The sequence below is a fragment of the Conchiformibius steedae genome, from assembly GCF_014054725.1.
Lineage (GTDB): Bacteria > Pseudomonadota > Gammaproteobacteria > Burkholderiales > Neisseriaceae > Conchiformibius > Conchiformibius steedae.
In genome coordinates, this window is record NZ_CP059562.1 from 1 (window position 1) to 57,671 (window position 57,671).

Below are 57,671 nucleotides of genomic sequence, written 5' to 3' on the forward strand. Positions count from 1 at the left end.
GTTTTCCATTTATAATCGCTTGATAATTTTTCTAATGGGAATATTCGTACATGAAAATTCTTGCGGTTGCCAACCAAAAAGGCGGGGTGGGAAAAAGCACTTTGGCAGTGCATTTGGCTTATGCGGCGATTGAGCAGGGCAAGCGTGTTCTGTTGTTGGATATGGACAAACAGGGCAGTTTGGGTTTGTCTTTTCCGCCTGCGCAAAGCACATCCAATCCCCCCCCTACCCTATTGGCTTCTATGTTGTATGCCAATGTTTTACCTACACTTCCCGTAGAAAGACTGCACGGTACTTTGGCGATTATCCGCGCTGATAATGCCTTATTGTCGATTGACCGCGCCGACAATGCCGTGATTCACCGCCCCAAACAATGGTTGAGACAACTACCTGAAGCCATTGGTTTTGATTTGTGCATTATTGACACCCCGCCGCTTTTGGGTGTGCGTTTGATGGCATCATTGGCAGCGGCCGATGCGGTGGTTACGCCTGTTTCTATGGGTTTGTACGAATTGTCGGGCGTAGCGGATTTGATGCAGACCATTCATATTATCCGCACACAAGGCTTTAATCCCACTTTGCAACACATCGGCATTTTGCCGATGAAAACCAATAACCGCAGCAGCGAAGAGCAAGAAAGTTTGGCATTATTACGCGAGCGTTATGGCGATGCCATTTTGGAAACCACTTTGCCCGAACGCGCCCCGATTCGGAAAGCCATTGCCAAACGCATTCCCGTGTGGACAAAAGTGAGTGGTGAAGGACATATCCGCGCCGCCAAAGAATGGCGCGCTGCCTGCGAACGGATTTTGGAAAAATTATCATGACAGCCTATTTAAACGCATTAGACATTTTGGGAACGGGCGTAGATGCCTTGTTTGGCGGCAATCAAACCACTTTAACGGTTGTGCCTTTAAGCGATATTCAAGTCAAAGAGCAAATCCGCAAACATTTTGAAGATGAAACCAATTCTTTATCCGAATTGGCGGAAAGCATCAAGCAGCGCGGTGTGTTGCAGCCGATTTTGCTGCGCCCTGCGCCCAATGGCAGCGGTTACGAGCTGATTGCAGGCGAGCGCCGTTTTCGTGCCGCGCAGTTGGCAGGATTAAGCAGCATTCCCGCGCACATTCAAAACTTAAGTGATGAAGAAGCCGAAGACGCACAATTAGCAGAAAATATTCAGCGCAAAAACCTGACCCAACAAGAAGAAGCACTGAAAATTCAGCGGGATTTGGATAAACTCGGTTCGGTGGAAGCGGTATTGGCAAAGCATAATAAAAGTCGTGCGTGGCTTTCTAAAATGTTGGGTTTACTGAATTTGCCCGAACAGGCGCAACGTTTGGTGCAGGAAAACATCAGCGCCGATTTGGAAGTGATTAATTTAGTTAAAACGGTAGAAAAACAAGACAGCTTGGCAGCCAAACAATTGGTGGATGATTTAAAACAAACGCGCGGTCAGGCCGATGCGCGTGCCAAAGCCAAAGCCGTAAAAGAACGGGTAAAACCCAAGAAAAACATCCGTTCTGTCGCACCCGAAACCGATGATTTCAATCAATGGTTGCATTATTGGCAAACGGAAATTGCTGCGGGCAGACAAACGGCTGCGGATATGTTGAATACGGTATCGGAAGCAGAATTGGCGCGTTTGGCTGATGTGCTGATGCCCCATTTTGTGCGTGGGCAATCTGAAACGGCTTTAAGCCACCATGTTGCCAAACAATTTGCTGCGAAGGTGTTTGCCGAACAAGGCTTGGGACAATTGGCATTGTGGGCGTTTTTGCAGGGTGTAGAAAAACGCAATCATTTGGATTGGGTGGATTTGTTTGCGCTTTGGCAGCAGAAAGTTTAAAAAAAAACGGGGGTATTTTCGCGGACGCGAAAATGCCCCTACTCTTTTTAAATGCGGGTTGTTTTCGCGTCCGCGAAAAAGTTTTTTCTGAAAAATAAAATGTTTATTTTTTAATCTCAATGGCAAAAACGATTATATATGAATATTTTTGATTACTTGGGCTGGTGGTGGCAGCAGCTTGGCGGTGTGCTGCGAATTGTGTTCCGACAACAATGGGGCGAGCTGACGTGGCAACATGTTTTGGCGTGTTTATTATTGTGCGGATTGGTGTGGTGCTTGTGCCCTGTGCTGTGGCGGGTGTGGTTATGGAGCAAATTTAAGGGACAAATCCGCAATAAGCGTTGGCATTTTGCGCGCGTGCTGAATGTGGTGGATGGCGACACCTTAAATGTGAAAATGGCTTGGTCGCGTACGGTAAAGGTAAGGATGCAATATATTGATGCGCCGGAAAGCAAACAGCGTTTTGGTGAAGATGCAACGCGCTTTTTGCAAAAACAGACACAAGGAAAAACGGTGTTATTGGTGTGTGCGCCCAATCATGACCGTTATGGACGGGTGTTGGCGGAAGTGTTTACTTTGCGTTTGCGCCACAGTGTGAATTTAACCATGGTGGAGCATGGCATGGCTTGGGCGTATCAGGGGACAAAGGCGTATGTGGTGGCGGAGCAGACGGCGCGGCGTAAGAAACTGGGTTTGTGGCGGGGGCGCAAACCCACGCAGCCTGCACAATGGCGCAAAGAGAAAAATTCGGGTTATAGTTGATTAAAATCGCAACGATATAGCGTTGCCAACGCCCTGATGTACTACCCGTACACGGCGGGTGTTGTCGCCTTGTCTCGTTTTTATTTTTATCAACTATAGTTCATGATGTCAAAACACCCTGTCGGATAAACGGCAGGGTGTTTTTTTGTGTTTGAAAGGGATAGAGGACAACAAAATTGAAGACCAGATTGGACGCTTTTTCAGCAGTAATAACAGTTTGAATGGCTGCCATCAGATATGCCGATACCTATTGAAAAAAGCGGAAAAGTCTATTTCCTTAAATTTAAAATTTAACTAAATATTTAATTTTTAATGTTGAATTTTATTTTTGGCTGGAATGAAAAAGGGTAGGGCAGGGCGTTTTCCGTGAAAAAAGATTGTTTGTATAAAACAAACAGTCTTGTCGCTTGCTGCTGAATTGTGGCGGGTGGGGATTGCCTGTAATTTAGCAGACAGCTTGCAGCGGCAACGGTGCAAGAAAACAATTTTTAGATTAATTGGAGACATGCCATGAATCAAAATACGGCGAAAGCCACCCAGTTTGGCAGCTTGGATCATTATGAAAAAGGTTCTATCCAGCTGATTAGCGGAGAAGCAGGCAATTATGCTTTTTCTAATGTGTTTGAAGTGGCTTCGCAATCGGCACCCTACGAAAAAAGCGTAGTGGGCATGAACATGAAGTTTGTGATTGAGTCGCTGCGTGCGGAAGGTCAGTCGCAATGGTTTACCGCTTCACATGATGAGTTTGTGATTGTGTTGGACGGTGAAGTGCGCGTGGATTATCTGAAGCTGGCGCAACCTTTGGTGTCGGAAGAGCAAGAAGGCACACACGCTGCGGGTGACAAACCCGATGGTCAGGCGATGGGTTATGCGGTGTTGAAACAGGGACATCAGGCGATTTTGCCTGCCAATTGTGCTTACCGCTTTGAAGCCGCCAAACCGGGCGTGATGTTGGTGCAAACCATTAAAGGTCCGCTTTCGGTTGAAAAGTGGCACAGCATCTGTATTCAATAATCCGTTATCTTGGGAGAGACCAAAATGGACAAAAAATTAGAAGAGTTTGTGGGCGCAGGCGTAAAAGTTGGCGAATTGAATGACTTGACGGGCTACCATGCGTTTAGCTTGGGCAAGTTCCGCTTTGAGCGCGATGAATATTTCGCCAAAATTGTGTGGGAAGTTAATGGTCATGAGCATTCCCATCTGATGTCTGCCGATGCGTTTTTGCGTGCGCTGATGCGTGATGTGGCGTGGGGCTTTTTCTATGGCTGGGTAAACTTTGACCATGTGATTGGTACGCGCAACCACTATGGCAGCGTGGATTTGTATGCGGGTACGTTTAACGGCGTATTAAAAGATGCGGGCGTGGATTACATTGAAAACTTTGAAACGCCGCTGATTATGGCAACGTTTAAGGCGATTTTGCATGATTGGGTAAACGATGGCTTTGACCCGTTTGCTGCGCCCGAAGAAACAGGCAGCGCGTTTGGTCGTAAAGACGGCAGCAATGAAGAAGCGATTGACCGCTACCGCATTGCCACCAAGCGTATGCCGGGCTTGCCCGATGATTCGCCGCTGCGTGATGATTTGCCGGTAAACCGTCAGTTTCAAGATGTGGTGCAAGACGAGCCGTTTATCCATTGCGAACCGGGTTTTGAAGGACAATTGGGCGGGTTTAACCTGTTTAAATACCTGTCGCGTTCCGATGTAACGTGGAATCCGTCTGTGACTTCCGTGTGCAAAGAAAGTCTGTTCTGCCCGACCACCGAAGAATATATTTTGCCGATTTTTCACGGTAACGACCGCGTAGAATGGTTCTTGCAGCTTTCAGACGAAATCACTTGGGACATCGCCGATAAAAACGACGGCACGCCGATTGCGCGTTTGATTATGAAACCGGGCGATATTGCTGCGATGCCTGCCAATATCCGCCATCAGGGTTATTCTACCAAGCGTTCCATGCTGCTGGTATGGGAAAACGCCACGCCTAATCTGCCTGAAAAATACGAATCGGGCGAACTGCCGCCGTATCCGGTTCAGTTCTAAAACGGTTCAGGCAGCCGTGTCTGTAAAACGGCGCGGCTGCCTGAAATATTTTTAGTAGGGATTAAACATCTGTTTAATTCGTCTTGTCCCCGCAGCCTTAACAGGCGCGGTATCGCTTAATAAAGGATTTTCTTATGAATACAGAATTATTTATCAACGGCAAATTTGTTCCCGCACAAAAAGGCGGTACCATTGATGTGTTGAATCCCGCCAATGGTACGCTGATTACCAAAATCGCTGCTGCCGAAGCCGAAGACGTGGACATCGCCGTTGCCGCTGCCAAAAAAGCCTTTCCCGCATGGGCAGCAACCCCTGCTGCCGAGCGCGGCAGATTATTATTAAAACTGGCTGATTTAATTGAAGAACATGCCGAAGAGCTGGCGCAATTGGAATCTTTGGACACGGGACACCCCATCCGCGATTCACGCCGTTTGGACGTGCCGCGTACCGCTGCTTGTTTCCGTTATTTCGGCGGAATGGCGGACAAAATTCAAGGTTCCGTGATTCCCGTTGAACAGGGCTTTTTAAACTATGTTACCCGCGAACCTGTGGGCGTGGTCGGGCAGATTGTACCGTGGAATTTCCCGTTAATGTTTACCAGTTGGAAGCTGGGTCCTGCTTTGGCGGCGGGCAACACGGTGGTGATGAAACCTTCTGAACTGACCCCCTTATCCACCCTGAAAATCGCTGAATTGATTCAAAAAGCAGGTTTCCCTGATGGCGTGGTGAATATTGTTGCGGGCTACGGTCAAACCGCAGGACAGCGCATTGCCGAGCATGAAGACATTGCCAAAGTGGCGTTTACGGGTTCTACCTTAACGGGACAAAATATTGTCCGTGCGTCCGCAGGCAACCTGAAACGCGTGCAGTTGGAATTGGGCGGCAAAGGCGCGAATATTGTGTTTGAAGATGCCGATATTGATGCGGCGGTAAATGGCGCGGCGTGGGCGATTTTCCACAATCAGGGTCAAGCCTGTATTGCGGGTTCGCGCCTGATGTTGCACGAATCCATTGCCGATGCTTTCTTGGAAAAATTTGTGAAATTGGCGCAATCCATCCGTTTGGGCAGTCCGCAAGACCCCGAAACCGAAATGGGTCCGCTCACGTCCGCCGCCCACCGTGACAAAGTATTGTCTTACGCCGAAATTGCGGTAGAGCAGGGCGGAAAAATCCTGACCGGCGGTAAAGCCCCCGCAGATGAAGCCCTGAAAAACGGCTACTATGTTTTGCCAACCGTGGTGGAAGCCAAACCGTCTGACCGCGTGGCGCAAGAAGAAGTGTTCGGACCGTTTGTTACCGTTTTGCGTTTTAAAGACGATGCGGAAGCCTTGGCGATTGCCAACAGCACCGAATACGGTTTGGGCAGCGGCTTGTGGACGAAAAACCTGCAACGCGCTCACCGTTTTGCCCGCGAAATCCGCGCAGGTATGTGCTGGATTAACAGCTACAAACGCGTGAATCCAGGCAGTCCCTTCGGCGGTGTCGGCAAATCGGGTTACGGTCGCGAAATGGGCTTTGAAGCCATTCACGATTACACCGAAGCCAAATCCGTATGGGTCAATGTGGACGCGAAAATCCCACCGCATTTTGACCGCAGCAAATAACCCTTTGCCGTAAAACGGTTTCAGGCAGCCATATTCTTTATCGTGGCTGCCTGAAACGCCAACTTATTATAAGGAATCGCCATGTTCCCGTTCCACTATCAAAACTTACCCTTAAATGTTTACTTTGGCAAAGGACGCATCCGTGAATTGCGCGGTATTTTGCAGGAAAACGGTTATCGCCGCGTTTTGGTGATGACCACCCCCGACCAACAGCCCGCAGGCGAACGTTTGGCAGCCGAACTGGGCGATTTGGCAGCAGGCGTGTATCCGCACGCCGTGATGCACGTTCCCACCGAAGTGGCGCAAGCTGCTGTGGCTTATGTGCGCGAACAGCAAATAGATTGCTGTGTGGCATTGGGTGGCGGTTCTACCATCGGTTTGGCAAAAGCCGTTGCCTTGGAAACCGCTACCCCGATTGCTGCTGTGCCGACCACCTACGCAGGCAGCGAAATGACCGCCGTTTACGGTTTAACCGAAAACGGACGCAAAACCACCGGTAAAGATTTGCGCGTTTTGCCCAAAGTGGTGGTGTACGACCCCGATTTAACCCTCACTCTGCCCGCAGGTATTTCTGCCGCTTCAGGCATTAACGCCATGGCACACGCCGTAGAAGCCTTGTATGCCGAAAACAAAAACCCGATTATCAGCATGATGGCAAGCGAATCGGTACGCGCTCTCAGCCGTTCTTTGCCTGCCATTGTGCAAAATCCGCAAGATGAAGACGCGCGCGCCCAAGCCTTTTACGGTGCATGGCTGGCGGGAATGTGTTTGGGTGCAGTAGGCATGGCGGTTCACCACAAAATCTGCCACACCCTAGGCGGTACGTTCAATCTGCCGCACGCCCAAGCCCACGCCATTGTTCTGCCTTATTCGGTGCATTACAACCGCAACGCCGATGATGAAGCCATGAGCCGTTTGGCAGAAGCTTTAGGCATTGACGACCCGCAAGATTGCGGCATGGTACTGTACCGTTTGAATCAATCTTTAGGCATTCCGATGGCATTGGCAGAAATCGGCTTGCCCGAACACGGCGCACAAGAAGTCGCGCAAATTGTGTGCGACAGCCCTTACTACAATCCGCGCCCCTATGTGTATGACGAACTGTACGATTTATTAAACAAAGCCCATCACGGCTTGCCGCCGCGTTAAGGACAAGGCGTTTCAGGCTGTCTGAAACGCCTTTTTTTCATCATCAGGAACACATCGCCATGAACCCGCTTACCGAACAAGTTATCCGCAGTTTTCAACAAATAGACAACGAACGCCACCGTTTTTTAATCACCACCCTGATTCGTAAATTGCACGAATATGTAGAAGAAGTGCAACCCAATGAAGACGAATGGTTAAACGCCATTCAATTTTTAACCGACACAGGCAAATTGTGTGATGAAAAACGGCAGGAATACATTTTATTATCAGACGTATTGGGCGTGTCCATGCTGATGGACCAGATTTTGCATGAAAAAAACGATGTGCAAACCCCCTCCACCGTGTTCGGACCGTTTTTTGCCGAAAATATGCCCGTGCGCCCCTTTGCTGCCAGCATCGTTAAAGACGGGCAGGGCAGCGACAAACCCGTATTGGTACGCGGCACCGTGCGCGATACCCAAGGCAAACCCCTGTCGGGCGTGAAAATTGACGTTTGGCAAACCGCCGAAAACGGCATGTATTCAGGTCAAGACCCCGAGCAGACTGCCGATAATCTGCGCGGTGTGTTTATCAGCCGCGAAGATGGCGCGTATGCCTTTCAAACCATTTTGCCCGTCAGCTACCCCATTCCGTCTGATGGCACGGTGGGGCGTTTGCTGAACTACGCCCAACGCAATATTTGGCGACCCGCACACATTCATTTCAAATTGGAATCGCCGCAACATCAACATTTGGTGACCCATTTGTTTTTGTCGGGCGACGAATATTTGCAGAACGATGCCGTGTTTGGTGTGAAAGAACGCCTGATTGTGTCTTACCGCGACTGCCAAGCCGACGAGCAAAGCCGCGAGCAATACGGTATCAACCAAGATTACCGCTTGATTGAATACGACTTTATTTTAACGGAAGCATAAATTATGGCAGAAAACGCGAAAATCCCCTTATGCGCACACGCCCAAGTGCAGGAAGCGGGCGTATTGAAAGTGGCACATCCGCAGCACAAAGACATCAGCATGGTTTTGATTCACAAAGACGGCGCATGTTTTGCCTACCGCAATGTTTGTCCGCATTTTTCCATTCAGTTGGACAACGCGCAGGGACATTTTTTTACCTATCAAAACCGCTATATTATGTGCGCCCACCATTCGGCAATGTTTGAAGTGGACACGGGTTTGTGTGTAGATGGACCGTGTAAAGCCCATTCTTTGCAGGCGGAAAATATTGTGGTGGAAGACGGGCAGGTATTTTGGTTGTCGCATGACTTTTGAATAATTGAAGCCCGATATTGAAGTTTTGGATACAGGCTGCCTGAATATTGACAGCCTTCGTATAAAACATTATTTTTTCAAATTATTTACCAGCAGCTTGACGGTTCTCTGTCAGGCTGTTTTTTTAACATCAGCAGTAATCAGAAAGGACGTGTGTCATGGACAAACTGCAATGTATGGAAGCCTTTGTGCGGGTGGCGCAAAGCGGAAGTTTTGTTCAGGCTGCCGAGCAGTTGGGGGTGGCGCGTTCGGTTATCAGCACCCGTATCCGCCAGTTAGAGCAATTTGTGGATGCGCCGCTGTTTCACCGCAATACCCGTTCCGTGCGCCTGTCTGAAATTGGCGAGCAGTATTATGCCGAATGCGCCCAACTGCTTAACCGTTTTGAAGTGCTGATGAGCGATATGGCATTGGCAAAAAACGATTTAAAAGGGCGTTTGCGGATACATTTGGTACCTGGATTCGGTTTGGGGTATTTCAGCAGACAGTTGGCGCGGTTTACCCGTTTATATTCCGATATTGAGTTAGATTTGGTGGTCAGCGATAAGATTGTGGACCCCGTATCGGGTGGTTTTGATGTGGCGTTTCAGATTTTTCCGCCCAAGGGCGAAAGTTTGATTGAACGGCGGATTTTTCATGTTAATCGCGTGTTGTGCGCTTCGCCTGATTTTGTGGCGGAATACGGCGTACCGTATTTGCCCGAACATCTGCATCGGTTTGAAATCGGTTATTACTCAGGCTATCCCGAGCGCAATAAAATCAAGTTTTTAATTGACAGAATATTTTACGAATTTCCGATTCAGGCGCGAATCAGCTCTTCATCGATTCATTTGCTACATGATTTTGCCGTGGGCGGTGGCGGAATTGTTTGTCTGCCGACTATTGTTGCCAAAGACGCGCTGTTAGACGGCAGCTTGATTTCGGTTTTAACTGAATATTTTATCCCACCCTACAGCCTGCGCGCGGTGTTTCCACCCAATTCCAAAAACATCAAAAAAGTCAGACACATTATTGATTTTATTTCGGAAGACATCAGCAGGCTGCCTGAATGGGATAAGCAGTTGATTGAGAAAGGCTGCTTGTCACCTTTAGCCGCATCGTTCAATGAGTACCGCAATACCCTGTCCGACACCGATGCACATTGAACAAATCGCGTAACGTCCGCCCGATACTTCCAGCTGATTCACGGCGGTTGCCAGCAGGCGCGTACCCGATGCGCCCAGCGGATGCCCAATGGCAATCGCGCCGCCGTTGGGATTAACACGCGGGTCGTCGTCCGCCAAACCCAAATCGCGGGTACACGCCAAGGCTTGCGCGGCGAAAGCTTCATTTAATTCAATGACATCAATGTCTTCCAAACGCATATTGGTTTTGGCGAGCAATTTTTTAATGGCTGGCGCGGGCGCAAATCCCATAATGCGCGGTTCAATCCCAACGGTAACGCCACCGAGAATGCGGGCGCGTGGCGTTAAACCGTATTGCGCCACCGCGCTGCCTGAAGTGAGCAGAGCGGCGGACGCGCCGTCGTTGATGCCTGAAGCATTCCCTGCCGTTACCGTGCCTTCGGCAAACACCACGGGTTTCAGTTTTGCCAAACCTGCCAAGGTGGTCTCGGGGCGCGGGTGTTCGTCTTGCGACACGATAATCGGTTCACCTTTGCGCTGTGGAATGCTGATAGGGACAATTTCGCGTTGAAAAAAGCCTTTGGCATTCGCGGCGGCGGCTTTTTGCTGACTGGCAAGGGCAAAACGGTCTTGGTCTTCGCGGCTGATGCCAAATTGCGCCACCAGATTTTCGGCGGTCTGCGGCATGCTGTCCACGCCGTAACGCGCTTTCATTTCGGGATTGACAAAACGCCAACCCATTGTGGTGTCTTCAATTTTTTGAGCGCGTCCGAAAGCCTGTTCTGCCTTGCCCATCACATAGGGCGAACGCGACATATTTTCCACGCCACCCGCAATCATTAAATGGGCATCGCCGCTGCGAATGGCACGGCTGGCGGTTAAAACAGCATCCAAAGACGAACCGCATAAGCGGTTGAGTGTAGAGGCAGAAACCTGTGTTGGCATACCCGCCAGCAGTGCCGACATCCGCGCCACATTGCGGTTGTCTTCACCCGCTTGATTGGCGCAACCGAGCAACACATCGTCTAATGCGCCCCAGTCCAATTCGGGGTGGCGGTTCATTAAGGCACGAATCGGCTCTGCGCCCAAATCATCGGTACGCACCGCCGCCAATGCGCCGCCATAACGTCCAAACGGGGTGCGGACAACGTCAATAATATAAGCATCGTTGGGATTCATGGGCTATTCCTTAACTTGAGTGGCAAAATGCCGCAGCTTTTTTTCAGGCTGCCTGAAACACTGCGGCTTAATGGTTTATTTAATGTGTTTGTCAGCCAAAAGTGGCGCGGCAGTCAGGTTTTGCAAATCGGCAAAACTTAAACCCTCTACCATTTCCGTTACCAACAAACCTTGTTCGGTAATGTCCAATACGCATAAATCGGTGTAAATGCGGTCCACACAGCGCAAACCTGTGGCAGGATAGCTTAATTTTTCCACAATTTTGGGTTCGCCACTGCGGCTGGTATGTTCCATGGTTACCCACACTTTTTTCGCGCCCACTGCCAAATCCATCGCGCCGCCCACGGCAGGAATGGCATCGGGTGCGCCCGTGTGCCAGTTTGCCAAATCGCCCTGCGCCGACACTTGAAACGCGCCCAATACGCAAATGTCCAAATGTCCGCCGCGCATCATGGTAAACGAATCGCCGTGATGGAAAAAACAGCCGCCTTGCAGCAGGGTAACAAATTCTTTGCCCGCATTGATTAAATCGGGGTCTTCTTCGCCCTTGGGCGGCGGCGGGCCAAATGCCAGCAAACCATTTTCCGAATGCAGGAAAATTTCTTTATCGGCAGGCAGATAAGCAGCAATTTTGGTCGGCAGGCCAATACCTAAATTCACATATGCGCCTTCGGGAATGTCTTGTGTTACACGGCGGGCAATGTCTTCACGGCTACGTTTTTGCGGATTCATGGGCAACTCCTCAAATTTTAACAATATGGCGGACAAAAATACCGGGGGTAATGATGTGTTCGGGATTCAGTTCGCCCAATTCCACCACTTCCGATACTTCGGCAATGGTAACGGCAGCCGCCGTTGCCATAATCGGACCAAAATTGCGCCCCGATTTACGGTACACCAAATTGCCCCAACGGTCGCCCTGATGGGCTTTAATTAAAGCAAAATCGGCTTTAATCGGGTATTCCAGCACATAATCGCGCCCGTCAATCTCACGGGTTTCCTTGCCTTCCGCCAACAGCGTACCAAAGCCTGTGGGCGTAAACACCGCGCCCAAACCCATACCCGCCGCCTGAATCCGACACGCCAGATTGCCCTGCGGCACCAGTTCCAATTCAATTTTACCGGCGCGGTACAGCTCTTCAAACGCCCACGAATCCGCCATACGCGGAAACGAACAAATGATTTTGCGTACCGCCCCGCTGCTTAACAAACGGCTTAAACCGTCATCACCGCTGCCCGCATTATTACTGATAATCACCAAATCTTTGGCACCCGTTTCAATCAAACCGTCAATCAAGCCCGCAGGCTGTCCCGCCCCGCCGAAACCGCCAATCATAATACTGGCGCCATCGCCGATTTGCGAGAGTACATCACCGAGTGCACGGCTGCTTTTATCAATCATGGCATTTACCCTTGGCATTGGAAAAACAGTAAGCGATTGTAACGGTTTTAGTAGTTTCATACAGTCTGGTATGGCAAAGACAGTGTTTTTTTATTGAGAATAATTTAGCAGCAGTAAATTCAATTGCAAAATAAATATCAATACATAGTGAGGTACAAAACATTTAATATATTAAAATAAACAACCCGATTAAATAACAAGAATTCCATAAAATAGAGTAAAATACCCGTTTGGAAATTTTTTAAAAATTAGGTTTTTTATGTCCCAACTGATTGAGCTTACCCGAAAACTCAAAGAAATTTTTCAAATCGACCGTGCCGATTTGGATTTCGGCATTTACCGCATTTTGAATACACGCAGTCAAGAAATTGAACGCTATTTGAGTGAAACCTTGCCACAAGCCGTCAAACAAGCCTTTGGCGAAAACCAAAGCGAACAAGTTTTAAGCTGGACAAACGAATTAGAGCAAGCCAAAAAACAAGCCCAAGATTTAGGCATTGACCCGACACAATCGCCAAAAGTACAAGATTTGAAAAATAAAATCGTCCAAGCCCAAAAAAGCACAGGCGACAACGAAACCGCTGTTTACCGCCATTTGCTTACCTTTTTTGGTCGCTATTACGAAGATGGCGATTTTATCAGTCAGCGCCGTTACAAAGGCGATACCTATGCAGTTCCTTATGCCGGTGAAGAAGTGCTGTTGCATTGGGCAAATAAAGACCAGTATTACACCAAATCAGGCGAAAATTTCAGTAACTACCGTTTTACATTGGCAGATGATGAGCGCACAGTATTTTTCCGTTTAAACAGCGCCGATATCGCCAAAGACAACCGCAAAGACAACGATACCAAACGCCTGTTTACACTGGCTGTTGCTCAAATTATTGAGCAGGAAAATGAAGATGGTGAAATCGAGACCATTGAAATCAATCCCATTACACAAAGTGAAGACGGTAACACCTTAACCATTTTGTTTGATTATAAGCCATTTGCAAAATCAGAAAAGCAAGAAAAAATCCTAGAAAAAGATTTGCAAACCTTGCTGTCTCACGATTTATTGCAAACCACATGGAGTGCATTGGCAGATCGGGAACCCACAGAAAAAAATCCCAACCGCACTTTATTGGAAAAACATTTATCCGATTACACACAAAAAAATACTGCTGACTATTTTATTCATAAAGATTTAGGCGGATTTTTGCGCCGTGAATTGGATTTTTATATTAAAAATGAAGTGATGAATTTGGACGATGTGCAATCTGCTCAAGCATTTGCCCACATTGAAGCCAATTTACGCCTAATTCAAACCTTGCGTAGTATTGCATTGGAAATTATCAGCTTTTTGGCACAACTGGAAAATTTTCAGAAAAAATTATGGTTAAAGAAGAAATTTGTTGCTAACTGCCACTATTTGATTACTTTAAATCATATTCCCAATCAATTTTATCAGGCCATTTTTGCTAATACCAAACAACGTGAGCAATGGGAAAATTTATTTTCAGTAAAAGATTTGCATGATAAAGATTTGGACTTTTCCAATGCTTCAAATCCCTATGCTTATTTGGTAGTGGATACCTCGCTGTTTCCTAATGAATTTCAATCGCAACTTTTAACTGCTTTATCGGCACAAATTTCAGGCAGTCTTGATGACCATATCAATGGTACGCTGATTCACTCAGATAATTTTCAAGCCCTGAATTTATTACAAGCGCGTTATCGGGAACAGGTAAAATGTATTTATATTGATCCTCCTTATAATACAAATGCTTCACCTATTGTATATAAAAATGGTTATAAACATTCAAGTTGGGTAAGTTTAATACAAGATAGAGTTTTACTGGGATTAAATCTAGCTCATCAATCAGCAATACAATTTACTGCTATTGATCATGCTGAATTATTTAATTTAGGTAAACTACAAGATCAGATATTTACAGAAGAAAACAGAATTGCAATCATTCCTATACAACATAATCCAAAAGGTAGAAATCAAGCTGTCTTCTTTTCGGAAAATTGTGAATATATGTTTTGCTATGCTAAGAATATTAATAAAGCAGAATTTAATCAAGTAGCTATTGATGAGGAAGTGTTGGTAACATTTACAGAAAAAGATGAAAAAGGTAAATATAGGTGGGAAAACTTTATTCGTGCAAGGACATCATGGTCAAGAAAAAATAAGCCTAATAATTGGTATCCTCTTTATGTAAGTCCCGATTTAAAAATAATATCAACAGTAAGCCAACCTGAATATATTGAATTATATCCCCAAACAGATAATGGGGATTATGCTTGGAAAGTGATTCCAGAAAGTTTTATTGAACAAAATAAAGGAAATGATTATTTTAAAGCTGTTAAGGAAAATGGAAGAATTGTTATTTATCATAAATATTATGAGCAACAAGTATTTAAAAATTTCTGGGCGCAAAAAAAATACCAATCTGAATTTAATGGTACAAACTTATTGAAGTCTGTTTTAGGAAACAACCTATTTAATTTTCCAAAATCTATTTTTGCAGTACTAGATAGTATTAAAATAGTTTCTAAAAAACAGGATATTGTCTTAGATTACTTTGCAGGGAGTGGCACAACCGCTCATGCTGTGATTAACTTAAATCGTGAAGATAACGGTCGTCGTCAATATATTCTTGTAGAGCAGGGAGAATATTTTGATACCGTACTCAAACCGCGTGTGCAAAAAGTGATTTACAGCCAAGAATGGAAAGATGGCAAACCTGTAGCATCCGATAAACATTCAAGCAGCCTAAACGGTGTGCCACAAATCGTTAAAGTGCTGAAACTGGAAAGTTACGAAGATACGCTGAATAATTTAGTTCTTCAAAAGCGACAAGGGGAATTACCAACAGAAGAGGCAAAAAAAGACTATCTGCTCCACTATATGCTGAATATTGAAAGTCGTGATAGCTTGCTGAATGTGTCGCATTTTGCTAAGCCGTTTGATTATCAATTGAAAATTGCTACGAATAGTGCTGGGGCATTTGATGAAAAAAATATTGATTTGGTGGAAACCTTTAATTACCTGATTGGGGCAAAAGTCATTGGTGTGGACGATAAACGCAGCGAACAAGGTTTTGTGGCAGTAGAGTGCCGTTTGCCAAATCAAGATTCAGACGACAAAACGTTGATTTTTTGGCGCGATTGCCAGTGTGTTGGCTACGAGGAATTGCAAAAACATTTTAACCGTTTGGGCATTAATCCTGCTGACAGCGAATACAGCCAAGTTTATGTTAATGGCGACCACACGCTTGAAACAGTGTGGGACGGCGAACAAAGCGGCAGCCTGAAAATCCGTTCTATTGAAGCAGAATTTTTGGCATTGATGTTTGCAGGGGAAGAATAATGGCAAAAGCAAGCAAAATTCATTTTAATCAACATTTGATTTTAAACCGTTGGTTGTTGTCTTTATTTCACAAAACATCGCTGCTTGAATTAAAAGCAGTATTGGAAAGGGTGGAGCAGGAAAATGCCTTTATTGCCAATGACGGACACAGTTATTTTTATCACCGTTTGAGCAATGTACTATTTTTTAATCATGAAAATCTGCTTTCTACACAAGATTTAGCGGCTTACGATTTGCGTTTGGTGCAGTATTGGCAAAAAATTACCGTTAAACGTAATCAGGAAGACGGATATGAATTGCGTCCCAAATATTTTCAGTATTTGTCTTTACTGTTTACGGAAATTTATTTGGATTGGTATTTCAACCGTAAATCGCAATTGCAAACGGTACTCAATGCCCAGTTAGCCCAATACGTTAAAGACATGGGTGAGCATGCGCAAAATTTTGAAGATTACCGTTTAAATGATTTGAATAAAATCGCGTTTTGGAATGCCACAGGTTCGGGTAAAACGTTGTTGATGCACGTTAATATTTTGCAGTATCTGCATTATTTTAAAGCAGGTAAATCGGCAAAACCCGATAAAGTGATTGTTCTCACGCCAAACGAGGGTTTGAGCCGTCAGCATAAAGAAGAGCTTGAACGGTCAGGATTTTCTGCCAGTTTTTTTGATAAGAATATCACAGCACAGACAACATTTAATTTTAGTATTGATGAGGTAGGTATTGGTTTAGGTATTGAAATTATTGATGTCAATAAGCTTTCTGATAAATCGGGCGATAAAACCGTATCGGTAGAAGCATTTGACGGCAATAATTTGGTACTCGTTGACGAAGGACATCGCGGTACATCAGGTGAACAATGGTTGTTACGTCGTGAGGCTTTGGTTAAAGGTGGTTTTGCTTTTGAATATTCGGCAACTTTGGGTCAAGCAGTGGCAAATGGCAAAACCATTGCCAAACAAATAGAAGAAAAACAAAAAGCCAAAGCCAAATTATTGTTTAACAAAGGTTCGCTGAAAGGTTTATCGGAAGACGATTTAGCTAAATTAACGCTTGATGAGCTGGAAATGGCAAAAGTTCGCACCACGGCGGTGCTGGAAACCTATGCCAAATCGGTGTTGTTTGATTATTCCTACAAGCATTTTTATAACGATGGCTACGGTAAAGAAAGCCTGATTTTAAATATTCAAAAACAAGGTTTTGACAAACATTTGCCCTTGTATTTTGTGGCGGGATTGTTGTCGTTTTATCAACAACTTTATTTGTTTGAACAGCACAAATCGGCATTGGCAGATTGGAATATTGAAAAGCCATTGATGGTGTTTGTGGGACACCGTGTTAAAGAAAGCAATAAAGAAACAGAAGAACAAAAGGTAGAAAAATCTGATGTTTTGACTGTAATAAGACAGCTGGCATTTTTTGTGAACGAGCCACAAACGGTGCAAAAATGGCTTAAAGATTTATTGCAGGACAATGCTCAATTATTGAACGATAAAAATCAGCATATTTTTAAAGGTCGGTTTGTGCCGTTGCTCTCTTTTAAGGAGAATGTGCATGGCTTGTATCAAGATATGTTGCTTAAAATTTTCGGTGCAAGTCATACCAGCCGTTTGCGTTTGACATATTTGAAAAAAAGCGATGGCGAATTGGCGTTGTCGTTGGGTGAACATGGCACAAAATTTGGCGTGATTAATATTGGCGATGCGTCTGGTCTGCTTAAAACAGCACAAGAAGAAAAATTTGCTAAGGAATTTGACGCAGTAAGTGATGAGTTTAATGGTGGTTTATTTGCTCAAATCAATAAGCATCAATCGCCTGTGAATATCTTGGTTGGTTCGCGTAAATTTACTGAAGGCTGGTCAAGCTGGCGCGTTTCTACCATGGGTTTACTCAATATGGGTAGAGGGGAAGGCAGTCAAATTATTCAGCTTTTTGGGCGTGGTGTGCGTTTGAAAGGTAAAGATGGGTCGCTGAAACGCTCTGTGCCTAATATACGTCCTGAAGATATGTTTTTGGAAAAATTGGAAACACTGAATATTTTTGGTATTAATGCCGATTATATGGAAGTATTCCGCCAATATCTTGCTGATGAAGACATTGCAAGCAGTGATGAAATGCTGACTTTGGATTTTCCAGTACAAAAGCGTTTACCAGCAGTAAAGTTGAAAACTTTACGACTAAAAGAAGAAGTGAAAGGCAATCGCCAACAGTCATTTAAACGGGTGGAGAAAGAAATTTATCTATTTGAAATTCCTGAAAAATGGAAAGGTAAGATTAAAGATATTGAAATTAGCCTAGACCGTTATGCTAAAGTACAAAGCATTACCAGTAAAGGCAATGCCATTGCTTTATCAAAAAACGAGCAGCGTTATGAAGCCAAGCTGAATACAGCATTGTTTAATTTTTTTGATTGGGACAAAATTTATTTGACCATTAGTCAATTTAAGCATCAGCAAACTTGGTATAACTTACGACTAGATAAAGATAAATTACGTCAATTTGCTGAAAAAAACGATTGGTATCATTTATACATACCTAAATCTGCTTTGGCAGTAGACAGTTTTGCTCAAATTGTGTTGCAACAAGAGATTTTGACGGATTTATTGTTGGAATATGTCCGTGCTTTTTATCAGCGACTAAAATCGGTTTATGAAAGGCGGTTTTACGAAGTAGTAGAAGTGGATGAAGACAACGGCTCTATGTTGGACAAATACCAATTTAGTTTGTCTGATAATGATGAGGGCAGAATTATTAAACAACATTTGGAAATGTTGGCAAACAGTTCAGGCAGCCTGAAAAACGGCATTAAAGAAATATATGGTGGAGATAACGGCCTACAAATGCTCTGTTTGAACGGTCATTTGTACGCGCCTATTTTTGCATGTTTGAAACGAGCCGATTTGCCGTTTAGCATTCAGCCACTTGCCATTGCTGATGAAAGCGAATGGCTTTTTGTTAGAGATTTAATTGATGCCGAAAAAAGGGGCAAATTGAGCGAATGGACACACGGCAAAGACTTGTATTTACTGCGTAATGCGTCTAATAAAGCCAAAGGCTTGGGTTTTGCTTTGGCAGGTAATTTTTATCCCGACTTTTTGCTGTGGCTAGTGGATAATCAAACAGGCAAACAATGGCTGTCTTTGATTGATCCTAAAGGCATTCGCAATATGGATTTAGGTCATGCCAAATTTAATTTACATAAGGAATTACAAATATTGGCAGGTGAGTTAAACATCACTACCCCGATTTTGTCTGCTTTCATTTTGTCCATTACCAAGCAAGCCGATTTAATCAATGCAGGGCATATTAGTACACAAGAATTTACCGATAACCATATTTTGTTTATGGATAATAATCAGGTGTATTTAAAACAAATGTTTAATATGATACTGGAAGGATAAGCATGTTGTTTACCGCGCACCAAGCCAAATATTTTGCTCACGAAATCTTGTGTCGTTCCAATCAAGGTGTGGAGAGGATTTCTCAAGGCTTGTTCAATGCCAAAGTAGATTTAAATCCCCATCAGATTGATGCGGCGTTGTTTGTATTGAAAAATCCGCTTGGACGCGGCGTATTGCTTGCCGATGAAGTGGGTTTGGGCAAAACGGTGGAGGCCGGCTTGGTATTGTGTCAGCTTTGGGCAGAGCGTAAACGCCGTTTGCTGGTGGTTTGCCCTGCGGTATTGCGTAAACAATGGGCAAATGAGCTGACTGAAAAATTTGCCCTGTCATGCATTGTGTTAGATAAAACGATTTTAAAACAGTGTTATCAAGGAAGTTTACTTCACTTTTTACGCGACAATGTAGGTAAGCAGGCTATTATTATTTCTTACCACTATGCCACCAAATTGGCAGATCTTTTAGCAGGTGAATTGTGGGATTGCGTGGTGATTGATGAGGCACATAAGCTGCGTAATGCCCATCGTGCCAGCAACAAAATGGGACAAGCATTACGCACTGCGTTTCACGGACGTAAAAAATTATTACTGACTGCTACGCCATTACAAAACAGTTTGATGGAATTGTATGGTTTATCTACTTTATTGGATGAACATTTGTTTGGTGATGAAAAAATTTTTCGTCGTGAATTTATTTACGAAAACAATATAGGGGAATTAAAAGAGCGCTTACGCAGCGTTGTTAAACGCACGTTACGTCAAGATGTGTTGGAATATATCCGTTACACCAAACGCCATACCATCACGCAAAATTTCTACCCTACCGATGAAGAACAAGCTTTGTATCAAGCGGTATCAGATTTTATTGCTAAAGAACACAATTTGGCTTTACCTAAAAGCCAGCGTCATTTGATTGGCTTAATTTTGCGTAAATTATTGGCATCCAGCCCTTATGCGGTTGCTGATACTTTGGAGATTATCTTAAAACGCTTGTATGCTCTAAAAGAACAACAAGTGATGCAAGATGATTTGTTTGCACAATTGAGCGAACACGAAACTGATTTAGCTGATGATTTAGACGAAGATTGGGAAAATAACAGCCATGACGGCGTGCAGCCTGAAACACAAGTGCCAAATTTAAACCAAGAAATTCGTCAAATTGAAGGTTTTATTGAGCAAACCCGCCAATTAAAAAGCGACAGCAAAGCCACAGCCCTATTAACTGCTTTGCAAACGGGTTTTTCTAAAATGGCTGCATATGGTGCGCCACAAAAAGCGATTATTTTTACTGAAAGTGTGCGGACACAAGCCTATTTGTATGATTTTTTAATGGCTCATGGCTATGCTGGTAAAGTGGTCTGTTTTTCAGGCAGTAATTATCATGCAGATGCAAAGCAGATTTATCAGTTATGGCTCGCAGATGAATCGAATGCCGAGTACATCACCGGTTCGCCACAAGTGGACATGCGTACGGCTTTGATTGATTACTTCAAACACCATGCCCAAATCATGATTGCCACCGAGGCAGCTGCTGAAGGTGTGAACTTGCAATTTTGTTCATTACTGATTAACTATGATTTGCCGTGGAATCCACAGCGTGTTGAACAACGGATTGGGCGTTGTCACCGTTACGGACAACAATTTGATGTAGTTGTGATTAACTTTTTGAATCAAAGAAATGAGGCTGACCAACGTGTTTTAGAATTGTTGAGCGAAAAATTCAAGTTGTTTGACGGGGTATTCGGTGCATCTGACGAAATTTTGGGGCGAATTGAAAGTGGTTTGGATTTTGAAAAACGCATTGCCCATATTTATGACCGTTGCCGTAGCCCTGAGTCCATCAAGCAAGCCTTTGATGATTTGCAAAAAGAAATGGAAACGCAAATCCAAGAAGCCATGCAAACTGCTAATTCGGCTTTACTTGACCATTTTGACGAAGATGTACACGAGCGTTTAAAGCTCCAGCTTTCTCAAAGTCAGCAATTGTTGGATAAGACCAGCCGTTATTTTTGGCAAGCGAGCCAATTTGCCTTACAAGATTATGCGCATTTTAATGAGGCACAAAAATCATTTTACCTGAACCGATCACCTATTTCATCCGCTAAAACAGGGCAATATCAATTGCAGAAAAAAGAAAAACAAACAGGGCAGGATTACCGTCTTAACCATCCTTTGGGTGAATGGTGCTTGGATTATTGTAAGCAGGTGAATACTGAAGTTGCTCATTTGCAATTTGATTACAGTCATCACCCGACTAAATTATCGGTATTGGCACAATATTTTGGGCAATCGGGTTGGTTATGGGTTGATAAGTTAGGATTTTATGGAAAAAACCAAACTCAAGAACAGCTTGTATTTACCGCAAGAACCGATGCGGAAGAGCGGCTGGATGAGGATTTTTGTCGTAAATTATTGGGCATATCAGCACAAATATTGCCACATAGTATTCATTTACCTGATGATTTGTCTGCAAATGCTATGCGAGCTATTAGTGGTATGACCGCTAAACACGCTGAAACGCAAACAGTTTTAATCAAGCAAGAAAGCGACCGTTTGGATAAATGGGCAGATGATAAAATCAAAGCCGCACAAGAAGCAATTGTTGAAGTCAATGATAGAATCAAGCAAGTAAAACGAGAGAAAAATCAAGCAAGTAATTTGGAACTGTTTGCTGTTTTAGAAAAACAATTGCAAGATTTAGAGAAAAAACGAAAACGATTGCGTCATAGTATTTTTGATGTGGAGGACGAAATCAACGAGAAACGAGATGAATTATTCAATAATATCCTAGAACAGTTGGAACAGCAAAGTCAAACAGAACATTTGTTTGCAGTACGTTGGGAGATTAAGTAATATATTATTAATTAAAATAAGAATAAGACACTAATGTTTCTATAAAACAATCAAAATCAGATAGCACCCTGCGCACATACCGTTTGATATTCGCCCAAGTCTTTTCTATCGGGTTAAGTTCGGGTGAATAAGGGGCAAGCGGTAAGATAATATGACCTGACGGCTTTACTATTTCTTGCAACACCTTCATGCGGTGAAAGCGGGCATTATCCAGAATAATGACGGACTTTCGATCCAAAGCAGGCAACAGACACTGCTCAAACCATGCTTCAAATAAGGCGTAAGTCATCGGGGCAATCAGCTTATTACCGATTTGTGCGGCAACAAGGGAAATGCGCCGATACCCTTTCCCGCTGATTTTTGATTTTAGAACCTGTCCTTTCGGACAGCGTCCGTACGGGCGCGACAGGCAGGTGTCAAATCCGGTTTCATCCAAATAAACCGTTTGGTAATCCGAACGGCGGGTCAGTTGTGCCAACTGTTGCAGATAATGCCTTACTTTGTTTGGGTCTTGCTCTTGGTATGTTGCGGTCTTTTTTTTCGGGTAATACCCAACCTTCTGAGTGCGTACAACACCGCGCTTGCCGTACAGTCAAACTCACGGGCAATTTCATACAGGTAGGCATCGGGATATTGTTCAACATATCGAGCTAATTTGGACATATCCAGTTTGGCGGCATTTTGACCGGTTACCCGATGCTTCAAACTGCCTGTTTGTTCTTTCAAACGTATCCAACGGTACAGGGTATGTCTGGAAATACCGTGAGCACTTGCCACTTGGCTGATATTGTTACAGTGCCCGTAGTAGTCTAATGCTTTTTCCCTTAAATCTGTTGAGTATGCCATTTTGAAATCCCAGTACATTAGATTAATGTGCCTTTTTGTTTTTATTCTACAATAAAAACCACTCTTCGGTAAATATCTGCCACCGAAAGCGTTAAATCAATGCTTTCAAGGTAAATATCCCCGCCTTGATAAATTTGTCCCTTCCACTGGGCTTTTTTGCGATAAACCAAAATAAATTTAGCACTTTGCTCAACAACAACGTACTCTTGAAGACTGGGAATCTTTTGGTAATCCTCTAGTTTGATTGACAGGTCAATGTTTTTAGTGGATTCTGAAAGCACTTCAACAATCAATCTAGGTTGGTTATCATCGGAATCACAATCCACCACAATATCGGGATAGTAAAAATTGTATTCCACCTTTATTTTCTAATCACTTGCAAAAACAAAGCAGCCACTGTTTCTTAAGTGTGGGCGCATTAAAGCAAAGATATTGCCTGTGATTAGGTTGTGATTTCGGGAAGCACCTGCCATGGCAACGATTTCCCCGTCAATCAGTTCAAACTTTTCTTCGGGATGCTCTTCGCAATAAGCCAAGTATTCTGCTTCTGTTACCCACGGTTGAGCGGTTTGGTGAGTATTCGCATAAAAATCCCCCACCGTGCGCGTCCATTTTCCCCCACCATACGCATCGGTAAGTCTGCCACCTGTTCGCACCATAACGCCACCACTACAACCGTTCGCATACCTGCCCCCAATTTGCCTGAAAGCGCATGATGTCCCACCATCATCGACAGACCTGTCAAATTACCCGCCGACCGTTTAAGAAATTTGGGACAGTTACCCATCAATGCTGCCTCCTTGTTAAAGACAATCTGAACTGTAACGGATAAAGTAACCGGAAAGGCTGACAAAATAAAACGGCTGTCCGGTAAAAACACCGGACAGCTGTTTCTCCTGTCGTAAACCGATTATCCTGCTTCCGTCCGTAACGGCTGCATCTTACGCATTGACGCCCCCTGCAAATTGATACGGTGCGTATTGCTGAACAGCCTGTCCATCATAGAATCGGCACGCCCTTTATTATCAAACATATCATGCCAATGATTCATCGGCAGCAAAGACGTGATAATCGTAGAATGGCTGTTATGCCGTTCGTCAATCAACTCAAACAACAGTTTCTGTTCTTCAGGTTTGTAGGCCTCCAATGCCCAGTCATCTAAAATCAGTAAAGGAAACCGTCCCAAGGCATTAAAGGCTTTACCCAAATTGCCGGCTATCTGTGCCATAACTAGTTCCTCCAATAACAGGCTCACTTTCTTAAACACAGTCGGAATACCCTGCATACACGCTTCATGCCCCAAGGCACAAGCCAGCCATGTTTTACCTACCCCGGAAGGACCTGTAAAGCAGATATTCTGATGTGCTTTGAGCCATTCCAAACCGGTCAGGTTGGCGAACACCGTTGCGTCCACCCCACGGCTGGTATGATAATCAATCTGATGAATATCCGCTTTTACCTTAAAGTGTGCCTGTTTCAACAAACGCTGTATCCGCCGGTTGGCTTGGTGATGGCGTTCCGCCAGCAGTATGGATAAAAAACGGCTGTCAAATGATGCTTCACGGCTTTCCACACTCATTGTTTGGCGTTGGTATTCTTCTGCCATACCTCGTAATTTCAGCAAGGTACAGATATGGTAAATTTCTTCATTCATTTGTTGCTGCTTCCTTTGGGTCTGTATCATCACTTTGTCGGCGGTAATAGTCTGCACCGCGTAAATTATCGTGCCGGTTCAATACTTCCGGTGCGGCAGTTTGGACGTGCTGTAAAGAACTCAAGCGTCCTGTCGGCAGCTTTTTCTGCACACCCAGCCATAGCTGCTTCAGTTTACGGGAATCAAATACCTGTTTTTCCAATGCCAGGCTGCACAAGTATTCCACTTCCGCAGCAGGACGCATGCCGACCATTTTCTTAAATCCCTTAAAAAAACGGTAGTGTAAACTGCGGTTGGCGTAACGTTCAAAGAAGGCTGTAAAATATTTCCCCGTCTGTGCCCCGTAATTGGCTGCCCATTGCAGTACGGTATCCGCATTGATTGCCGCAACAGCCCGATGGGTGGGAGCCAAATGGTCAGGGTGCGTAACGACCGCACCGGCAACCCCTTTCAAATGCGCCGCCACCAACTTCTGTTCATGATATAAGCTGACCGAATCCTGCTTCAGACAAAACTCCACTTGTTTGGATTTTAAATGAAAAGGCACGCTGTAATATGTGCCGTCAATCAATACATGGTAATCCAAACCCGCGTATGCCTGTCCCCAAAACGGATTGGCATAGGCTTGTGCGGGTAACGGTTTTAAACATTGCCACTCGGTCTCCATAAAACGACTGTAACGGCTGCCCTGCTGTTTTTGGAACGGCTTTCGGTTTAACTGTTCCAATAGCGGAACAATCGCACGGTTCAATTCGTTCAAGCTGAAAAATTGCTGCTTACGTAACCTGAATAAAATCCAACGCTGTACCAGTAACACACCGGCTTCGGCTTTAGCCTTATCTTTCGGTTTGCGTACCCGGGCAGGAAAAGGCTCTACACCATAATGTTCACACAACTTGCTGTAATTCTGATTGATTTGCGCAAAATATTTATCTGCTTTGATAACCGCCGCCTTTAAATTGTCCGGTACGACAAACTGCGGGACACCTTTAAAAAATTCAAACATACGGATATGCGAAGCGTTCCAGTCCTGACTACTTTGCGAAGCGGTGGCTTCACAAAAGGTATAGCCGGAATAACCCAATACCCCGACAAAGATTTGTGCCTGTGTTATTTCGCCTGTTTTTTGATTGATAATCGGAACGGTACTGCCTGCATAATCCACAAACACACATTCGCCAGGCGTATGATGGTGGCGCATACTGATTTGCAAAGATTTCTTATAGCAACTGTAGCGTTTGGCGAATTGGGAATAACTGATAATGGTTTCGTCCGGACCGAGCTGCCGTACCCATTCTTCATATACTTGTCTGATGGTGGCATTTTTGCATTTTTGCAGAGTGTCATGCACTTCATCAAAATCAATTTTTAACCGCGCCGGTGCGGTCGCCGCTGGCTTTTGTGCAAATACTGCCGCCCAATCTTCTTCGCGTTTCGGCGGATAGGGTAAGCCGCTTTCCTGATACAGTTGATAATATTTCCGCACCATGTCGCGGGAAACACCGTAACGGTGTGCCGTTTCACGTTGAGAAAGATTCAGCACATACAAAGCGTTCAGCACTGCCTGTATGGTCTTTAATGAGATTTTCTTCATGGTTTTCCTTTAGTATCGGGCTTTCCTGCAAGGTGCAGAGAAACCCACTGTCAGACAAAAATGCTTGACAGTGTTTTAGAAAACATGGAAAATCAAGACGTTCTGACACTTGCTTAAGTTTAGAACATCTCTAAAGGGTTAGCGAAGTTGGCGCTTTGCTAACCTTTTTTCCATGCTTAAAAATATACAAAACTCAATTTTTAAGATAAAATACAAAATTGAAGTTTTATATTCGGCACCAAAATATTTTTGGCAAAGCTGCTATTTCATAATGACCTCCCCTTCTTTTAAGCCTAAAAGAACGGCAATATCATGTGTTTGACCCCGTTTGCACGCAGCATGTCCGCTCAATACCCTTTGTACGGATTGATAGGAATAGCCGTGTTTCTTTGCCCAATCAACCATGGTAATCCCTTGTCTGTCAAGGTCTTTTCTGACTTGCTCTAAACTTTTCATAGCCCTGATTCAAATCAAAAATGCTTTGATAAATCTTCAATTATATTTGAAAATTTTGCCAAAGGCTATTTTAAATTATGTTGGTGCAAAAACTGCCCTTTGATTTGAAAAAAGAAAAAGGTTTGCTCCAGTAATTGGGACAAACCTTGTTTGAACCAGTTATTTTGCGTTATCAGGTTAGGGCGTGTCCCTAATCAAAGCCGTTTTGTGATGGATTTTACAAAACGGCTTTGATTCATTTCCTAAAAGGAAACATTCAGGCTAACTGCCAGCGTCTGCCGTTTGGTGGGAAAGTATTTGGGACGGCTAATCGGTTTGGCAAGGGACACATCGTAAGACCATGCCCCGCCCGCTTTAATTTGCCCGCGTATGCCCACTGCCCCACCTGCTAGGGTTTGTCCCAGCAGGTATTCGGCTGACGGTCCCGATACCCGTCCTGCGTCTGCGCCCACATACAGTTGCTGTCCTTTGGCAAACTGCCAGGAAAGGGTATTGCGCCAATACAGTCCGCGTTCTGCCGACAGCGACATTTCGCCGTCAAAACCGCGCACGGTGTGTCGTCCGCCAATGGCGATTTTGTCTTGGGGGGTTAAGGGGGTTTTGTTCCATTGGGCATGAAGGCTGCTGTCCCAAGCAAAGGGCTGTTTGCCGATGGCAAAGGGCAGGTTGATATCGGCATCGGCAGTAATCACTTTCATACGCGCTGTGCCTTCGCCAAATGCCTGTTCGGGGGCTGCTTGTGCGCCATACAGCCCTGTACCGCGTTTATAGGCTAGATTGGCGTTTACGGTGGCTTTGCCCCAGTATTCTTTATGGCTGATGTTGGCAGTCCAACCGCCGGTGCGGCGGCGTTGCACTTCTACTTCGGCATCATCGATATAGCTTTGGGATTCTTTGCTCCACAATTTCAGCCCGACATGGGTTTTGCGTTTGCCGTCCCGATACAGCAGTCGGCTAAAGCCCAAATCGGTGCTGATGCTTTTGCCGTTATAGTCGTAGATTTGGTTGGCTCCTGCCACGGCTTGGTGGTAGCGGTAGCCGTTGCGGTTGAACGACCATTGCCATTTGCCTACGGGAACGGAATAGTGTAGGGAATAATTGGCGGTTTTGCCTTTGACTTTGCGTCCGTCTTCATCATGCAGCCGTGGGGTTTTGCCCAAGTGCCGTCCGTAGGACACATAAAACATATCGCTTAAACCCAAGGGGTTGTCTAAAGAAACGGTGGCGGTGCCTTGGTATTTGCCAGTGGCTTTGCTGCCGCCGTTATCGGCACTGAAGCTGGCACGGATGGGGACGGTTCTTTGTTGCCACGCAATTTGAACGGTGCTTTCATTGGGTTGTTCGGCGGGGGCGATTTGAATGTCGGCTTCGGCGGTGGGAATGCGTTTGAGATTCTCCAGACCTTGTTCTAAATCGTGTAGGTTCAGCAGTTTGTCGCGGCGGGTGGGAAATTCGTTTTGAAAGGCGGCAATGCGCCCGCTGTGGGTGTGTTCGCGGTCTTGCTCGGAAACCTGAAAGGATTTAATGAAGCCTGGCATCAGGGTCAGTTGCAAACGCCCTTGGTTTAAGTCTTGGGGGGCGGCGAGTATGCGGGTGGTGGTGTAGCCGCGTTCAATCACTTTGTTCTGCGCCAAGGTCATGATGCGGTTGATGTCGTCTGCATTCAGACACGCACCTGCCTGAAAACCGCTTTGGCGTTGGGCGTATTTGAGTGCAAAGCCGAATTTGTCGGCATATTCGCCGACCAAATCTATTTCGTGAATGGGAAAACAGGGACCATGGTTTTGAGTGGCGGGGGTAAACTCCGTTACGCCCTGCGGGGCAGGCAGACGTACGTCCCGCTCTTCCTGCATCTGCTGTTGCAACTGCTGTCTGCGCTGTTGTTCTTGGATATTTTGCTGCTGCTGGATGTCGGTTAAGGTTTCGTTGAAGGTTTGGGCGAACAGGGTGGGGGAAAAGGCGGCAAAAACCGATAGGGTGAGCAGACGAAGGCGCATGGTTACGTTCCTGTTGGGTAAAAAAATAGCGGCTATTTTAATTACTGCGTTTTGCCAAACGGGGTAAAGGGCGTATGGTTTCTGCTTTTGCTGTTTAAAGATTTAATATTTAAGGAAAAATAATTTTAATCAAGGACTAGACTATTTTGCTTGATTTTTATGTCTTAACTGCTCTTGGAATAAAAGAAAGATGAATAATAAACAATTGACTACCTGATAAATATTCCCATTTTAATGGTTGGTAAAAAGGCTTTTTTATACTAAAGCGGGACAAATTCGTTGTCATGGGACAAATAATCGCCGATAATCTGCCCGCTATGGCATTTTGCCACTAATTTATTGAGTTTTGTATATTTTTAACGTGGTATCTGTTTCTGTCTGATACGGACGGATACCCGCTTATTTTTTACTTGGAAATAAAATAGCCGCCATGACTGAAGTCCGCACTAATGAATCCAAAACCGCTACTTTTGCGCCGTCCCTGTTGCATTTCTCGCTGATGCTGGCAATGGGAACGGCTGTGATTGTGCCGGCTGCGGCTGCGGACATTCAGGCGGATCAGTCTGCGCCCAAAAACCAACAGCCCACGGTGTTGAACAGTGCCAACGGTATGACCCAAGTCAATATCCAAACGCCTTCCGCAGGCGGGGTGTCGGTCAATCAGTACCGTCAGTTTGATGTGGACAGCCGTGGTGCGATTTTGAACAACAGCCGCCGCAATACGCAGACGCAGTTGGGCGGTTGGATTCAGGGCAATCCGTGGTTGGCAACGGGCGAAGCCAGAGTGATTGTTAATCAGGTTAATTCCGCCAATCCCAGTTTGTTAAACGGTTATATTGAAGTGGGCGGCAAACGGGCGGAAGTGGTGTTGGCAAATCCGGCGGGAATTCAGGTGGACGGCGGCGGCTTTATCAATTCGGCAGGGGTAACGCTGACAACGGGGCTGCCTTTTATCCGCAACGGGCAGTTGGACGGTATTCAGGTGGCGGGAGCGGGTAAGGTGGGCATCGGTAAGGGCGGTTTGGACGGTCGTGATGCCGATTACACCCGAATTTTAAGTCGTGCCGCCGAAATCAATGGCGGGATATGGGCGAAAGATTTGCAAATTACGGCAGGGGAAAATGATTTTGATGCAGCAGGTAAGCATACGCCCCGTTCATCGACCAATACTCCTGCCGTTGCCATTGATACTGGCGAATTGGGCGGTATGTATGCCGACAAAATTACTTTAATCAGCACCGATAAAGATGCCACCGTCCGCAATCAGGGACAGATATTTGCCCAGGCGGGCGGGGTCAGTATTGATGCGGCGGGCCGGTTGGGCAACAGCGGGACGCTGGCTTCACAGGGCAGTGCCGATATTCGTGCCAAGCAGGTGGAAAACAGCGGCACGGTGTCGGCAAAAGGACAGTTGAATCTGCGGGCGCAGTCGGCGCAGAATACGGGTGCGGTATTGTCGGGCGGGGAACTGAATGTTCGTGCGGACGCGCAATTAAACAATCAGGGCAATATTCAGGCAGCACGTTTGGACGTGGAAACACCGCGTTTGGATAACAGCGGTGTGATGTCGCAAACGGGTTTGCAGGGTTTGGCGGTGGAAAGTGCCGGCAGTTTTACCAACAGTGGCAAAATCGGCTATCCCGAAGCCGATGCGCCGACTGTCGGCGGTGGCAGCACAGCCGCCCCGTCTGCCCCCACCCCTGGCAACAGTGCGGGGGCGGGTGGCAGTGCGTCTGCGCTCACTACTCCGCCGGCGGTACAGAACTTTGCCGCCGGCAGCATTAAAACCGGTCAGGCATTAAACAACAGCGGCAGGATTCAGGCCAACGGCGGTATTGATTTGACCCTGCACAACGGTTTGAACAACCGTGGCGAAGTCAATCTGAACAGCCTGATGGTATCGGGCGAAACCTTGTCCAACCAAGACGGCAAAATCTTGGCGCAAAGCACGGATATCCGTACCCGTACCGTTCAAAACGACCGTGGACAGATAACGGCGGGTAAAGCCTTGAATGTCCGCAGCGAGCAGGTCAGCAACCGTGCCGGCAAACTGCAATCGGCGGGCAATGCCGACTTAAATGTTTCCCAGCGTTTGGATAATCAAGGCGGCGAAATTACCGCCAATCAAGCCCTAAACATTCACGACCAAGGCGCAAAAACCCTGCACCTTGACAATACGGACGGCAGTGTATTGGGCGGCGATGTGTCAGTGCAAAGCCAATCCCTGAACAATCGGGGCAAACTGGCGGCTGCCCGTGATTTGTCTATTGATGTTAAAGACGATTTACACGTTGAGCGCGATTTGGAAGCGGGCAATGCTTTAAGCATCAGCACCGAAGGCAGTCTGAATAATACCCGCAACCTTACAGCCGAAGCTGCCGTTCAAGTGCGCGCCAAGCAGAATGTCAGCAACCGTGGTCTGATAAACAGCAACGGTCTGACCCGTGTGGAAGCTGGTCAGGAACTGCTCAATACCGGGACGGGACGGATTTACGGCAATCATGTGGCTTTGGCGGCAGATAAGCTGAACAACCGCGAAGAGAACGGCAAAGCAGCGGTGGTGGCGGCGCGTAAGCGTTTGGACATCGGTGCCAAACAGATTGTGAATCAAGAAGGCGCACTACTGTCCAGCGAAGGGGATTTAGCTATTGGCGGCAGCCTGACAGCCGAACATACCGCCCAAGGGCGGGCAGAGAGCCTGATTAACGGCAGTGCTGAAATCCGCTCTGCTGGAGATATGGTTTTACGAACTAATAACCTATCTAACCGCAATTTGCATTTCAAAACTGTTGAGCGTGAAATTGATGGTTCTCGTAAACAGATTACAGAGTACCAACCAAAAAATGAGAATAAACGTTTTGATTCTTCAAATGTAACTGGTTGGGGCGAAGCGGAAACGGTTTATTTAGATGGTCGGCGAGTAGAAGACTATACACGTTATATTTATACCCGTTATGAAACTCAACACGAAGTTGAAGCAAGCTCGCCTGCCATCATTGCTTCTGGCGGTCGCTTGATTTTAGACGGCTCAAATTTACAGAACGATAAAAGCCATATTTTGGCTGATGGAATTGATATTATTCAAAATGATGTCCAACAAATTGATGGAGAAGGCGAACACCGTATCCGTGTAACCGATAGTACAAAGCAAGACCATTGGGTTGGTTGGAATCGCAGAGGAACAAAGCACAGGTCCAAATGGGGAGATAAAGCAAATTATCCACTTGCTGATATTGTCAAACCCATTAAACTGAATGTATCGGTTTATGACAAAAACCATCAAGGTAAGGTGGAAACACATTTTGCAGAAGGTGTTTCTACGACCACTATTGCAGGAGCAAATCATGACCTGTCTAAAATTTTAAGTTTAAATACAGGGATTAAATTACCAAATAGTAGTTTATATACAGTTAATCCAACACGCTCCGGTTGGTTGATTGAAACTGACCCTGCCTTTGCCGATTACCGTCAATGGCTGGGCAGCGATTATATGTTGCAGGCATTGAGCATTGACCCTGCCAATACCCACAAACGGCTAGGGGACGGCTATTATGAGCAAAGACTGGTTAATGAACAGATTAACCGTTTGACTGGCTTCCGCCGTTTGGACGGTTATCAAAGCGATGAAGAACAGTTTAAAGCCCTGATGAACAGCGGCGTAACCGCTGCCAAAGCCATGGGGCTGACCCCTGGCATAGCCCTGACCGCCGAGCAGGTGGCACGGCTGACGGCTGATATTGTGTGGCTGGAAACCCAAACCGTTACCCTGCCAGACGGCAGCACCCAAACCGTACTTGTCCCCAAAGTCTATGTGGTGGCGCGTTCCGGCGATATAAAACCTACGGGGGCATTTATTTCAGCTAACGATTTACGGTTAAATGCTTCCGGCACATTAGCTAACAGTGGTTCGCTCAATGCCCGTAAAGTAATGGTTTTAGATGTGGAAAATCTCCGGCATCTGAACGGCTCTGCCCGCGCGGATTCCTTAACGGTTCGTGCTGGGAAAAGTATGGATATTCAAGGGGGAACATTTACCGCCAAGGATTATCTCGGTGTACATTCTGATGGTACATTGAATCTGACAGCAGACAGCGTAACAAGCGAAAAAAACAGTGCCAATTCAGAAAGCCAACACACAAATTTAGGTCGGATAGCCGGTTTGTATGTAACAGGTGCTAACGGCACGCTGTCCCTGTCTGCCCGTGATTTAAATGTGCAGGCTGGTAAAATTGACAATCAAGGTACGGGCAATACCGTTATTCTTGCAGAAGACAGCCTAAATATCGGCACATTACAAACTGGCTATCGGCACAGTCATACCCAAGACGAACACAATTACCAAATTGACGGTATCAAACAAGCTATCGGCAGCAATATTAACGGTAAAGGCAATGTGCTGATTCAATCCAACGGTACTGCGTCAATACAAGGCAGCAATCTGAAGAGTGAAACTGGTATATTGGCAGTGAAAGCCAAGAATTTGAACATTACTGCCGCGCAAAACAGTAGTGAGTTTGAATCAGCACACCGTCATACCGATAAACGTCTTGTTGGTAAATCCACCGAAACATACCGTCATACCGATAACCGCACTGAAGCGGTATCCAGTGTATTGAGTGGCAATAAGGTTCTATTGCACAGTGATGGCGATATGCACATTACTGGCAGCCATGTGGTATCGGACGAACATACCCAGCTGACGGCAAAAGGCAAAATCAAAGTTGATACCGCACAAAGCACCCGTCAAAGCAGTACCCTGTCTCAAAAAGACCGTTCAGGTATCAGCATAGATGACGGCAGTCTGTTGTTTGGCAAATACAAAAAGGGTGAAGCTGCTACCCAAGGCGAAGTCAGTAGTACTGTCAGCACCATTGGCAGCATAAACGGAAAAGTGGACATCTATGCAGATGGCAATATTGATTTGACCGGTGCCGATATTATTGCAGCCAAGGGCGGGAGCATTTCTGGTAACAATATTAAAGACCATGCAGTGATTGATACCGCCGATAGTGAACTGACCCGTTTTAAAGAAAGTAACGGCTTATTTATCGGAGCAAAAAGTAATGTGGCTGATGCGGTTGCCAATATTCAAAACAGTGGAAACCGTGCCGCACAAAGCGACAATCCGCGCCTACAAGCCTTATATGCGGCTAAAACAGCTTATGGGGTCAAAGATTTGGCGGCTATTGCGGCAGCTACGCAAGGGCAAGGAAATGGTGCAGCGAAGGAAGCAGAAGGAAAAATTACCATAGGCATTGGCACGCGCCGAAGTGAAAGCCATGACCGCGCCCATAGTGAAACCGTACGCAAAACTACAGTGTCCAGTGAAAAAGGCAGTGAATTTGTAATTCAAGCACATGGCAAGCAGACACCCGATGCGGGCGATTTGCTGCTGGAAGGAGTGGATTTCAATACAGGGGACTTGGTTTTAGATGCTAAGCGTGATTTAAAAATCGGCAGTACGCAAGCACGGCAGAATCAGGAAAGTGAAAGCCGCAGCATGAGTGCGGAAGTAGGAGTATATGCTGCCGGTCAGTTAGGCGGTAACGGTGCCAGTGGCGGCATCGGTATCTACGGACAAGGCAGCTATAGCAAATCAGGCAGCACCTTGGAAAGTATCGGGCATGAAGAAAGCACAATTAATGCTGACAAACTGACTTTGCGTAGCGGCCGCAATGCGGATTTGAAGGGGGCGGTAGTCAATGCCGAGCGCATAGAAGGCAATATTGCCGGTAATTTCACTTTGAGCAGTGAACAAGATACTGACCGTTATCGGCAAAAAGCCATTTCCGGCCAGTTGGAAGGACGTTATGCCATCTACGGTAGTGATAGTGGCGCTCAAGGCAATTTCAGTTATAGCGACAGCAAAAGCGATTATCGTAGTGTTCAAGAGCAAACCAAACTGCACGCTGGAAAAGGCGGATTGGATTTATATGTCGGTGGGCATACCCAATTAAACGGTGCGGCCATTACCAGTGATGCGGATAAAAACCTTAACCGTTTCAGCACCCAAACTTTAGGCCACAACGATTTGGAAAACGAAGCCGCTTATCAAATGCGTGGTGGCAGTATCAGCTTTAATACCAACGGCGAAAGTCCCATGGAAATGTTGGGGAACTTGGCGGCTGCTCCCGGTTTGGCGATGCCGGTGGGAGATAAGAAAAGCAGCACTACCCACGCCGTTCTAACCAAAGGCAATATTGAAGTACGCGGCGATGCCAATGGCAGCAGCCTGAAAGGCATTAAACGCCATGACGAAGGTCATCAGCCGTTGGAGCGGATTTTTGACTTGAAAAAGGTCAGCGAGCGTCAAGAGATGGCTCAATTAGTCGGCGAAGTCGGCTTCCGGGCCGCAGGCGATGTAGCAGGCGCAATGGGGTGGAAAGAAGGCAGTCCAGAGCGTTTGGCATTGCACGGCTTGGTAGGTGCATTGCAGGCAAAAGCGGCAGGAGCGGACATTAAAGGCGCAGTAGCAGGTACGGTAGCGACTTCGTGGCTCAATACGCAGGTTTCAGAATATTTGCAGGAAAACAGCAATCTCAATGAAAATCAGCGCAAAGCGGTGCAACAATGGTTAGCTGTAGTGGGTGGTGCAGCAGTTGGAGAAATTGCGGGAAATGGTAACGGCAATAGTGCCTTGGCAGGTGCTGCGGCAGCAAGAGATGCAGAAGCATTTAACCGTCAGTTGCATCGAGATGAACGGAAGTGGATTGGACGAAATGCTAAAGAATTTGCTAAACAATTGAATGGCGGGAAAGAGCCTACGGCGGAACAAATTAAGGCTGCTGAAAAACGCTTGGCACAACAGGCTGCCCGTTCTACAGATGTCCTATGGTTTTTGGCTTTGCCAAAAGAGAATGATGTAGCGGCTCAAAAATTCTTATCAAGTCAATCTCAAGGATTGTATTTTACTAATGAGAGTGGGGGAAGACAACGCTATTTTACTAATATAAATGGGGACTTTTCCAGTCCACACCGATATAAAAGTGATGCTCTGAAAGATGTCGGTTTTTACAAAAAAAATCTAAATGATAAAAGTAATAGCAGCATACAGAAAGGTGCTGAACAGGTAGTAAAGAAAACTAAAGACCAACTGGCCCAAGCTGCAAGAGATACTTATCAAAATAGGGGGAAACTTGCCACACAAGCCACTGAATCTGCAAAGAAAAGAATTTCTCAAGCTGTTGATGATGTTTCAAAACAGGTAAATAAGGCAGCAGATTACTGTAAGCAAAATGGTGCATTAGATTGTGTTAGTGCAGGTGTGCAACAGCTACTTAAAGCCCGAACAGAAGCTGAAAAAACTGCTATAAAATGGGGGGTAAGCGTTGTAAAAGATGCTGCAAATACGGCTAAAGATTCTGCTAAAGGATTTCATTCTGCATATGAAGATGATTTGAAAAAGATATATGGGCAAGAAACACGCACAGCAGAGGGTTTAATCGCTACTGTTAAGGGGGTTGATGCCATTTCCACTGTCGCGGGTGCAAGCTTGATTCTGAAAACTAGTGTAAAAACTGTAGGTAAAGAAGGTCTTGAAGCTGTAGGTAAAGCAGTAACAGGTAAAGCAGTAGCAGGTCAAACGGTTAGAAGATTAGACTGCTCATTCCGTGGCGATATGCAAGTACGCACTCAAAACGGATTCCTGCCGATTTCGCGGATTCGGGTGGGCGATATGGTATGGTCGCGCAATCAGACCAGTGGGCAAATGCGGTATCAACGGGTGTTAAATGCCGTTAATAGCATTGACCCTGATACAACTTATGTTGTCATTACAGATGGTAACGGTAATAAACAGACCATTGTTTCAAACAGCCAACACGCTTATTTTTCCCGTTACGGAAATGATAAAACCCCGCCGCCGCAATCACTTGGACATAAATATTCAGGTGGTATTGCCAATGCATACTGGGTAGAAGCCCAATATTTGGAAGCAGGACACCAATTATTGGACAGTGATGGTAATTGGCAGACGGTTTTATCTGTATTAACAGAACAAGTACCATTAAACAGTTATAATTTGGAAGTAAATACCGACCATTCCTATTTTGTTCGCGGTCTCAATGGCGAGAAAGGTGTATGGGTACATAATGATTGTTACCATAACTTACCCAGTAATGCAAAAAAGATTGGCGATAACCGATATCAGTTTAAAGACCCAACTACTGGAAAAATGGTGGTTGTGCGAGAAGTCATGGTAGGCGATACGAAAAAATATCACACATTAGACCATAAAGATACAGACCCTTATCGTAATAGGGCAGGTAAAGCAGTAAATGAGACAGGCAACCGTTTTGTAGAAGACCCAAAAAATCCTAGAGTAACTACAGGATATAGTAGACCTAAGTTATCATCTGAAGTAAAAAAACAAGTTTTTGCTAATTATGAAAAGTTACCCAATGGAGATTATAGACATATTAAAACCCGAAAAATTGTAAAAGCACCAATTGATATTGGTCATAAGCCAGGCTCTGAACATAGAAGATTAGAGATTGTTGCAAAAGAATTAAATATGACGCAATATGAATTGAGTCAATATGTTAATTCGCGACCTGATATTTTTCAATTAGAGAATATGAGTGAGAATCGGAGTCATAAATATGAAATGCCTGGAAATCGTATTCCAACAAAGTTAAGAGATGATATGACTAATTTTATTAATCAATTAAGAAGAGGTAAAAAATGAATGAGCATGAAAAACTAATCACAGAAGTTTTTTGGCAATTTTATAATGGCCATATTGCTGAAGGCGCAAGGTTAATGGAATCTTACGGACTAGATTATTTAGAAATCATACCCGTTGATAAATGGAATTGGTTGCATCATTTGTTAGTAGGAATCATACTGGGAGATGACCGTCCTTCCATTGAAGCCATTAAGTTTTTTATTGAAAAAGGTGTTCCTGTTAATGCCCAAGATGTTTATAAAATGACCCCATTACATTATGCAATGCGGGGTGGATATGCAGATGGGGCTATTGTTTTATTGGAGGCTGGTGCCGACCCTAATATTCCAGATAGAGATGGATTGCGCCCATTATCTATGGTGGGCTATACCGCAGACAGATTAGATGTATTGGAACTGATGCTTAAAAAAGGAGCAAATGTTCATAATTTAATGGGAGATGCAACAGGTAGAACAATTTTAGAAAGTTGGGAGGCTGACGATAGCTGTCCAAAATGGCAAAAGGATATTTATGAGACGATGAAGAAATATGCTTAGTTCTGATGGAAATGAATTAAATAATCTGTTAATGGGGTGGAAGTATAGTAATAAAGACCCAATAATTCTTTGTGAATCAATAGCAGCAGGTAAAACGGATTACTCTAAAAACACCCGATAAACATTGGGTGTTTATGGGCTTTATTCTCTGCCCTGCTTTGTTTAAAAATCCCGATAAATATCCCCGTGGTCTTTTTAGCCACTTTTATTCTCTGACAACCTATCCCAATCCCCCAATATTTCCCGCAACGTACCCGCCAACTGCCCGATAAGCAGTCGCGTTAAAGGCAAAATATCGCCGTTTTCCGCATGGTTTAAACACTGCTGATACAAGTGTCGGTTTTCCTGTCTGATAATCGCGGGCAAATAACCTTTTTGCATTCAAACCATATTCATTAACACCCGTGCGCTACGCTCCTTGTCCTTATCAGATGCTTGTATTCTAAAGATATTGCTATGTACCACCGCCGCCAGCAGTACAGGGTGGACAGAACCGTGAGCGATATAGTCTGTTAGTTCCCGTATCTGAACAGTCAGGTGTTCAGGCTGTTCACACGCTTGGTTTGTCGGTAAAAACATTGGCGCAGGGCAGACACCATATAGCAGCATTGCGTTAATATGCTGTATCAACTCTCCCGTTATCGTGCTGTGTGTTGAAACCGTTTCAAATAAATAATCAACGGTTTGGGCATGGTTTTGAGCCGCCAAAAAATCCTGAAGCGGTTTACCCTGAACGGTTAAACTTTCTTGTAAAAAGAAAATCGTATCGCTTAAAGTTAGTGTTGAGCCTTCAATCGCATTGCTGTGCTAGGTCCACAAAGCGTGTAGCTTTTCCCCGCGTAACCCGCCATAAATCCGAGTGTTCGGGAACGCAGTGTTTGTAGCGGATAAAGCGTTCATGCAGTTTGTCCACTTCATTAAGCAAGGGCAGTAAGGATTCGGGGGTATGCTTGGGGTAGATGCTACGGTGCGGCGACCGATGGGGTGGCTTCATCAGGAAAAGTATCTTTGCTGTTTAGGGGATTTCTATTTTCAATATCGTTATACCCTTAAGCATTTTTTTGAAATTGGGGAAGTAAGGGCAATTCCTTGTATTTTTTAATCATCTCTTGAAGAGGCTTGACTTCCGAATCCAAATCAATTTCTTCATGCGGTGTCGCATAAGTCCAATGTCTTTTTTCTGCCAAAAAGTCCATTAACTCTTCATATTGTTCAGAGTTTTCCATTCTTAAAGCAACGATTGATGTTGCATAAGCAATCAGGTCAATCAGACTTTCTTTTTCCATAATGGTCGCCATTTTTTAGTCCTCTTGAATGTGTTGGGGTTATGGGCGGTATTGATTGTTCAGGCAGCCCGTCTGCATTCGGGGGCAGGTTTCGGTTCATAACGTGCTACGGTTTGTTTATAGGCATGGATAAAAGCATTTCTGCCATTTGAAGGATTGTTGTTTTTAACATCGCCCCCAAGGCTGTCCACATCATCTTGGCTACCGTCTGCCCAAAATATGCAGGGAAATAATCCCGCATTCATCAATACAAACGCTGTGGTATGACGGGCAGTGTAGGGGAAACGGTTGCCGTCTGCCAGATAATTGTAGCAATACAAGGCTCTGTCAAACGGGTTATGCAGTTTTTGTTCTTCGGTCATTAAGCGGTTTAACTCTGCTGCCGGATAAGCTGAATGATGGGAAACTGGTTTGTCCTGCTGATGCGGCGGCAAATCTTGTGTAATCAAAGCATGGCTGTTGATAATAAAGTCTTGAATGCTTGTGTGCTTAGCATCAAAGCACGATAACAGGTACTGATAGCTGCGCCACAAGTTTAACAGCATAACGGCATCGGCAAACGGTTTGGCGGCGGTACGCCCGTTTTTCAACAGGGTAAGCGTATCGTGCCAGTCGTAGCGGCTGCCTGACAGTCGTGCCGAGTGGTAAACAAAATCCATACCAATTTCCTCCTGATTGCGTGCGGAAGACAGCAGCACGGATAAAGGCAGACACTGGCTTAATCGGTGTAGGTATTGTTGTTCTGCCGCATTAAACAGCGTTGGCGGAGTTAAATCGGAACGGCACATATTGGCTGAATGGTAAGATATGTATTTTGCTGGGAAATTTAGAATGTCCCTGATTATCCCACCCACCAGCCGACAATGTTACATCAGCCTGATGGTTGCGCTCAACATTCACAGTCCCAACGGTACGGGCGATTGGCATTCTGCTGCTACTTTTGCCAAGCCTATGCCCCTGCATCTGTATGTGTGTGGCGACAACCAATCCTGCAATACCAATCCGCTTTTGGGTAGTACTGGTGTGATTGACGGCACACAAAGGCTAAAGCGTATGGGCATCGTTTCCGAACACACACCGGTTTTTATCGCCGACCACCCTCGAGCCTGTTTTGATTTGCTGTATGTGATGGTTTTACAGCAAGGCGCAATCAGAAGTGTGATTTTAGACGATTGGTTTCCCTGCTTTGCAGACAAACAGGCAGTGTATGCCTTAATTTGGCAAGCAGAACCACATTTAAGGTCGCAACAGCAGGAAAGGCTGGCATTGTGGAAGCAAAGAAACCCGTTAAACCATGATTAAAATTTTGGTGGTGGAATACCATGCGCTTTTGGGTAAATTGGAGGCGTATGTGCGAACCGGTGTGGTGGGGGTATTATGATGAGAACAAGTGGACTACTTGCCTACGCGCGTGGTGGTAGACAAGCCTATGAGAATGGGTGGTGGATTGGGGGAGAATACTCAGTTTGGGGTAGGGCATTCATATTTGTCTCTCCGATGTGTTTGGCGAACTTTTGAATTATAATGAATTTGCGTCAAATCCAATTGATTTTTTGGTGGCAACAGTTATTTGAGTGCAGCCATCGCCCATTTGATTAAAAATCGCTATTCTGCAGAAGAATTTCCTACAAGATTGATAGAGTGAGAAAAAATAAGCCATAAGTGAACCAAAATCAGGCAGCAAAATGATTCCCATAATGTATCTTATGTTAAATAAATCCAAAAAAATAATTGTTTTAATATATTTATATCCCAACTGAATAAGGAAACAAAAATGTCGTTTCAACTACCAGCCACTCCCAAATCGATAACAGAAGCCGAGTATCTGGACTACTGCGACCAACATCCTGAATACAGATTTGAATTGATTAATGGCGAAATTATAGAAAGAACAGGCGCATCACTCAATCACAATCTGATTACCGTTAACTTGGCTTACCTGCTAAAACAGCATTTATCAGATAATGGCTGCTTTGTTTTTATGAGCCAATGGTTGATAAAAGTAGAGCATAATTTCTATTATCCCGATGTGATAATAGAGTGCCATTCCGAACACAGCCAACCCAAATTAATAGTAGAAGTGTTATCAGAACTCACCCGAAGCATAGATTTATCCACTAAACTAAACGATTATCAAAAGATTCCCACCCTTCAAGAATATATGCTTGTAGAGCAAAATGCACGTTTTATTATATTGTACCGCCGAAGCCAAAATTGGCAGGCAGAAGTCTATCAGGGGAATGAAGTATTTTTAACCAGCCTAAATACCAGTATTTTACTGGACGATATTTATCAAAAAGTTGTATTTAAAAATAGAAAACTCATTATCAACACCCCATAAAATATAGTTATTAAAAATAAAAACGAGACAAGGTGGCAACGCCCGTGGTGTATATATCGTATATAAGAGCGTTAGCAACACCGTATCGTTACGATTTTAATCAACTATAATTAAGGAAAAACATATTGATTTAAATAAGTGCATAATTCAGGCTTTTCTGTTTTAAGTTGTGCTAATTTTTCTTGCAATTGATTGTATTTAGGTGTGTTACTGCCATTAATTTGGCGCAAAAATCGCATATAAACCATATATAATAAAGCACGCGACTGAATCGCCCCTTCCCTTTCCACCTTATCTTCTAAAGAAGAATAAAATTGAATATGCTCGGGATTATAATCATAATTATTGCTACGCCGATCGCAAAATTCTTTATATTCTGTACTTTGTTTTAATTCTGACGAACGGCACCAATAGAACTCGGCAAATGCCAAATAGCCCCAAGTACTGTGTTCTTCATGGCGATTATAATTTTCCATATCCATTATCAATTGATAACAAGCCAAAATACCTTTTATGGGGACGGAAAACTGATCGGTAACATGATGCAGATAATCGGCCAAATTTAATATAAAATTATGCAAACGATACAAATTATTATTTTGCAAAGCATAAAACACGGCTGATTGAAAATGTGCCAATACACGGTGATGTAACACATGATTTTTACGCGAACCATTACCGCCATATAGCTGCCATTTTAATAATAAAGCCTGTAAATTATGCCACTCCATCAATACAGTGGTATCTGCTTCGTTACTGGGCTGGGGATTGGGCAAATAATCTGCTACCCCCTGCAGTTGAGATATTTCCCAAACAGGTGTTGATTCATAAACCAACCACGCTGTTTGCAATTGCAATAACTGCCCTATCCGACTGCCGGAATCCACATTCCGCCACATGGCAGCCAATAAATCTCTGGCTTCATCCAAACGGTTACAACAGCGCAACAGCCATATCCGCCGCATCCCCAGCAGCATTTTTAAACTGGGATGTAAAGGGAAGTCGTCCAATTGACGTAATTGATTATCGGCTTCGATTAAATTGCCTGCTTTAAACTGCATATCCGCCTCTGCCCAAATCTGAAGCAAACCGCATAAACGCTTTAAATAATCCGCCAAAGTCCAATCATCATTATTGATAAACAAAACGGCGTGTTGGGTTTCTGCATGATTACTCTTTTGATCCCAAAACAAGTGGCAAGGTTGCTTTACTGCCAAGCGCCATGGTCCGGTATACGTGCGTTTGCTTATGCCTTCAATCTGCAATGGCGTGCCTGTTTGTGCAAAACATTTATCCCAAAAATGCAAAATCCGTCCGAGCTGGCTGCGATAAAGTGTTAAATTGGGTTCATTGATACGCAATACCTGTATCAAATCTTGCCAAGTTAAAACTTGCCCGTGCTGATGTGCATTGAATAACAAGCCTAAAAATACTTCGGCACGCTTCACGCCAATTTTCACTTTATGTCCGTTGTAGCAGAAATAATTTGATTTAATTTCAATTGGATTTCTTTTTATCATATTTGTTACGAATGTTACGGAATTAAAGTTTGAATTCCAGATAAAATACATTAAAATGCTACATCCCATAACAAAAAATTGATGGGATAGCTTTTTAAATTATGCTTATTAAATAATAAGGAATTGTGATGAACCGCATCTACCGCGTGGTGTATAACGCCCATACCCAAACCCACCAAGCCGTTTCGGAACACGGTAAAGGACGGCACAAAACCCAATCTTGCTCAACACAGAACGGTACAACGGTTTCTGCACCTGCGCGGATTCGTGTACCGTTTTTGCCAACTGCCATTATTGGCGCACTATTGGCATTTACCGGTATTTCCACAGTTCAAGCAGCTCCTCAAGGTGGCGAAGTGGTACGCGGCGCCGCTACCATTTCCCAGCAGGGAAAATTAACCGATATTCATCAAACCACCCCAAAAGCAGCAATTAATTGGCAGAAATTTGGTATTAAACATGATGAAACCGTACAATTCAGCCAGCCCGACACCCGTTCAATTATGCTTAACCGTGTAATTGGCAACGAGCGCAGTGTAATCGACGGCGCATTGCGTGCCAATGGCAAGGTGTTTGTCTTAAATCCGCATGGCACTTTAATAGGTAATGGCGCAAAAATCAATGTAGGTGGATTGCTTGCCAGCAGTGCAGATATGGATAATGATGAATTTATGGCAGGTAATTTCCGTCTTTATAATGCTTATGATAATAGGGGTGCAATAAAAAACCATGGCAATATTACTGTTCCAGAAGGGGGAACAGTTGCTTTAATTGCCCCTATTGTAAAAAATCATGGCAATATTACCACCCCTAAAGGTAATACCTTATTCGCTTCTGGGGATAATGTAACGGTAACTTTCTCAGATGATAATTTTAGTTATCAGGTCGATTATGGCTTAATTCAAGGATTAGTAGAAAATGGTGGTGCAATCTTTGCAGATGGTGGACGTGTTGTCTTAACCGCTCAAGGAGCAGATGCTATTAAAAAATCTTTAATTAAACACACTGGCATAATCCGAGCCAATACTGTACAAAATAAAAACGGTGTAATTGAACTGCTAAGTGATGATGCTGCATTGTACACAGACACAGAAATTTCAGGCAGCTTAAAAGCTGAAGCAACTGGCACAGGTAATGGTGGTAATATTAATATTAAAACCAATACCATGAATATGAATAAAGCCACTACTATTTCTACTTTAGCAACCAATGGAAAAGACGGTACATTAACAATCAACATCCATAATCTTAAAGTAGATAAAGAAAATGCCCCTTTAGACGGACAACAAGTTTCTAATTTCTTAAAAAAGAATAATGTTATCTTGCAAAGCAACCATTATTCAGATAAAGATCTAACAATTAATGATCCAATTATTTGGAATAAAAATAAGCTGACTTTAAAAGGCAAAAACAACAACTATATTAATAACAAACTCACAGGTTTAAATAATGCCACATTAGGTTTACATAAACAAGATTCATCATTTTCTTATCCATACACATCTTACTCACTAGGGAAAAATGGAAAAATTTCTTTACCTTCTGGTCAAACATTGGAATTTAAAAATGGAGACCATATCGAAGAAACAATAGTAAATGTGTTTTCAAATGATAAAAAACGTACCAAGCAAGATTTTGAACAACTGTTTAACAAAGATACTACTAGTGTAGCCAATTACAACAATATAGTTGTATTAGGTAGTGATTTTGATATGAGTGATACTGCAAATTGGGGAAATAATTTTGCAGGATTTGAAACCAATCAAGAGATTTCTACAGAAATTCATGGTTTAGGCAATACAATTAAAAATTTTACGGTTAATACAACGGAAGATAATGTTGGTTTTTTACGCAATGCAGGCTATCTTTCAATTCGTGATTTAAATTTAGAAAAGATCAATATAAAAGGTAAAAATAATATTGGCGGGTTCATTGGCAATGCAACTACTGGCATCCATAATGTAGAAATATATAATAGCAAAGTCAATGGAACTATTCAAGGCAATAACTCAGTAGGAGGATTTATTGGTAATACCTATACCAACGGTATAGGAGGTGGTGTTACTTTTTATGCTGGAGATATTCGTGTTACAAACTCAACTTCCCAAACTATAATAACAGGCAATGATTCTGTAGGTGGCTTAATTGGCTCTGTATCCAGTCTAGGGGGAAGTCTAGAAGTAAATAAAACACACAGCAATAATAATATTAGAGCAAATAATAATGTTGGTGGAGTAATTGGGTATGCAGACGTTTCAGTTTCAGGAGCAACACCTTCAAATAATATGATTATCCAGTCCTATGTATCAGGAAAAATTAATGCAAATGATAATGTTGGTGGCTTCGTAGGCAACCTTAAACAACACAGTGGTGGATTTAATTATGCCAGTTTTTACTTAAATAATACTTATAGCAATGTTAATTTAGATGGTAATCAAAATGTAGGAGGATTAGTTGGCAAAAGCCATCACTCCAATTCTGCCCCTGAAATCATTAATACCTATGTTTCTGGAAAAATTAATGGCAATCAAAATACCCATGCATTTTTTGGCAAGCATCACTTTACAACATTTGAAAACGGAGAAGAAAAACCAAATAATAACAAACCTTATATTTTTGCGAGTTTTTATGATACTCAAACTACAGGAATTAAATCCGATGGTTCATCTGCAGCTAAAACCACTGCGCAAATGAAGCAACAAGCCACCTATCAATACCAACATAATCCTCAACATATTGAAAAATGGGATTTTCAAGAAATTTGGCGTATTGATGAAGGCAAAGACTATCCTCGCCTTCGCGCCTTGACCGAAGGCAAAATTACCATTGCTGCCGATAAATCTTTATCTGTTCAAGCACCCAATGTCAGCAAAACTTATGATGGTGTTCCCATTAAAAATGTAGAAGATTTAAAAGCCCTTAAAGGTTGGGGGAAAGGAATTTCTGTAACGGGTTTGCTTGATAATGACACAGCTGCTTCAGGTTTGAAGAATCTGACTATTGATCCCACGCGCGGTGGCTGGGTGGGCGCAGTAGATGTCAAAAAAGACGGTTACGATTTATACCCTATTGCCGATGTAAGTGATAATTTTAAACAAAAATATGAAATTGATTGGCAAAAAGGCTCACTCATAATCCATCCTAAAAAGCTGTCAATCACATCAGTGTCACTGCGTGGCGAACGTCCGTATGATGGCACAACTGCTGCCCGTGCCAAAGAAGTAAAAGAATTAAAAGGTATTGTAGAAAAAGATAAAAATACTGTAAAGCTAACAGGTATCGGTACTTTGGCAGGTGCTGATGTTGTTGCTAATGGCACACAAAAACTAGTCTCTTTAAACTATCATGACAACAAAACCAAAACAAACCATGTATTAACATTAACTGGAGAAGGTAGCAAAAACTATGAATTAACTACCAATGGCAGTGAATGGAAAATTACCAAGAGACCCATATCTATTTTAGGTACACGGGTATACGATGGTACAAAACAAGCCCGTGCTGAAGATGTAAAAGAATTGCATAATATTGTAGAAAAAGATAAAAATACTGTAAAGCTGACAGGGATTGGTACGCTGGCAGGTGCTGATGTTGTTGCTAATGGCACAGGTACGCAAAAGCTACAATCTTTGAATACATTAAAGCTGACAGGCAATAGCAGCAAAAATTATGAAATTACGGTAAAAGATAGCATATGGAAAATTACAAAAAGACCACTAATTATTACAGCAATGAATAATTTTAAACCTTTGTATGAAAAAAATCCGAGCAAAGACAAAATTGGTATTTTGGCAAGTGGTTTAGTAAATGGGGAAATCATCTCACAAGTGGATATTCAATTTGGAAAAAATGATAAGGAAGCACAAATAGCTGAATTACATGAAGTTTACCCTGTTTCCCCAACAAATGTTTATTTCCAAAAGGGCAAGGGGAAAAAGGAAAATTATGAAATTAAATTAAATAATGGAAAAATTCTGGTTATTCCAAAAACCACATATCCTAATTCTTGGAATTTTCCTAACGATATGGAAAAGGAAAAGGAAAATATTGTACGTAAATATACTAAATTGATTAATGATTCGTATGATGAGATTTTATTGGCAGATGCTGTATATGGTAAGGGAAATGAAAGTGTCGTTTCTATTGGTGCACCTGAAAGATTTTATGATGTTTATCGTGTAAAAGATCCAAATGCTATTAATGGTTTTAGATACTATAAATGTGTCGGGAAAAATTGTGCCAAAGATAAAGATGAGGAAAATAAGTATTTGGAGGTCGTGCGAAAGGATTCTGAATTAGCACAAAAACTTGGTGTGAATACAGTGATTGATATTGCTGATAAGGGCTTTTTTAAACAACCAACTGGTGCTGGATTGTCTGCAGCATTATATAAGAAATCTGGTTCAAATAATCAATACTATATTGTTTTTAGAGGTACTGATGATGGTGGTCTATTCAGTTTAAATCCTTTTAAAGCAGATGGTAATACAAATGTTTTACAGTTCTTAAGTGAGAACCAATATGATGAAGGATTGAAATTTGCACAAGCATTGGTACGTAGATTAAGAACAGAAGAAGATAATGTAAAAATTACAGCTGTGGGGCATTCTTTAGGTGGAGGCTTGGCTTCTTATTCCGCAGCAGTAATTGGTGATATCGATGTAAAAGTTTTTAATGCTGCACAAATTGGTATATTACGTAATGAAGATACTTTAAGTAAAAATAAATTAAATCCCAAAAACTCAAGACTACATATTGCCTTTAACTCTGATCCTGTATCTTCTTTTGATACACAGGTTTTTAATGATAAATATGATAATGAATATATATACTTCCTTCATGAAGGCATACTTGACGACCATGGTCGGGATCATATGCATACCCACCGTCATGCATTGAATATTGTTCAGGAAAATTATGATAAACTTAAAAAAGATAAACCTGTTGTTGTAAATAAACATATTTGGGTATATAACAACCCAAAGAAAAATGAGCAGCTTAACAAAACGGAGGAGTTTTTGGCAAACGAACGTAAACGTCAAAAAATAACATCAGAAATTGAAAGCACAAGAGAAAAACAAAATTTGGTAAGTTTAAACAATCAACTTAAACAAGTAGATAAATTATCTAGTAAACAAAGAAAGGTAATATTGACACCTGGATCGTTAAGTAGCCCACTAACAGGAAAAATTATCCTTAACATTCATATATATAGAAACAATAAACTTACTGAATGTTCTAAAAAACGTCAATCTCAATGCACTTTAGAAAACGGGGATATTGTAAAATATCAAGGCTCATCGGATTTTAAATCAGTTAAAGGAACGATCAAATTTTCAGATGGCAGTCGGATTGAATTAGAAGCGGACTCTGTAGTAAAAATCAATTTTGATCATGTTGCACAATCCAGCTCAATGGCTGCTTCTGTTCAGGTTCTTAAAGGAGTGGTAAAAAAATATGATTATTAAAGTTAAAGACTTGAAAAGTATTTCAATATTTATTGCATGCTTTTTAATATGCCCTATACTTGTTTCTGCTAATGCACTACCTAATACAAGTAAGACTACACATGAAGCTAAAGAGATTGCTATTTCTTCTAGTAAAGCCCTCTCGGATACGTCAAATTTTGAAGTACAAAATATCCAAATAGAAGGCGCATCGCTACTGTCTGAAAATGAAATCCGCAATTTGGTTAAGCCTTATATTGGCAAGTCCACAACATTAAGCGATTTAAATCATTTGGCAGAGCAAATTAGTGCATATTATCATGCAGCAGGCTATCCTTTGGCAGTAGCGGTTATTCCGCCCCAACGTATCGAAAACGGCGTGGTTACTGTACAAGTGATTGAAGGCAGTATTGGTGCGGTTAATTTGGAAAATGCTTCGCGGGTATCGGATAGTACGGTAAGGAAATATTTAGCGGATACAATCCGTAGCGGCAGCAGTTTTCAGCAGGATAAAAGTGACCGTGGTTTGATGTTGTTGCGCGGGCTGGCAGGCATTCAGCAGGTAGATTATCGGCTTGCGCCATCATCAGAAACGGGTAAAGCCGATGTTACGGTTGCACTTTTGCCTGCGCCTTTGTTAAATGGCTCGGTATCGGTAGATAATTATGGCAGCAAATCCACGGGACGTATCCGCACCCATGCCGATGTTTATTTAAACAGTCCGTTTAAACGTGGCGAACGTTTTTCGCTACGGCTGATGTCCAGCTTTAAGGGGGTGGATTCGGCAAAATTGGCAGCAGATGTGCCAGTGGGAAGCCGTGGTACAAAATGGACAACAGAAGTAGGACGTACCCGCTATGATTTGGGTGGGGCATTTAAGGACTTACAGGCATCGGGACATGCCGATACAATCAGTTTGGGTGTACGCCATCCTTTGGTATTAGGGCAAAAACGTAATTTATGGTTAAGTATGGGTGGGGAACGGCGGAAATTGCGTGATGAAATTGGCGTAAGCGATACGGTAACACGCAAAAATCTTTTTGCATTTAATGCGGGTTTAAACGGTAATGTATATGGCGATTCTGCTGCCGGCAGTTATACTTATTGGTCGGTAAACGCAGCTACGGGCAAGCTGAATATTGTGGATGAAGATGCACGTTTATTAGATGCTGCTGCCGCTAAAACACAAGGACGTTATCATAAATTTAACGCCAATGTGGGACATAACCGTTTTATTACGCAAAACTTAAGTGTTTCAGGCAATCTGAGTGGGCAATGGGCCAGTAAAAATTTGGACTCGGGCGAGCAGATGAGTGCTGGTGGGGCAGATGGTGTATCAGGCTATCGCAGTAATGATGTCTCTGCCGATACAGGGATTATGGCACAAACGGAATTGCGTTATGCTTTTAATCCTTATTTTGCCATTAGTGGTTTTTTTGATGTGGCACGAATGCGCCAACAGCAAAAGCCTTATGCAACAGGTAAAAACACTTTATCACTATATGGGGGCGGTATGGGTGCGGAAGTTCGTGCAAAAGGCTTCTATTTGCAAAGTAAAGTGGCTTTGCGTGGCAGTGATGACGGTGCATCTGACAAAAAACGGGCTTTGTGGTGGTTAAAAGCAGGCTATACGTTTTAAGCATAGTTCATAGTTGCCAGCGCCCTTATGTACCAAACATACCCAACGGGCGCTGGTGCTTAATTATGAAAAATAGGGCTGTTTTTAATTTTAAAACAGCCATTTATGTATTACAAGGCAATACCGAAGTTTTGGGCTACCGCAACCAACCCGCCTTTAAACCCCTGCCCTACGGCTTTAAATTTCCATTCGCCGTTATGACGGTAAATTTCGCCAAAAATCATGGCAGTTTCTACCGATGCGTCTTCCGACAAATCAAAACGGGCAATTTCCACGCCGTTATCGGCATTGACACAGCGGATATAGGCACCCGATACCTGTCCGAAATTCTGACGGCGGGCATCGGCTTCGTGAATGGTGGCAGCAACGGTAATTTTATCCACATCATTAGGTACTTGTGCCAAATCTACCCAAATGGTTTCATCATCGCCGCTGCCTTCGCCGGTGCGGTTGTCGCCTTTATGTTCTACTGCGCCGTTATCGGAACGGTTTTGGTTGTAAAAAATAAAATCCGCTTCAGAACGCACTTTGCCTGCGGCATTCAATAAAAAAGCACTGCCGTCCAAATCAAAGGCTTCGCCTTCGGTTACGCGCACATCCCAGCCCAAACCGATAAACATTTTGCTTAAACCCGGTGCTTCTTTGCTTAAGCTGATGTTGCTGCCTTTTTGCAAACTGATTGCCATAATATTACTCCATTAGAAAAAACAAGAAAAATCATCACACCACAAGGCTATGATACCAGTAATCCATATTGTTTGCACAAGCTGTCCAACCCGCCCGCATAGCCTTGTGCCACAGCACGAAACTTCCAATCATTTTGATAACGGTAGATTTCGCCAAAAATCATGGCGGTTTCCTGATGAACATCATCAGGCAAATCAAAACGCATCAGTTCGTTGATGCCCTGTTCGTCATAAATGGAAATAAATGCGTGATTGACTGCACCAAATCCCACATGGTTTGTTGTGCCTGCCGTATCCGCCGTAACAGCAAATAACAGGGCGTGTACGGATTCCGGCACTGCCGACAGGTTAATATCGCTCTGCCGCCGCCCATCGGGATGCAAAATCACCGAGCCGCATGGTGAGGCGGTTTGATTATAAAAAATCATATGGTTGTCGGAAATCACTTTTTTCTGCTTATCCAACATAAACACACTGATGTCTAACACGGTATTGGCAGGGGATTGCCAACCCAAACGCACCAATAAACGGGCAGAACCGTTCAAAGGTATCAGGGCATTTTGACCTTTGGTCAGATGTTGGCATTCAACGGATTTCAGTGAAACGGTGGGGGTAACGGTAATATGGGTAATAAAATCCGTATTGCCAATTGTTACATCATGATTGTCTTCATCAATTTGCTGTTGTGCCAATAGCTCTATTTCATCGTATGCGGAAAAAACTTTTTCGCTGTCGCGATAACGGATATACAGGGGGTCGGCCTGCACATATTCTTGCAGCTCGGTGCCGTTTAAGGGCAGTAAACGGGAACGCGGGGGCATCATCCAAGTACGCTGCACCATACTGGGAATACCGTCTTTGTCTAAAAACGAAACCAAGGCTTCGCCCACCGCCAATTCGGAAATGGCTTGTACGGCATTTAAATGAGGGTTGGGACGGAAGGTTTCGGCAGCGGTACGCACGGCTTTTTGCTCGCGCGGTGTATAGGCGCGTAAGGCGTGTTGGACACGGTTATTGAGTTGCCCCAATACGCTTTCGGGGATATCGGCAGGACTTTGGGTAATAAAATAAATGCCTACGCCTTTAGAGCGTATCAGGCGCACCATCTGCTCGATTTTACGCATCAATGCCGGATGACCGTCATCAAACATTAAATGCGCCTCATCAAAAAACATCACAAATTCAGGCAGTCCGCCATCGCCTTTTTCCGGCATCATGCGGAACAGCTCTTCTAAAAACCACAACATAAACGCACTGTACAAACGTGGTGAATAAATCAGTTTGTCGGCGTTTAAAATATTGATTATGCCTTGTTGTTTACGTTGTTGCAGCCAGTCGTGCAGGTCTAATTTGGGCAAACCGAAAAATTTTTCTGCCTGTTCGCTTTCAAGCTGCAGCAGTTGGCGTTGAATGGCACCGATGGTGCTGGTGGAAACATTACCATAAATGGTTTGATATTGATGACGGTTTTGCGAAACAAAATTCAGCATACTGCGTAAATCGGCAATGTCAATCAAACGCCAGTTTTTGTCCTGCGCCACGCGGAATACCAGATTTAATACGCCTTCTTGTGCATCGTTCAGATTCATCAGCCTTGCCAGCAAAAGCACGCCCATCTGCTCCATACTGACGCGCACGGGAATGCCAGTTTGACCGTACACATCCCAAAAACGCACGGGAAAGCCGCTGAAATATTCTGCGTTTAAGCCCAATTCGTCTAGACGGCTACCGATTTTTCCTTCTGCTGCACCTGCTTTCACCAAACCGGATAAATCGCCTTTCACATCAGCCAAAAAAACAGGAATGCCCTGACTGCTGAACACCTCAACCATTTTCCGCAATGTAACGGTTTTACCCGTACCGGTTGCCCCCGCAATCAGACCATGACGGTTTGCCATATTGCCAATAATTTGAAAAGTATCAAATTTTTCATTATAAGCCAGAGTATGCATGCCAATCATAAGCGCCATCCGAAAACAAAAAACTTTCAGGGAAGTTCGGGCAGCAACAAACCGATGCTGCCCGAACAGTGCCAAAACCCGCTTTTACAGATGCGGTAAAATGCGCGGGACAATTTTGTCGGGAGTGGAGCCGTGGCTGTTTTCACCGATGGCGTGCAATTTCCATTCGCCGTTATGACGGTATAATTTCGCCATAATTTGTGCGGTGTGATTGCCTTGTGCCGACAAATCGTAACGTGCCATTTCCTGACCGGTATCGCCGTTAATCAAACGGCAATAGGCATTTTCCACTTGGCTGAAATCCTGCCCCGTGTAATTGCTGACGGTAAAAACCAAGGATTTGATGTTTGCCGGCACACGGTTTAACGCCACGGCAATTTGTTCGTCATCGCCGTCGCCATCGCCGGTGCGGTTGTCGCCGCTGTGCTGCACCGTGCCGCATTCGCTGCGCAAATGGTTGAAAAAAACCACATCGCACAATTCGTTTTTGTCGTCAAACATCAGGCAGGAAGCGTCCAAATCAACCTCTTTACGCCCGCCCAAACCAAACAGACCTTTTTTCTTCACGGCGTCCCAACCCAAGCCCATCACCACTGAACGCAGGGTGTTATCGCTTTCTTTTGCCAAAGAAATTTTTTGACCTTTTTGCAAACTGATTGCCATGTTTTTCTCCTATAAGATTGCAATCCAAAACCGATGTGTTTACACATCCACACCAAAATGCTGTGCCAGTGCGGCTAATCCGCCTTGAAAACCCTGTCCCACCGCTTTAAATTTCCATTCGCCGTTATGACGGTAAATTTCGCCAAAAATCATGGCGGTTTCTACCGATGCGTCTTCCGACAAATCAAAACGGGCAATTTCCACATCATTATCGGCATTGACACAGCGGATAAACGCGCTGGATACCTGTCCGAAATTCTGCCCGCGCTGTTGGGCTTCGTGAATGGTTACGGTAATCGCGATTTTGTCCACATCGGCAGGAATTTTACCCAATTCCACCACAATGGATTCATCATCGCCGTCGCCGTCGCCGGTGCGGTTGTCGCCGCTGTGCACCACCGCACCATTGTCGGAAGCAGGTTGGTTATAAAAAATAAAATCCGCATCCGAGCGTACTTTTCCCGCGCCGTTCAACAAGAATGCGCTGCCGTCCAAATCAAAGGCTTCGCCGTCTGTGGCGCGTACGTCCCAGCCCAAGCCGATAATCATTTTATTCAAACCGGGGGCTTCTTTGTTTAAATTGACGTTGCCGCCTTTTTGCAAACTGACTGCCATAGTGCTCTCCTAACTACAAAAAATTCAGATTATTCCACATTCACGCCATACTGCTCGCACAGGGCAAACAAACCGCCTGCATAACCCTGTCCGATGGCGCGGAATTTCCATTCGCCGTTACGGCGGTACACCTCACCAAACACCATTGCCGTTTCGGTGCTGTAATCTTCCGATAAATCAAAGCGCAATACTTCCATATCGGTTTCATGGTTTACCAAACGCACAAAAGCATTGCTTACCTGACCAAAATTTTGTCTGCGTAATTCGGCATCATGAATGGTAACGGTAATAAACAAAGATTGAATATTGGCGGGAATTTTCGCCAAATCCACAATTACGGATTCATCGTCGCCATCGCCGTCGCCGGTCAGGTTGTCGCCCGTATGCTGTACCGAACCGCATGGCGAAATTAACTGATTATAAAAAATAAAACAAGAATCGGAAGGCACTTTGCCATTATCGGTGGTCATAAACACGCTGGCATCCAAATCAAACGGCTGTCCGTCGCTGCTGCGTGCGTCCCAGCCCAAGCCAATCAGAATACGCGTTAAGGTGGGGTCGGTTTTATTCAGGGAAACGTTTTGACCCTTACTTAAGGTTACTGCCATAATGGTTTCTTTACTGACTGTTTAACACATAGGGCTGTACAACAGGCACAGCCCCTTACACTCAATCTTTATTGTCTTCTTTTTCAGGGAAAACAAACGATGCGGCAATACCGATAGACAACACCACCAATACCACCAGCAAAGACGTATTGGGCGAAATATCCCAGCCGTGATGCCATAAATGATTGGTTGCCGCCAATGCCAATTTGACCGCAATAAAAAACAGCAAGCAAATCACCGCTTTTTCCAAATGCACCAAATAACCTTTTAAGGCTTCCAAAACAAAATACATGGTACGCAAACCCAAAATGGCAAACATCATCGCGCTGTACACGATTAAAGGTTCTTTAGACACGGCAATCACCGCAGGTACGCTGTCAAAGGCAAACATCACGTCTGACAGCTCAATCACCGCTAAACACAAAAATAACGGCGTCGCCACCCACGCACCTTTTTTCAGCGGATGCGGATGGCTGTTTTCGGGGTGTTTCACATCTTCGCCCGCCAATTCCAAACGCACATCGGGATGCGCTGCACGGGCTTCTTCCAATTCTTTGGCATTTAAGAAAAAGTTATGCCCGAACAAACGCGGCCACACCGGAAAAAAACGGTGCACCCAACGATAAGCCAAATGTTCGGAATAATCTTCGTTTTCATCGTCTTCATCGTTGTTTTTCAGCATCATAACGGCAGTCCAACCCACCACTGCGGCGAAAATTAACTCCACATAAGGTCCGAATGCCAGCAACCCCGTACCAATTGCCACAAATATCATACGGAACACAATCGCACCGATAATGCCCCAATACAATACACGGTGGCGATATCCTTCCGGTACTTTAAACCAAGTAAAAATCGCCATCATAACAAACAGGTTATCAACCGACAGCACTTTTTCCAGTGCATAGCCCGTGTAAAACAGGCTGGCGGTTTCGCTGCCGTGATGCACCCACAAATACCCGCCAAATGCCACAGATACCAGCACCCAAAACACCGACCACAAGGACGCGCTTTTTAAGGACATGGGTTTGTCGTCTTTGTGGGCATATAAATCAATTAAGATTGCACCTACCGACAAAATCACGAAAACAGCCACCGTTTCCACAGGAAAACCCAGATGCTCGTTCATTATTATTCTCTCTTTTCAAATCAGGTTAAAAATTAAAAAATCCGTTGGTTTCAAAACAGAATCTAATTGCCTGCCATTTGCACCACAATCAAACGTCCGCCTGTTCCTTTTTGCAATAAAATCTGCACGCCGTCTGCCAGTTTAACCTTGCCGCCGATGGGAACGGGGGTTTTTTGCACCACATCGTGCATTTCGGGCAATTTTTCGTTTACCAGCCACCAATCGCCGTTATGTAAAAGAAAGTAACCTACCCTTTTAGCATCTTCCGTGCTTAAACGCTCGTTGGGAAAAACATTGCTGTCGGCATGCCATTTAAATAAGGATTGTCCGCTGTATACCATAATGCGGTGATTATCGGGACGGTAGCTGCCATTGGGCGCGGCAGAATATAAATTTAATACGGGCAGGCTGCCCGAATGCGGCGTACCGCAAAACGGACACACGGGGTTTCTGCGGTTATCAAAGGCGTAAAACTTTTGCTTACAATCCGCATTGGCACAAGGTTGCAACAAATCTACGGTTTTAACCAAGGCACGTTCCCATTCGTCTGCGGTCGGACGTTTGTTCGGATCGTGCAAGCCGTCAATAAAAGCCTGTTCAAACAGTTTGGCAATATAGCTGCCGCACACCGTATAAGGCATTTTGTCCGTGTCTTTCCACGGTAATTCGCTGGGTTTGACATTGGCTGTTTTAATGCGGTTGCTGCGGTCGTTAGGGTGCTCCACAAACAAGGCTTGACTGCCCATTGCCAGCGTTTCATCATTTTGGGTGTCGTTGGGGTCGTGAATTTTATCGCCGCGCAAGGGGTGGCGGTACAATAAATACATATAAATCAATACCGCCAAAGCATGTAAATCAGTGGTTCGGCTGGGCAGTTTGCGCTGCGGGTCGTCTGTGGGCAAATGGGCAGTAGCAACCACTTCGGGCGCGATAAAATCGGGTGTACCCACCACAGACGGCGGATGTTTTCCCGGCACCACCAAGCCGTCAATATCAATCAAGCACGCCTGACCGCTCACAGGGTCAATCAGGCAGTTTTTATAACCCAAATCGCTGTGGCTCAACCCCGCCATATGCATACGCCTTACCGCCCTCGCCAGCATAATGCAGATTTTCAAATGGCTCATCCAATCACCCAATTCGCGCGGGTCTAAAAATTTTTGGCGGTTAGACGCACTGGCAAACCATTTTCCATCCTTTTCTTTGCCTTTAATCCCCAGCATATCATTGTTTTGGCTGCCATGTTCAAAGAAAAAGCAATCGCGGTAAAACGGCGACACCACGCCCAAATGTCCTTCATGTTCCACCACGGCGGTGGGCCAGCAATACAGTTTTTTCAGATACTCCCCGCCTTCCTGTTCAAAAATGCGCTCACGGTAACGCCCTGCAATCATTTCCAAACGTTCGCGCACGGCAGGGTCGGCTTTTTCGCGGAAAAACGCCACCACATAATCGCCATCGGGGGAAAATTTCACATCTTTCATCCCCCCTTGTGCTTTTACCTCATCAATAAAACGTATGGTTTGACCATTGGTTGCGGTAACAGTAATAATTTTACTCATTATTTTCCACCTTCCTGATAATGGTTTTGCGGTGCGTGATGAGGAATAAACAATGCCAACGTGCGGTCATCGTGGTTGCCGGGCGACCAAAAATCCAACCAATGAATCAATGCTTCAGCACTGTCTGCCGCTGCCAAAGGCTCTTGTAATTCATCCCACAATTTCTGCCATTCTTCTGCCTGTGCCAAACGGGCTTCGGTTTCAAATTTGGCATCCGACACCCCATCCGTCATCACCATCACGGTGGGTTTTTGCTCGGTATAATGCGTTTGTAAACGTTTTTGCAATTGTTCGGGCTGTACTTCCTGCGCCGACAAAAAACGGGTTTCGCCGGAATACGCACCACTGTCTGCTTCACCCAATAAAATAACTTGTTGGCTCTGCGGCAACCACAACGCCGCCGCACCGTCGCCCACCCAATACGCCGCCGACAACCAACGTCCATCTTTTGCGGGCA

42 protein-coding genes and 1 pseudogene (1 of these 43 running past the window's edge) are annotated in these 57,671 nt (G+C 44.3%); 19 read left to right on the forward strand and 24 right to left on the reverse strand.

Annotated features, from left to right (window positions below; genetic code table 11):
* Positions 1–50 precede the first annotated feature (50 nt).
* The 3 genes from H3L98_RS00085 to H3L98_RS00095 all read left to right on the forward strand — a co-directional run bounded on the left by H3L98_RS00085 (position 51) and on the right by H3L98_RS00095 (position 2,611).
* Positions 51–827, forward strand: a complete 777-nt coding sequence (locus H3L98_RS00085) for a ParA family protein (RefSeq protein WP_027022268.1) — start codon at positions 51–53, stop codon at positions 825–827.
* Positions 824–1,849, forward strand: coding sequence for a ParB/RepB/Spo0J family partition protein (locus H3L98_RS00090; RefSeq protein ID WP_051532103.1), 1,026 nt, complete (start codon positions 824–826; stop codon positions 1,847–1,849). The genes H3L98_RS00085 and H3L98_RS00090 overlap by 4 nt, the downstream gene beginning before the upstream one ends.
* A 138-nt stretch (positions 1,850–1,987) precedes the next feature.
* Positions 1,988–2,611 carry a thermonuclease family protein gene (locus H3L98_RS00095; RefSeq protein ID WP_051532104.1) on the forward strand — a complete coding sequence of 208 codons (624 nt, stop codon included), beginning with the start codon at positions 1,988–1,990 and terminating at the stop codon, positions 2,609–2,611.
* 100 nt (positions 2,612–2,711) lie between these two features.
* Here the strand turns inward: H3L98_RS00095 and H3L98_RS10970 are convergent, their stop codons facing one another.
* The gene (locus tag H3L98_RS10970; protein ID WP_276512617.1) at positions 2,712–2,843 is read right to left on the reverse strand and encodes a hypothetical protein; all 132 of its coding nucleotides are present in this window, start codon (positions 2,841–2,843) and stop codon (positions 2,712–2,714) included.
* Between the two features lie 278 nt (positions 2,844–3,121).
* Here H3L98_RS10970 and H3L98_RS00100 point away from each other — a divergent pair, with 278 nt between their 5' ends.
* From H3L98_RS00100 to H3L98_RS00130, 7 genes are all read left to right on the forward strand, one after another.
* Positions 3,122–3,625 carry a cupin domain-containing protein gene (locus H3L98_RS00100; RefSeq protein WP_027022269.1) on the forward strand — a complete coding sequence of 168 codons (504 nt, stop codon included), beginning with the start codon at positions 3,122–3,124 and terminating at the stop codon, positions 3,623–3,625.
* Positions 3,626–3,649: 24 nt separating this feature from the next.
* A complete protein-coding gene (locus tag H3L98_RS00105; protein WP_027022270.1) occupies positions 3,650–4,654 on the forward strand; it encodes a hypothetical protein in 1,005 nt (334 codons plus the stop codon).
* A gap of 134 nt (positions 4,655–4,788) precedes the next feature.
* The gene (locus H3L98_RS00110; RefSeq protein WP_027022271.1) at positions 4,789–6,258 is read left to right on the forward strand and encodes an aldehyde dehydrogenase family protein; all 1,470 of its coding nucleotides are present in this window, start codon (positions 4,789–4,791) and stop codon (positions 6,256–6,258) included.
* Positions 6,259–6,339: 81 nt separating this feature from the next.
* Positions 6,340–7,407, forward strand: a complete 1,068-nt coding sequence (locus tag H3L98_RS00115) for a maleylacetate reductase (protein ID WP_027022272.1) — start codon at positions 6,340–6,342, stop codon at positions 7,405–7,407.
* A gap of 59 nt (positions 7,408–7,466) precedes the next feature.
* Positions 7,467–8,321: a dioxygenase family protein gene (locus H3L98_RS00120; RefSeq protein WP_027022273.1), complete on the forward strand. Its 855-nt coding sequence runs from the start codon at positions 7,467–7,469 to the stop codon at positions 8,319–8,321.
* A gap of 3 nt (positions 8,322–8,324) precedes the next feature.
* On the forward strand, positions 8,325–8,675 hold the full coding sequence (locus H3L98_RS00125; protein ID WP_027022274.1) for a Rieske (2Fe-2S) protein: 351 nt from the start codon (positions 8,325–8,327) through the stop codon (positions 8,673–8,675).
* A 158-nt stretch (positions 8,676–8,833) separates the two neighbouring features.
* Entirely contained in the window at positions 8,834–9,820 is a 987-nt protein-coding gene (locus H3L98_RS00130; RefSeq protein ID WP_051532105.1) for a LysR family transcriptional regulator, read from the forward strand.
* On the opposite strand, the gene pcaF is transcribed toward H3L98_RS00130, so the two are convergent.
* The 3 genes from pcaF to H3L98_RS00145 form a co-directional block, all read right to left on the reverse strand.
* Complete coding sequence (gene pcaF / locus H3L98_RS00135; protein ID WP_027022275.1) at positions 9,764–10,978, reverse strand: 3-oxoadipyl-CoA thiolase; 1,215 nt, start codon at positions 10,976–10,978, stop codon at positions 9,764–9,766. The genes H3L98_RS00130 and pcaF overlap by 57 nt on opposite strands.
* 75 nt (positions 10,979–11,053) lie before the next feature.
* Complete coding sequence (locus tag H3L98_RS00140; protein WP_027022276.1) at positions 11,054–11,710, reverse strand: 3-oxoacid CoA-transferase subunit B; 657 nt, start codon at positions 11,708–11,710, stop codon at positions 11,054–11,056.
* A 10-nt stretch (positions 11,711–11,720) separates the two neighbouring features.
* A complete protein-coding gene (locus tag H3L98_RS00145) occupies positions 11,721–12,380 on the reverse strand; it encodes a 3-oxoacid CoA-transferase subunit A (RefSeq protein WP_027022277.1) in 660 nt (219 codons plus the stop codon).
* A 259-nt stretch (positions 12,381–12,639) separates the two neighbouring features.
* Here H3L98_RS00145 and H3L98_RS00150 point away from each other — a divergent pair, with 259 nt between their 5' ends.
* From H3L98_RS00150 to H3L98_RS00160, 3 genes are read left to right on the forward strand one after another with little or no spacing between them, the layout of a single operon-like run.
* Positions 12,640–15,738, forward strand: coding sequence for a site-specific DNA-methyltransferase (locus tag H3L98_RS00150; RefSeq protein WP_027022278.1), 3,099 nt, complete (start codon positions 12,640–12,642; stop codon positions 15,736–15,738).
* Complete coding sequence (locus tag H3L98_RS00155; RefSeq protein WP_027022279.1) at positions 15,738–19,139, forward strand: DEAD/DEAH box helicase family protein; 3,402 nt, start codon at positions 15,738–15,740, stop codon at positions 19,137–19,139. Before H3L98_RS00150 ends, H3L98_RS00155 begins: the two co-directional genes overlap by 1 nt.
* A 2-nt stretch (positions 19,140–19,141) precedes the next feature.
* Positions 19,142–21,988 (forward strand): SNF2-related protein, encoded by a 2,847-nt coding sequence (locus H3L98_RS00160; RefSeq protein ID WP_027022280.1) that lies wholly within the window; start codon positions 19,142–19,144, stop codon positions 21,986–21,988.
* 7 nt (positions 21,989–21,995) lie between these two features.
* Here the strand turns inward: H3L98_RS00160 and H3L98_RS00165 are convergent.
* The 7 genes and pseudogenes from H3L98_RS00165 to H3L98_RS00195 form a co-directional block, all read right to left on the reverse strand.
* Positions 21,996–22,834 (reverse strand): IS630 family transposase gene (locus H3L98_RS00165; protein WP_156932314.1). Its coding sequence is split into 2 segments (ribosomal slippage): positions 21,996–22,519 and positions 22,519–22,834, totalling 840 coding nucleotides; the frame shifts between segments, so codons are not numbered across the junction.
* 41 nt (positions 22,835–22,875) lie between these two features.
* Positions 22,876–23,493: pseudogene (locus H3L98_RS00170) on the reverse strand (Uma2 family endonuclease).
* Positions 23,385–23,621, reverse strand: a complete 237-nt coding sequence (locus tag H3L98_RS00175; protein ID WP_169733467.1) for a hypothetical protein — start codon at positions 23,619–23,621, stop codon at positions 23,385–23,387. Before H3L98_RS00175 ends, H3L98_RS00170 begins: the two are co-directional and overlap by 109 nt.
* A 123-nt stretch (positions 23,622–23,744) precedes the next feature.
* Positions 23,745–24,488: an IS21-like element helper ATPase IstB gene (gene istB / locus H3L98_RS00180; RefSeq protein WP_182078418.1), complete on the reverse strand. Its 744-nt coding sequence runs from the start codon at positions 24,486–24,488 to the stop codon at positions 23,745–23,747.
* The gene (istA, locus tag H3L98_RS00185) at positions 24,481–26,082 is read right to left on the reverse strand and encodes an IS21 family transposase (RefSeq protein WP_182078419.1); all 1,602 of its coding nucleotides are present in this window, start codon (positions 26,080–26,082) and stop codon (positions 24,481–24,483) included. The genes istB and istA overlap by 8 nt, the downstream gene beginning before the upstream one ends.
* 261 nt (positions 26,083–26,343) lie before the next feature.
* Positions 26,344–26,538 (reverse strand): helix-turn-helix domain-containing protein, encoded by a 195-nt coding sequence (locus tag H3L98_RS00190; RefSeq protein WP_027022451.1) that lies wholly within the window; start codon positions 26,536–26,538, stop codon positions 26,344–26,346.
* Between the two features lie 242 nt (positions 26,539–26,780).
* Positions 26,781–28,535 (reverse strand): ShlB/FhaC/HecB family hemolysin secretion/activation protein, encoded by a 1,755-nt coding sequence (locus H3L98_RS00195; RefSeq protein WP_182078420.1) that lies wholly within the window; start codon positions 28,533–28,535, stop codon positions 26,781–26,783.
* A gap of 430 nt (positions 28,536–28,965) precedes the next feature.
* Between H3L98_RS00195 and H3L98_RS00200 the strand changes: the two genes are divergently transcribed.
* Complete coding sequence (locus H3L98_RS00200; protein ID WP_182078421.1) at positions 28,966–37,221, forward strand: two-partner secretion domain-containing protein; 8,256 nt, start codon at positions 28,966–28,968, stop codon at positions 37,219–37,221.
* Positions 37,218–37,757 (forward strand): ankyrin repeat domain-containing protein, encoded by a 540-nt coding sequence (locus tag H3L98_RS00205; RefSeq protein ID WP_027022441.1) that lies wholly within the window; start codon positions 37,218–37,220, stop codon positions 37,755–37,757. The genes H3L98_RS00200 and H3L98_RS00205 overlap by 4 nt, the downstream gene beginning before the upstream one ends.
* Positions 37,758–37,952: 195 nt before the next feature.
* Here H3L98_RS00205 and H3L98_RS00210 read toward each other — a convergent pair whose 3' ends face one another.
* The 4 genes from H3L98_RS00210 to H3L98_RS00225 form a co-directional block, all read right to left on the reverse strand.
* Entirely contained in the window at positions 37,953–38,138 is a 186-nt protein-coding gene (locus H3L98_RS00210; RefSeq protein WP_027022442.1) for a hypothetical protein, read from the reverse strand.
* Positions 38,139–38,465 (reverse strand): Fic family protein, encoded by a 327-nt coding sequence (locus H3L98_RS00215; RefSeq protein WP_182078422.1) that lies wholly within the window; start codon positions 38,463–38,465, stop codon positions 38,139–38,141.
* Positions 38,466–38,806: 341 nt separating this feature from the next.
* Positions 38,807–39,055 carry a hypothetical protein gene (locus H3L98_RS00220; RefSeq protein ID WP_182078423.1) on the reverse strand — a complete coding sequence of 83 codons (249 nt, stop codon included), beginning with the start codon at positions 39,053–39,055 and terminating at the stop codon, positions 38,807–38,809.
* Positions 39,056–39,102: 47 nt separating this feature from the next.
* Complete coding sequence (locus H3L98_RS00225) at positions 39,103–39,831, reverse strand: hypothetical protein (protein WP_182078424.1); 729 nt, start codon at positions 39,829–39,831, stop codon at positions 39,103–39,105.
* 43 nt (positions 39,832–39,874) lie between these two features.
* On the opposite strand from H3L98_RS00225, the gene H3L98_RS00230 reads away from it, so the two are divergent.
* Complete coding sequence (locus H3L98_RS00230; RefSeq protein WP_182078425.1) at positions 39,875–40,345, forward strand: hypothetical protein; 471 nt, start codon at positions 39,875–39,877, stop codon at positions 40,343–40,345.
* 472 nt (positions 40,346–40,817) lie between these two features.
* Positions 40,818–41,384, forward strand: coding sequence for a Uma2 family endonuclease (locus tag H3L98_RS00235; RefSeq protein WP_027022252.1), 567 nt, complete (start codon positions 40,818–40,820; stop codon positions 41,382–41,384).
* Between the two features lie 110 nt (positions 41,385–41,494).
* Here the strand turns inward: H3L98_RS00235 and H3L98_RS00240 are convergent, their stop codons facing one another.
* Complete coding sequence (locus H3L98_RS00240) at positions 41,495–42,955, reverse strand: hypothetical protein (protein WP_156932311.1); 1,461 nt, start codon at positions 42,953–42,955, stop codon at positions 41,495–41,497.
* Between the two features lie 77 nt (positions 42,956–43,032).
* Between H3L98_RS00240 and H3L98_RS00245 the strand changes: the two genes are divergently transcribed.
* Together H3L98_RS00245 and H3L98_RS00250 are read left to right on the forward strand one after the other, a co-directional pair.
* The gene (locus H3L98_RS00245; RefSeq protein ID WP_084481895.1) at positions 43,033–48,372 is read left to right on the forward strand and encodes a two-partner secretion domain-containing protein; all 5,340 of its coding nucleotides are present in this window, start codon (positions 43,033–43,035) and stop codon (positions 48,370–48,372) included.
* Entirely contained in the window at positions 48,362–49,990 is a 1,629-nt protein-coding gene (locus tag H3L98_RS00250; RefSeq protein WP_084481890.1) for a ShlB/FhaC/HecB family hemolysin secretion/activation protein, read from the forward strand. The genes H3L98_RS00245 and H3L98_RS00250 overlap by 11 nt, the downstream gene beginning before the upstream one ends.
* Positions 49,991–50,100: 110 nt before the next feature.
* Here the strand turns inward: H3L98_RS00250 and H3L98_RS00255 are convergent, their stop codons facing one another.
* The 8 genes from H3L98_RS00255 to H3L98_RS00290 form a co-directional block, all read right to left on the reverse strand.
* Positions 50,101–50,676, reverse strand: coding sequence for a TerD family protein (locus H3L98_RS00255; RefSeq protein ID WP_027022256.1), 576 nt, complete (start codon positions 50,674–50,676; stop codon positions 50,101–50,103).
* A 47-nt stretch (positions 50,677–50,723) separates the two neighbouring features.
* Positions 50,724–52,628, reverse strand: a complete 1,905-nt coding sequence (locus H3L98_RS00260) for a helicase HerA-like domain-containing protein (RefSeq protein WP_246327791.1) — start codon at positions 52,626–52,628, stop codon at positions 50,724–50,726.
* A gap of 93 nt (positions 52,629–52,721) precedes the next feature.
* A complete protein-coding gene (locus H3L98_RS00265; protein WP_027022257.1) occupies positions 52,722–53,300 on the reverse strand; it encodes a TerD family protein in 579 nt (192 codons plus the stop codon).
* A 39-nt stretch (positions 53,301–53,339) separates the two neighbouring features.
* Complete coding sequence (locus H3L98_RS00270) at positions 53,340–53,915, reverse strand: TerD family protein (protein WP_027022258.1); 576 nt, start codon at positions 53,913–53,915, stop codon at positions 53,340–53,342.
* Positions 53,916–53,944: 29 nt separating this feature from the next.
* Positions 53,945–54,523: a TerD family protein gene (locus H3L98_RS00275; protein WP_027022259.1), complete on the reverse strand. Its 579-nt coding sequence runs from the start codon at positions 54,521–54,523 to the stop codon at positions 53,945–53,947.
* 61 nt (positions 54,524–54,584) lie between these two features.
* On the reverse strand, positions 54,585–55,652 hold the full coding sequence (locus tag H3L98_RS00280; RefSeq protein ID WP_027022260.1) for a TerC/Alx family metal homeostasis membrane protein: 1,068 nt from the start codon (positions 55,650–55,652) through the stop codon (positions 54,585–54,587).
* 62 nt (positions 55,653–55,714) lie between these two features.
* Positions 55,715–57,214 carry a helix-hairpin-helix domain-containing protein gene (locus H3L98_RS00285; RefSeq protein WP_027022261.1) on the reverse strand — a complete coding sequence of 500 codons (1,500 nt, stop codon included), beginning with the start codon at positions 57,212–57,214 and terminating at the stop codon, positions 55,715–55,717.
* On the reverse strand, positions 57,214–57,671 hold the end of the coding sequence (locus H3L98_RS00290) for a PP2C family serine/threonine-protein phosphatase (protein WP_169733469.1). 904 nt of this gene lie beyond the right edge of the window; only the last 458 of its 1,362 coding nucleotides appear in the window; its start codon lies off the right edge, out of view — the gene reads right to left on this strand; its stop codon occupies positions 57,214–57,216. The genes H3L98_RS00285 and H3L98_RS00290 overlap by 1 nt, the downstream gene beginning before the upstream one ends.

Coding starts and splice junctions, on each gene's coding strand:
- H3L98_RS00085 (WP_027022268.1), top strand. CDS start 51: ATGAAAATTCTTGCGGTTGCCAACCAAAAAGGCGGGGTGGGAAAAAGC.
- H3L98_RS00090 (WP_051532103.1), top strand. CDS start 824: ATGACAGCCTATTTAAACGCATTAGACATTTTGGGAACGGGCGTAGAT.
- H3L98_RS00095 (WP_051532104.1), top strand. CDS start 1,988: ATGAATATTTTTGATTACTTGGGCTGGTGGTGGCAGCAGCTTGGCGGT.
- H3L98_RS10970 (WP_276512617.1), bottom strand. CDS start 2,843: ATGGCAGCCATTCAAACTGTTATTACTGCTGAAAAAGCGTCCAATCTG.
- H3L98_RS00100 (WP_027022269.1), top strand. CDS start 3,122: ATGAATCAAAATACGGCGAAAGCCACCCAGTTTGGCAGCTTGGATCAT.
- H3L98_RS00105 (WP_027022270.1), top strand. CDS start 3,650: ATGGACAAAAAATTAGAAGAGTTTGTGGGCGCAGGCGTAAAAGTTGGC.
- H3L98_RS00110 (WP_027022271.1), top strand. CDS start 4,789: ATGAATACAGAATTATTTATCAACGGCAAATTTGTTCCCGCACAAAAA.
- H3L98_RS00115 (WP_027022272.1), top strand. CDS start 6,340: ATGTTCCCGTTCCACTATCAAAACTTACCCTTAAATGTTTACTTTGGC.
- H3L98_RS00120 (WP_027022273.1), top strand. CDS start 7,467: ATGAACCCGCTTACCGAACAAGTTATCCGCAGTTTTCAACAAATAGAC.
- H3L98_RS00125 (WP_027022274.1), top strand. CDS start 8,325: ATGGCAGAAAACGCGAAAATCCCCTTATGCGCACACGCCCAAGTGCAG.
- H3L98_RS00130 (WP_051532105.1), top strand. CDS start 8,834: ATGGACAAACTGCAATGTATGGAAGCCTTTGTGCGGGTGGCGCAAAGC.
- pcaF (WP_027022275.1), bottom strand. CDS start 10,978: ATGAATCCCAACGATGCTTATATTATTGACGTTGTCCGCACCCCGTTT.
- H3L98_RS00140 (WP_027022276.1), bottom strand. CDS start 11,710: ATGAATCCGCAAAAACGTAGCCGTGAAGACATTGCCCGCCGTGTAACA.
- H3L98_RS00145 (WP_027022277.1), bottom strand. CDS start 12,380: ATGATTGATAAAAGCAGCCGTGCACTCGGTGATGTACTCTCGCAAATC.
- H3L98_RS00150 (WP_027022278.1), top strand. CDS start 12,640: ATGTCCCAACTGATTGAGCTTACCCGAAAACTCAAAGAAATTTTTCAA.
- H3L98_RS00155 (WP_027022279.1), top strand. CDS start 15,738: ATGGCAAAAGCAAGCAAAATTCATTTTAATCAACATTTGATTTTAAAC.
- H3L98_RS00160 (WP_027022280.1), top strand. CDS start 19,142: ATGTTGTTTACCGCGCACCAAGCCAAATATTTTGCTCACGAAATCTTG.
- H3L98_RS00175 (WP_169733467.1), bottom strand. CDS start 23,621: ATGGGTAACTGTCCCAAATTTCTTAAACGGTCGGCGGGTAATTTGACA.
- istB (WP_182078418.1), bottom strand. CDS start 24,488: ATGAATGAAGAAATTTACCATATCTGTACCTTGCTGAAATTACGAGGT.
- istA (WP_182078419.1), bottom strand. CDS start 26,082: ATGAAGAAAATCTCATTAAAGACCATACAGGCAGTGCTGAACGCTTTG.
- H3L98_RS00190 (WP_027022451.1), bottom strand. CDS start 26,538: ATGAAAAGTTTAGAGCAAGTCAGAAAAGACCTTGACAGACAAGGGATT.
- H3L98_RS00195 (WP_182078420.1), bottom strand. CDS start 28,535: ATGCGCCTTCGTCTGCTCACCCTATCGGTTTTTGCCGCCTTTTCCCCC.
- H3L98_RS00200 (WP_182078421.1), top strand. CDS start 28,966: ATGACTGAAGTCCGCACTAATGAATCCAAAACCGCTACTTTTGCGCCG.
- H3L98_RS00205 (WP_027022441.1), top strand. CDS start 37,218: ATGAATGAGCATGAAAAACTAATCACAGAAGTTTTTTGGCAATTTTAT.
- H3L98_RS00210 (WP_027022442.1), bottom strand. CDS start 38,138: ATGCAAAAAGGTTATTTGCCCGCGATTATCAGACAGGAAAACCGACAC.
- H3L98_RS00220 (WP_182078423.1), bottom strand. CDS start 39,055: ATGGCGACCATTATGGAAAAAGAAAGTCTGATTGACCTGATTGCTTAT.
- H3L98_RS00225 (WP_182078424.1), bottom strand. CDS start 39,831: ATGTGCCGTTCCGATTTAACTCCGCCAACGCTGTTTAATGCGGCAGAA.
- H3L98_RS00230 (WP_182078425.1), top strand. CDS start 39,875: ATGTCCCTGATTATCCCACCCACCAGCCGACAATGTTACATCAGCCTG.
- H3L98_RS00235 (WP_027022252.1), top strand. CDS start 40,818: ATGTCGTTTCAACTACCAGCCACTCCCAAATCGATAACAGAAGCCGAG.
- H3L98_RS00240 (WP_156932311.1), bottom strand. CDS start 42,955: ATGTATTTTATCTGGAATTCAAACTTTAATTCCGTAACATTCGTAACA.
- H3L98_RS00245 (WP_084481895.1), top strand. CDS start 43,033: ATGAACCGCATCTACCGCGTGGTGTATAACGCCCATACCCAAACCCAC.
- H3L98_RS00250 (WP_084481890.1), top strand. CDS start 48,362: ATGATTATTAAAGTTAAAGACTTGAAAAGTATTTCAATATTTATTGCA.
- H3L98_RS00255 (WP_027022256.1), bottom strand. CDS start 50,676: ATGGCAATCAGTTTGCAAAAAGGCAGCAACATCAGCTTAAGCAAAGAA.
- H3L98_RS00260 (WP_246327791.1), bottom strand. CDS start 52,628: ATGCATACTCTGGCTTATAATGAAAAATTTGATACTTTTCAAATTATT.
- H3L98_RS00265 (WP_027022257.1), bottom strand. CDS start 53,300: ATGGCAATCAGTTTGCAAAAAGGTCAAAAAATTTCTTTGGCAAAAGAA.
- H3L98_RS00270 (WP_027022258.1), bottom strand. CDS start 53,915: ATGGCAGTCAGTTTGCAAAAAGGCGGCAACGTCAATTTAAACAAAGAA.
- H3L98_RS00275 (WP_027022259.1), bottom strand. CDS start 54,523: ATGGCAGTAACCTTAAGTAAGGGTCAAAACGTTTCCCTGAATAAAACC.
- H3L98_RS00280 (WP_027022260.1), bottom strand. CDS start 55,652: ATGAACGAGCATCTGGGTTTTCCTGTGGAAACGGTGGCTGTTTTCGTG.
- H3L98_RS00285 (WP_027022261.1), bottom strand. CDS start 57,214: ATGAGTAAAATTATTACTGTTACCGCAACCAATGGTCAAACCATACGT.